Annotated in this window: 51 protein-coding genes (1 of these 51 running past the window's edge); 39 read left to right on the plus strand and 12 right to left on the minus strand. The window is 62.1% G+C overall.

The window, feature by feature from the left end; translation table 11 throughout:
• Positions 1-16 precede the first annotated feature (16 nt).
• From DKW65_RS06035 to DKW65_RS06080, 10 genes are all read left to right on the plus strand, one after another.
• The gene (locus DKW65_RS06035; protein WP_111656407.1) at positions 17-904 is read left to right on the plus strand and encodes an NAD(+) kinase; all 888 of its coding nucleotides are present in this window, start codon (positions 17-19) and stop codon (positions 902-904) included.
• Positions 905-928: 24 nt separating this feature from the next.
• On the plus strand, positions 929-1219 hold the full coding sequence (locus DKW65_RS06040) for a YeaC family protein (protein WP_111656408.1): 291 nt from the start codon (positions 929-931) through the stop codon (positions 1217-1219).
• Entirely contained in the window at positions 1212-3830 is a 2619-nt protein-coding gene (gene pepN, locus DKW65_RS06045; protein ID WP_111657542.1) for an aminopeptidase N, read from the plus strand. Before DKW65_RS06040 ends, pepN begins: the two co-directional genes overlap by 8 nt.
• A 267-nt stretch (positions 3831-4097) precedes the next feature.
• Positions 4098-6188 (plus strand): DUF1302 domain-containing protein, encoded by a 2091-nt coding sequence (locus DKW65_RS06050; RefSeq protein ID WP_111656409.1) that lies wholly within the window; start codon positions 4098-4100, stop codon positions 6186-6188.
• 28 nt (positions 6189-6216) lie between these two features.
• Positions 6217-7620, plus strand: coding sequence for a DUF1329 domain-containing protein (locus tag DKW65_RS06055; RefSeq protein ID WP_111656410.1), 1404 nt, complete (start codon positions 6217-6219; stop codon positions 7618-7620).
• 94 nt (positions 7621-7714) lie between these two features.
• Positions 7715-8773 carry a WD40/YVTN/BNR-like repeat-containing protein gene (locus DKW65_RS06060; RefSeq protein ID WP_111656411.1) on the plus strand — a complete coding sequence of 353 codons (1059 nt, stop codon included), beginning with the start codon at positions 7715-7717 and terminating at the stop codon, positions 8771-8773.
• A 17-nt stretch (positions 8774-8790) separates the two neighbouring features.
• Positions 8791-11175 carry an efflux RND transporter permease subunit gene (locus tag DKW65_RS06065; RefSeq protein ID WP_111656412.1) on the plus strand — a complete coding sequence of 795 codons (2385 nt, stop codon included), beginning with the start codon at positions 8791-8793 and terminating at the stop codon, positions 11173-11175.
• A 426-nt stretch (positions 11176-11601) separates the two neighbouring features.
• Positions 11602-13695 (plus strand): DUF1302 domain-containing protein, encoded by a 2094-nt coding sequence (locus DKW65_RS06070; RefSeq protein WP_111656413.1) that lies wholly within the window; start codon positions 11602-11604, stop codon positions 13693-13695.
• A gap of 31 nt (positions 13696-13726) precedes the next feature.
• Entirely contained in the window at positions 13727-15130 is a 1404-nt protein-coding gene (locus tag DKW65_RS06075) for a DUF1329 domain-containing protein (RefSeq protein WP_111656414.1), read from the plus strand.
• A gap of 85 nt (positions 15131-15215) precedes the next feature.
• Complete coding sequence (locus DKW65_RS06080) at positions 15216-16235, plus strand: quinone-dependent dihydroorotate dehydrogenase (RefSeq protein WP_111657543.1); 1020 nt, start codon at positions 15216-15218, stop codon at positions 16233-16235.
• A 76-nt stretch (positions 16236-16311) separates the two neighbouring features.
• Here DKW65_RS06080 and rmf read toward each other — a convergent pair whose 3' ends face one another.
• Positions 16312-16518: a ribosome modulation factor gene (gene rmf, locus DKW65_RS06085; RefSeq protein WP_111656415.1), complete on the minus strand. Its 207-nt coding sequence runs from the start codon at positions 16516-16518 to the stop codon at positions 16312-16314.
• 197 nt (positions 16519-16715) lie between these two features.
• On the opposite strand from rmf, the gene rlmKL reads away from it, so the two are divergent.
• Both rlmKL and DKW65_RS06095 read left to right on the plus strand, forming a co-directional pair.
• The gene (rlmKL, locus tag DKW65_RS06090) at positions 16716-18899 is read left to right on the plus strand and encodes a bifunctional 23S rRNA (guanine(2069)-N(7))-methyltransferase RlmK/23S rRNA (guanine(2445)-N(2))-methyltransferase RlmL (protein ID WP_111656416.1); all 2184 of its coding nucleotides are present in this window, start codon (positions 16716-16718) and stop codon (positions 18897-18899) included.
• Entirely contained in the window at positions 18889-19119 is a 231-nt protein-coding gene (locus tag DKW65_RS06095; RefSeq protein ID WP_111656417.1) for a glutaredoxin family protein, read from the plus strand. The genes rlmKL and DKW65_RS06095 overlap by 11 nt, the downstream gene beginning before the upstream one ends.
• A gap of 7 nt (positions 19120-19126) precedes the next feature.
• Here DKW65_RS06095 and DKW65_RS06100 read toward each other — a convergent pair whose 3' ends face one another.
• Positions 19127-19771, minus strand: coding sequence for an Lcl C-terminal domain-containing protein (locus tag DKW65_RS06100; protein WP_111656418.1), 645 nt, complete (start codon positions 19769-19771; stop codon positions 19127-19129).
• A 242-nt stretch (positions 19772-20013) separates the two neighbouring features.
• Here DKW65_RS06100 and DKW65_RS06105 point away from each other — a divergent pair, with 242 nt between their 5' ends.
• Positions 20014-21282 carry a hypothetical protein gene (locus DKW65_RS06105; RefSeq protein WP_162925736.1) on the plus strand — a complete coding sequence of 423 codons (1269 nt, stop codon included), beginning with the start codon at positions 20014-20016 and terminating at the stop codon, positions 21280-21282.
• On the opposite strand, the gene DKW65_RS06110 is transcribed toward DKW65_RS06105, so the two are convergent.
• The 3 genes from DKW65_RS06110 to lexA are packed head-to-tail and all read right to left on the minus strand — an operon-like array spanning position 21260 to position 23269.
• Positions 21260-22099, minus strand: a complete 840-nt coding sequence (locus DKW65_RS06110) for a TatD family hydrolase (protein ID WP_211315754.1) — start codon at positions 22097-22099, stop codon at positions 21260-21262. The genes DKW65_RS06105 and DKW65_RS06110 overlap by 23 nt on opposite strands.
• Before the next feature lie 8 nt (positions 22100-22107).
• Positions 22108-22611, minus strand: coding sequence for a DUF1499 domain-containing protein (locus DKW65_RS06115; protein WP_162925737.1), 504 nt, complete (start codon positions 22609-22611; stop codon positions 22108-22110).
• A gap of 49 nt (positions 22612-22660) precedes the next feature.
• The gene (gene lexA / locus DKW65_RS06120) at positions 22661-23269 is read right to left on the minus strand and encodes a transcriptional repressor LexA (RefSeq protein WP_111656421.1); all 609 of its coding nucleotides are present in this window, start codon (positions 23267-23269) and stop codon (positions 22661-22663) included.
• A gap of 168 nt (positions 23270-23437) precedes the next feature.
• Here lexA and DKW65_RS06125 point away from each other — a divergent pair, with 168 nt between their 5' ends.
• On the plus strand, positions 23438-24097 hold the full coding sequence (locus tag DKW65_RS06125) for a cyclic nucleotide-binding domain-containing protein (protein WP_111656422.1): 660 nt from the start codon (positions 23438-23440) through the stop codon (positions 24095-24097).
• A 3-nt stretch (positions 24098-24100) separates the two neighbouring features.
• On the opposite strand, the gene DKW65_RS06130 is transcribed toward DKW65_RS06125, so the two are convergent.
• The gene (locus DKW65_RS06130) at positions 24101-24541 is read right to left on the minus strand and encodes a universal stress protein (protein WP_111656423.1); all 441 of its coding nucleotides are present in this window, start codon (positions 24539-24541) and stop codon (positions 24101-24103) included.
• A 133-nt stretch (positions 24542-24674) separates the two neighbouring features.
• Here DKW65_RS06130 and topA point away from each other — a divergent pair, with 133 nt between their 5' ends.
• The 11 genes from topA to DKW65_RS06185 all read left to right on the plus strand — a co-directional run bounded on the left by topA (position 24675) and on the right by DKW65_RS06185 (position 35013).
• Positions 24675-27446: a type I DNA topoisomerase gene (gene topA / locus DKW65_RS06135; RefSeq protein WP_111656424.1), complete on the plus strand. Its 2772-nt coding sequence runs from the start codon at positions 24675-24677 to the stop codon at positions 27444-27446.
• A 3-nt stretch (positions 27447-27449) separates the two neighbouring features.
• Entirely contained in the window at positions 27450-27986 is a 537-nt protein-coding gene (locus tag DKW65_RS06140) for a hypothetical protein (protein WP_111656425.1), read from the plus strand.
• Positions 27987-28001: 15 nt separating this feature from the next.
• Positions 28002-28670 carry an LOG family protein gene (locus tag DKW65_RS06145; protein WP_162925738.1) on the plus strand — a complete coding sequence of 223 codons (669 nt, stop codon included), beginning with the start codon at positions 28002-28004 and terminating at the stop codon, positions 28668-28670.
• 87 nt (positions 28671-28757) lie between these two features.
• Positions 28758-29384, plus strand: a complete 627-nt coding sequence (locus DKW65_RS06150) for a TetR/AcrR family transcriptional regulator (protein ID WP_111656426.1) — start codon at positions 28758-28760, stop codon at positions 29382-29384.
• A gap of 22 nt (positions 29385-29406) precedes the next feature.
• Positions 29407-29877 carry a L,D-transpeptidase gene (locus DKW65_RS06155; protein ID WP_111656427.1) on the plus strand — a complete coding sequence of 157 codons (471 nt, stop codon included), beginning with the start codon at positions 29407-29409 and terminating at the stop codon, positions 29875-29877.
• A 23-nt stretch (positions 29878-29900) separates the two neighbouring features.
• Positions 29901-30971 (plus strand): beta-N-acetylhexosaminidase, encoded by a 1071-nt coding sequence (nagZ, locus tag DKW65_RS06160; RefSeq protein WP_245932406.1) that lies wholly within the window; start codon positions 29901-29903, stop codon positions 30969-30971.
• On the plus strand, positions 30968-32071 hold the full coding sequence (locus DKW65_RS06165) for a mechanosensitive ion channel family protein (protein ID WP_111656429.1): 1104 nt from the start codon (positions 30968-30970) through the stop codon (positions 32069-32071). Before nagZ ends, DKW65_RS06165 begins: the two co-directional genes overlap by 4 nt.
• On the plus strand, positions 32068-32634 hold the full coding sequence (locus DKW65_RS06170; RefSeq protein WP_111656430.1) for a hypoxanthine-guanine phosphoribosyltransferase: 567 nt from the start codon (positions 32068-32070) through the stop codon (positions 32632-32634). Before DKW65_RS06165 ends, DKW65_RS06170 begins: the two co-directional genes overlap by 4 nt.
• Positions 32631-33374, plus strand: a complete 744-nt coding sequence (locus DKW65_RS06175; protein WP_111656431.1) for an S-methyl-5'-thioinosine phosphorylase — start codon at positions 32631-32633, stop codon at positions 33372-33374. The genes DKW65_RS06170 and DKW65_RS06175 overlap by 4 nt, the downstream gene beginning before the upstream one ends.
• Positions 33371-33826 carry a hypothetical protein gene (locus DKW65_RS06180; RefSeq protein WP_111656432.1) on the plus strand — a complete coding sequence of 152 codons (456 nt, stop codon included), beginning with the start codon at positions 33371-33373 and terminating at the stop codon, positions 33824-33826. Before DKW65_RS06175 ends, DKW65_RS06180 begins: the two co-directional genes overlap by 4 nt.
• On the plus strand, positions 33826-35013 hold the full coding sequence (locus tag DKW65_RS06185) for a BaiN/RdsA family NAD(P)/FAD-dependent oxidoreductase (RefSeq protein WP_111656433.1): 1188 nt from the start codon (positions 33826-33828) through the stop codon (positions 35011-35013). Before DKW65_RS06180 ends, DKW65_RS06185 begins: the two co-directional genes overlap by 1 nt.
• Positions 35014-35075: 62 nt before the next feature.
• Here the strand turns inward: DKW65_RS06185 and DKW65_RS06190 are convergent, their stop codons facing one another.
• Together DKW65_RS06190 and mfd are read right to left on the minus strand one after the other, a co-directional pair.
• A complete protein-coding gene (locus tag DKW65_RS06190) occupies positions 35076-35774 on the minus strand; it encodes a peptidoglycan binding protein CsiV (protein WP_162925739.1) in 699 nt (232 codons plus the stop codon).
• A gap of 23 nt (positions 35775-35797) precedes the next feature.
• Positions 35798-39244 (minus strand): transcription-repair coupling factor, encoded by a 3447-nt coding sequence (gene mfd, locus DKW65_RS06195; RefSeq protein WP_111657546.1) that lies wholly within the window; start codon positions 39242-39244, stop codon positions 35798-35800.
• A 194-nt stretch (positions 39245-39438) separates the two neighbouring features.
• Here mfd and DKW65_RS06200 point away from each other — a divergent pair, with 194 nt between their 5' ends.
• The 14 genes from DKW65_RS06200 (at position 39439) to DKW65_RS06265 (ending at position 54352) form a co-directional block, all read left to right on the plus strand.
• On the plus strand, positions 39439-40662 hold the full coding sequence (locus tag DKW65_RS06200) for an ATP-grasp domain-containing protein (protein ID WP_111656435.1): 1224 nt from the start codon (positions 39439-39441) through the stop codon (positions 40660-40662).
• Between the two features lie 47 nt (positions 40663-40709).
• On the plus strand, positions 40710-42698 hold the full coding sequence (locus tag DKW65_RS06205) for an ATP-binding cassette domain-containing protein (RefSeq protein WP_425451942.1): 1989 nt from the start codon (positions 40710-40712) through the stop codon (positions 42696-42698).
• A gap of 15 nt (positions 42699-42713) precedes the next feature.
• Complete coding sequence (tesB, locus tag DKW65_RS06210; RefSeq protein ID WP_111656436.1) at positions 42714-43589, plus strand: acyl-CoA thioesterase II; 876 nt, start codon at positions 42714-42716, stop codon at positions 43587-43589.
• Between the two features lie 4 nt (positions 43590-43593).
• Positions 43594-44178 carry a uracil-DNA glycosylase family protein gene (locus DKW65_RS06215; RefSeq protein WP_111656437.1) on the plus strand — a complete coding sequence of 195 codons (585 nt, stop codon included), beginning with the start codon at positions 43594-43596 and terminating at the stop codon, positions 44176-44178.
• 82 nt (positions 44179-44260) lie between these two features.
• Complete coding sequence (locus DKW65_RS06220) at positions 44261-45700, plus strand: glyceraldehyde-3-phosphate dehydrogenase (RefSeq protein WP_111656438.1); 1440 nt, start codon at positions 44261-44263, stop codon at positions 45698-45700.
• A gap of 198 nt (positions 45701-45898) precedes the next feature.
• A complete protein-coding gene (locus DKW65_RS06225; protein ID WP_111656439.1) occupies positions 45899-47242 on the plus strand; it encodes a Na(+)-translocating NADH-quinone reductase subunit A in 1344 nt (447 codons plus the stop codon).
• Between the two features lie 2 nt (positions 47243-47244).
• Positions 47245-48492, plus strand: coding sequence for an NADH:ubiquinone reductase (Na(+)-transporting) subunit B (locus DKW65_RS06230; RefSeq protein ID WP_111656440.1), 1248 nt, complete (start codon positions 47245-47247; stop codon positions 48490-48492).
• Positions 48492-49274 (plus strand): Na(+)-translocating NADH-quinone reductase subunit C, encoded by a 783-nt coding sequence (locus DKW65_RS06235; RefSeq protein WP_111656441.1) that lies wholly within the window; start codon positions 48492-48494, stop codon positions 49272-49274. The genes DKW65_RS06230 and DKW65_RS06235 overlap by 1 nt, the downstream gene beginning before the upstream one ends.
• 10 nt (positions 49275-49284) lie before the next feature.
• A complete protein-coding gene (locus DKW65_RS06240; protein WP_111656442.1) occupies positions 49285-49950 on the plus strand; it encodes an NADH:ubiquinone reductase (Na(+)-transporting) subunit D in 666 nt (221 codons plus the stop codon).
• Positions 49951-49961: 11 nt separating this feature from the next.
• Positions 49962-50582 carry an NADH:ubiquinone reductase (Na(+)-transporting) subunit E gene (nqrE, locus tag DKW65_RS06245; protein WP_111656443.1) on the plus strand — a complete coding sequence of 207 codons (621 nt, stop codon included), beginning with the start codon at positions 49962-49964 and terminating at the stop codon, positions 50580-50582.
• 23 nt (positions 50583-50605) lie between these two features.
• Positions 50606-51835, plus strand: coding sequence for an NADH:ubiquinone reductase (Na(+)-transporting) subunit F (nqrF, locus tag DKW65_RS06250; protein ID WP_111656444.1), 1230 nt, complete (start codon positions 50606-50608; stop codon positions 51833-51835).
• The gene (locus DKW65_RS06255; RefSeq protein ID WP_245932407.1) at positions 51828-52880 is read left to right on the plus strand and encodes an FAD:protein FMN transferase; all 1053 of its coding nucleotides are present in this window, start codon (positions 51828-51830) and stop codon (positions 52878-52880) included. The genes nqrF and DKW65_RS06255 overlap by 8 nt, the downstream gene beginning before the upstream one ends.
• Before the next feature lie 27 nt (positions 52881-52907).
• On the plus strand, positions 52908-53138 hold the full coding sequence (nqrM, locus tag DKW65_RS06260) for a (Na+)-NQR maturation NqrM (RefSeq protein WP_211315755.1): 231 nt from the start codon (positions 52908-52910) through the stop codon (positions 53136-53138).
• Between the two features lie 11 nt (positions 53139-53149).
• Positions 53150-54352, plus strand: a complete 1203-nt coding sequence (locus DKW65_RS06265) for a patatin-like phospholipase family protein (protein WP_245932408.1) — start codon at positions 53150-53152, stop codon at positions 54350-54352.
• Here DKW65_RS06265 and DKW65_RS06270 read toward each other — a convergent pair.
• The 4 genes from DKW65_RS06270 to DKW65_RS06285 form a co-directional block, all read right to left on the minus strand.
• Positions 54326-55129, minus strand: a complete 804-nt coding sequence (locus tag DKW65_RS06270) for a glycerophosphodiester phosphodiesterase (protein ID WP_111656445.1) — start codon at positions 55127-55129, stop codon at positions 54326-54328. The two genes, DKW65_RS06265 and DKW65_RS06270, sit on opposite strands and share 27 nt — an antisense overlap.
• Positions 55130-55368: 239 nt before the next feature.
• Positions 55369-56304, minus strand: a complete 936-nt coding sequence (locus DKW65_RS06275; protein ID WP_111656446.1) for a LysR family transcriptional regulator — start codon at positions 56302-56304, stop codon at positions 55369-55371.
• A 382-nt stretch (positions 56305-56686) separates the two neighbouring features.
• Positions 56687-57583 (minus strand): carbon-nitrogen hydrolase, encoded by an 897-nt coding sequence (locus tag DKW65_RS06280; protein ID WP_111656447.1) that lies wholly within the window; start codon positions 57581-57583, stop codon positions 56687-56689.
• On the minus strand, positions 57583-57671 hold the final stretch of the coding sequence (locus tag DKW65_RS06285) for an agmatine deiminase family protein (protein ID WP_111656448.1). Its footprint extends 934 nt past the window's final position; 89 of the gene's 1023 nt are visible here — the last part of the coding sequence; its start codon lies off the right edge, out of view; it ends in the stop codon at positions 57583-57585. Before DKW65_RS06285 ends, DKW65_RS06280 begins: the two co-directional genes overlap by 1 nt.

Genomic DNA, 57671 nt, shown 5'->3' on the forward strand with positions numbered 1-57671 from the left:
GTCAGAGGCTGTACCTGTGCCCCGCGAGACATTTCGTAATATCGGCCTGGTTGCCCGTTCGGGCAGCGAGCAGGCGCTCTACTCCCTGCGCCAGCTGGTGCACTTTCTGCAGCAACGCGGTTGCAACGTGATTATCGAGAAGTCCCTCGATGACGAACTGGGTGATCTGGGTCTGCAGGCCGGCAGCCGCAAGCAGTTGGGGGAATCCTGTGATCTGGTGGTGGTGGTCGGCGGAGACGGCTGCCTGTTGGGCGCCGCCCGTACCTTTGCCGGCCATGACGTACCGGTGCTCGGCATCAACCGGGGGCGGCTCGGGTTTCTCACCGATGTCTTGCCCTCCGAGCTGGAGCACAGGGTAGGGCAGGTGCTTGATGGCGACTATCGCCTGGAGTCCCGCTTCCTGCTGGATATGGAACTGAATCGGGGCAAGCGTGTGGTGGGTCATGGCGCTGCGCTGAACGACGTGGTGCTGCTGTCCGGTGACAGTGTGCACATGATCGAGTTCGAGTTGCTCATCAATGGTGTGTTCGTCTATCACCAGCGCTCCGATGGCCTGATCATCAGTACGCCAACCGGCTCGACAGCCTACGCCCTGTCTGGCGGCGGGCCCATCATGCATCCGGCCATTGATGCCATAGCGCTGGTGCCCCTGAATCCTCATACCCTGACCAGCCGCCCACTGGTGGTGGATGGCAACAGCGAGATCAAGCTGCGTGTGACCAGCTTCCGCCAGGAGCCGCTGGTCAGCTGTGACGGGCAGGATGGTCTGCGCGTGCAGCATGACGACATCATTGCCATTCGCAAGAAGCCGCAGCGGCTGCAGTTGCTGCATCCGCCCGGGCACGATTTCTATGAGGCCTGTCGTTCCAAGCTGGGCTGGAGCAGCCGTCTTGGTGATGGTTGAGGCGCTTTCCATAAGGAACTTCCCATGAGTGCACAGAGTTTTGAAGAACTGGTCGATGGCATGAGCCAGGAAGTCTGGTACAGCATGCGCCGGGCAGTGGAAACCGGTCGCTGGCCGGATGGGCGCGTGCTGACCCGCGAGCAGCGGGAGTTGAGTCTGCAGGCCGTGCTGGCCTGGGAAATCCGTCATCAGGTGCCGGAACATGAGCGCACTGGCTATGTGGCGCCGGCGGCCTGCGACAGCCATGACCACGATGCCGAGCAGCCCGTGACGCTGCGCGAACCGACACCTCAGGGGAGTCATGATGATGCGTGATGGACAGGCGGCGACCATCCGCTTGCAGGATTATCAGGTGCCCGCTTTTCTGGTGGACGATGTGGCGCTGGATGTGGATCTGCGGGACAGCGGAACCCGGGTGAGTGCCAGCCTGCAGCTGCGCCGCAACCCGGCCAGCAAGACGGCCAGCGGAGACTGCGTGCTCAACGGTGTGGGGCTGACGCTGGTGTCCATCGTGGTGGACGGTGAGACGTTGCCCGCATCGCGTTACGAGCAGGGCGGTGAAACGCTGGTGATTCGCGACCTGCCGCAGGCCTGTCGCCTGGATACGGTGGTCACCATCGAGCCGCAGGAGAATACGGCGCTGGAGGGGTTGTACGTGTCAAAAGGCATGTTCTGCACCCAGTGCGAGGCGGAAGGCTTCCGCCGCATTACCTTCTTTCCTGATCGGCCGGATGTGCTCAGCCGCTTTGTGACCACGGTGCGTGCCGACAAGGCGCGGTATCCGGTGCTGCTGTCCAATGGCAATCCCGTGGCGCAGGGTGAAGAGGGCGCGCGGCACTGGGTGCGCTGGGAAGATCCGTTCCCGAAGCCCTGTTATCTGTTTGCGCTGGTGGCTGGCGACCTGGCCTGCCTGGAGGACAGTTATCGCACGGGCAGTGGTCGTGATGTCAGCCTGCGGATTTACGCGGAGCCGCGTGATCTGGACAAGCTCGACCATGCCATGGCATCGCTCAAGGCCTCCATGGCCTGGGACGAGAAGACCTATGGTCTGGAATACGACCTCGATATCTACATGATCGTTGCTGTCAGTCATTTCAATATGGGGGCCATGGAAAACAAGGGCCTGAACATCTTCAATACCGCCTGTGTGCTGGCGCATCCGCGCACCACCACCGACGCCGGGTTCCAGCGTGTGGAAGCGGTGGTGGCGCATGAGTATTTCCACAACTGGTCCGGCAACCGGGTGACCTGCCGTGACTGGTTCCAGCTGAGCCTGAAGGAAGGCTTCACGGTATTTCGTGACCAGAGTTTTTCTGCCGACATGAATTCTGCGGCGGTCAAACGGGTGGAAGACGTGGACATGCTGCGCACAGTGCAGTTTGCCGAAGATCGCGGCCCGATGGCGCACCCGGTGCGTCCGGCCGAATACCAGAAGATCGATAATTTCTACACCGTGACCATCTACGAGAAAGGCGCGGAGCTGGTGCGCATGCAATACAACCTGCTGGGCCCCGAGGCGTTCCGGCGTGGCAGCGACCTGTATTTCAGCCGCTTCGATGGTCAGGCGGTGACCACTGATGATTTTGTTGCCTGTATGGAAGAGGCCGGAGGCGTGGACCTGAGCCAGTTCCGGCGCTGGTACAGTCAGGCCGGCACGCCGCAACTGACGGCCCGCGATCACTGGGAAGATGGCCTCTACACCCTGACCCTGAGCCAGCAGACACCGCCTACACCGGGACAGCCGGACAAGGCGCCGCTGCTGGTGCCTGTCGCGCTGGCCCTGCTGGGGCCGGACGGGCAGCGTTTGCCGATCAATGAGGCTGGCGACACCGCTACGGTGCTGGCGTTGTCCGGGAGCGAGCAGCAGTGGCAGTTTGCGCTGCCGCAGAGGCCGGTGCCATCGCTGCTGCGCGGTTTCTCCGCCCCTGTGGAGCTGGATTACCCCTATACCCCGGAGCAGCTGCATTTTCTGCTGGCCCATGATGATGACGGCTATTGCCGCTGGGATGCGGCGCAGCGTCTGTATCACGGCGCGATTCGCCGCCTGATCAAGGCGCCGGGCCTGGCGGAACAGGAGGCCGCTGCACTGGCGCCTGTGCTGGGTGAGGTGCTGGCGCGGGCTGCCGATGATCCGGCGGAGGCTGCGCTATTGCTGGCGGTGCCAGGGGAGGTCGCCGTGGGGGACCAGTTGCCACAGATGGACGTTGAAGGCGTACACCGCGCGCGATCCGCGCTGGCCTCGGCGCTCGGGCGAGCCATGGCAGCGCGATGGTGGGAGCAGGTCGAGGCTTGCGCATTGCCGGGCCCTTATCGCCCCGAGGCGCGGGATATCGGCATCCGCAGCCTGCGTCACAGAGCGCTGGCCTTTCTGGCGGCCGCCGGGGATGCCCGGGTGGCAGATTTCCTGGTGAGGCTGTGCGATACGGCCGACAACATGACGGATGAGCTGGGTGCCCTGCGCCTGTTGTGCCATTTCCGCCTGCCGGGTGCGGAAGCCGCCCTGGCGGGGTTTGCCGCGCGCTGGCACGACGAGGATCTGGTGATGGACCAGTGGTTTGCGGCGCAGGCGAGTGTGCCGGGTGCCGACACGGTGCACCGTGTGGAGGCATTGCTGGCACACCCGGCTTTCGATTACCGCGTGCCGAACCGTGTGCGGGCCCTGCTGGGCACCTTTGCCGGGGCCAACCTGACAGCCTTCCACGCCGCGGACGGGCAGGGTTATCGGCTGTATACGCGCTGTCTGGCACAGCTGGACCAGGTGAATCCCCAGGTTGCAGCGCGCATGGGCAATGCCTGCGCGCGCCTGCCGCGCTTGCCGGCAGAACCGGCTGGTCAGCTTTCGCAGGCCTTGCAGGGCTTGCTGGCAGGGACGGTTTCAGCCAATCTTCGGGAGGTACTGGAGCGTATTCTGGCGGCGCGGCACTGAGCCGACAGGCGTAGCATCCCGGGTCGGGCAGGAGGCCGGACAAGCGACTCGGGTCGGGTTTCGATTAAAAAAACGCCGAAATGTCATCATAAGGTGTGGCCATCGAACCCTATTTGGTTTTGAATATACGAAAATAAACCTAGACACCCCCCTCGGGGCGTCTGGTACAAAGGGAGAGCGGTCCGACCGAACTCTGGCCGGATTGTCAAAATAACAAGGCTACATAAAGGCGTAGCGCTACACGCCTCGCAATCACGGAGTTGCGTAATGAAGAACAAGACCATGCTGAAGACACGTCTGGCGGTGTCCATCGCCAGTGCGTCGATATTTGGTGCCGTGGCAATTCCCGCCCAGGCAATTCAACTGCAGTTCGACAACCCGAACATTTCCGGACGTCTCGACACCACACTTTCGGCGGGGGCGCTGTGGCGGACACAGAGTCAGAACCGGGAACTGGCGGCGATCGAGGATCCGCTGCTGATGGCGCAGCGGGGTTACGCGACCCAGCTGAACAAGAACGACGGCAACAACAATTTCGATACCGGCCTGGCCTCTATGGTCGGGCGGATCACGTCCGAGCTGGCGCTGGATTTCGGTTCCAACTACGGCGTCTTTGTTCGTGGCACCTCGTTTTACGATGCGGTGATCATGGAGGGCGGGCATGATGGCGGAATAATCAATCCTGCAGCGCCCTCACCCCAGTTCGGGGTTAACCGCTACGCGGATTTCTCGCAGCACCCGAACAACGGCATGGGTGACCGCTTCAACCGTGCCACCAAGGACTGGGCCGGGCAGCGTAACCAGCTCCTTGACGCTTACGTCTGGGGCGAGTTCATGGTTGCAGATCGCCCGCTCACCGTGCGTGCTGGCCGTCAGGTGATCAACTGGGGTGAAGCGCTGTTCATGCAGAACGGTATCAACACCGCCAACTACATCGATCTGGCGGCACTGCGCCAGCCGGGTGCCGAGATTCGTGAAGCGTTGCTGCCGCTGACCTCCCTGTATTTTTCCTACGGTCTGACCATGAATCTGACGGCCGAGGCGTTCTATCAGTTTGACTGGAAGAATACCGAGGACGCTCCGGTCGGCAGTTTCTATTCCACCAATGATGCCTTCCCGGGTCGCGGGGCCAACAATGTGGTCGTGGACGGGCGCTTGCTGGCGGCTGCTTCCAACAACCCGGCTCTGGCTGATGCTGCAGCGGCTTATACGCTGGCCAATTACGGGCCGACGGGCATGAACGGTTATCAATATGAGCAGACGCAGCTTACGGTTAACCGTACCCGTGATGCGGATGCCAAGAACAGCGGACAGTTCGGCCTGGCATTCCGTTACTTTGCGGATCGTCTCAATGGCACCGAGTTCGGTTTTTACTACACGCGTACGCATGCGAAATTGCCGGTTGTCGGCTCTCGCTTTGGTGAACTGGATTCTGCTCGCTGTGACGCTGCTGCCGCAGTAGCAACCGGTGGAGCCTTCACGGATTGTGCCTCCTGGGGCGCGGTGAATCCGACGGGTGTTGTCGGCATGAACGTATTGCAGCAGATTGATTCCACCGAGTATTTCATGGAGTACGCTGAAGAGATCGACATGTTCGGTGTCAGCTTCAGTTCCAATATCGGTAATATGGCACTGTCCGGTGAAATCGCTCACCGCCCGAAACAGCCCATCGTTAACGAAGTGGGCGATAACCTGATCCAGGCGCTGGCGCAGAATGCCCAGGGCGTGGTGCTGGGCACCGCCACCGTGGGTGATCTGACGCCCCATTGCGTGCGCTCCAGCGTGGGGGGCGGCTGTCTTGACCGCAATCTGGCCATTGATCGTGACACCATCTATTACGCCTACGATGAAGCGAAGATGACCAATGCGTCGCTGGTCAGCATCTTCAATCTGGGGGCACATGCTGGTGCCAGCAATGTGGTGTTCCTGCTGGAACTGGGTGCGGAGCATGCGGGCGGTCTGGACAGCCGTAACGCAGATGGCGACCGTCTCTATTACAACTCCACTGCAGCGATTCAGCTGGGTGAAGCACAGCTGCGTTCTCCTGATGATGTTTATCGCACTTATCTGGATGAGTTCTCCTGGGGCTACCGTGCTGTGATGCGTGCCACCTACAGCGATATCTTCGCGGGTGTCTCTGCAGCCCCGTTCGTCAACTTTGCGCATGATGTCGAGGGCAACTCCGTACTGGGCGGCAACTTCATGGAGAACCGTAAAGCGGGGACCCTGGGTGTGAACTTTGCTTACCAGAACAATCTGGAGTTTGGTATCGCCGGTACGGCCTTCTGGGGTGCGGGTTACAGCAACAAGCTGCGTGACCGCAACAACGCCTCCTTATCCGTACGCTACTCATTCTGATAACAAAAGAATTCTGACGGAGAGTGACATGCTGAAGAAAATAACCCTGATTGGAAGTGCGCTGGCGCTGTCGCTGGCGGTCGCTTCCGGTGTGCAGGCGGGGGTCTCCGCACAGGAGGCTGCGCGCCTGGGCAATGACCTGACCCCGCTGGGTGGTCTCAAGCGCGGCAACGGCCGCGATGTGAACACGGCGGACGGTATCCCCGAGTGGACCGGCTTTGATCGCAGTATGATTCCGTCCAGCTATACGCAGCCTGGGCAGCATCATCCGGACCCGTTCCCGAATGACCGGGTATTGCTGACCATCGACAACCAGAACAAGGCGCAACACGCCAATCGTCTGCCGGAAGGCGTCAAGGCGATGATGGAAACCTACCCTGATACCTTCAAGATCAATGTCTATCGCAGTCGTCGTACTACCTCTGCGCCGGACTGGGTCTATGAAAACACCAAGCGTAACGCGCAGACTGCCTCACTGACGCCCACCGGTATCGAAGGTGCTTTCGGTGGTACGCCGTTCCCGATTCCCCATGGCTCCAATGAGGAGCGGGCGCGGCAGGTGATCTGGAACCACATCATGCGCTGGCGCGGTGTCTACATCGTGCGTCGTGCGTCTGAGGTGGCCGTACAGCGGAACGGTTCCTACTCGCTGGTGACTTCACAGCAGGAAGTGTATTTCCGCTATTACGACCAGAACCTGTCAGAGGAGAAGCTGGACAACATCATCTTCTACTATCTGTCCTTCACCCTGGCGCCGGCACGTCTGGCGGGTGGTGCGGTACTGGTGCATGAAACCCTTGACCAGCGCAAGTTGCCGCGTCAGGCCTGGGGTTACAATGCGGGGACCCGTCGCGTACAGCGTTCACCGAACCTGTCCTTCGATACGCCGATTGCGGCATCCGATGGCCTGCGTACTGCCGACGATACGGACATGTATAACGGCTCCCCGGAGCGTTACAACTGGCGTCTGCTGCATGACCAGCCGGTGGAAATGTACATTCCGTATAACAACTACCGCATTGATGATCCGAAGCTGAAGTACAGCGATCTGCTGATGCAGGGCCATATCAACCCGGAACATGCCCGCTGGGAACTGCACCGGGTCTGGGTAGTGGAAGCCACGCTGAAGCCGGGTGAGCGTCATATCTACGAGCGTCGCGTGTTCTACATCGATGAAGATTCCTGGCAGATCGGTGTGATCGACCAGTATGACCGTCGTGGCGACCTGTGGCGCGTGAGCATCGCCTATGTGAAGAACTACTACGAGGTGCCGACCCAGTGGACCGCGCTGGATACATTCCATGATCTGCGTGCCCGTCGTTACCATGTTCAGTTCCTGTCCAATGAGGAGCCGTCCAACCTGGACTTCACTCAGCCTGCACCAGGGGATCAGTATTTCCACCCTGCAGCGCTGCGGCGTCGTGGTCGGTAACATCTGATACACGATGATAACGGACACACTCTTGTAGTTTTTCATGCCGGGCACGCACACTGCGTGCCCGGCTTTTTCAGGATTGGATCAGTTCATGAGATATCTTGTTGCACTTGGCCTGATGGCCTTTTTTGGTGTGGCGCAGGCGGAGACGGTGTCGGCCGATGATCCGCTTCTGCGCGGGACTATTTATATTGATCTTGCTCGGGCAGGGGACCGTGTTGTGGCGGTCGGCGATCGCGGTCATATCATCTTCAGCGATGACGATGGGCGCACCTGGAGGCAGGGTGAAACACCCTCGGGCGTGCTGCTGACGGCAGTGTGCTTTGCCGATGCACAGCATGGCTGGGCGGTGGGCCACGATGCGGTGGTACTGGGTACCCGTGATGGCGGACAGACCTGGGCCCTGCAGTACAGCGACGAGCTGGGTGAGGCCGTTGAAGACGTCATCGATGATGAAGAGTATTACGACGATGACGACCTGTACGCCTACTATGATGACGATGATTTCTATGACGACGACGTGGGTGGCGGCGCAGTGGATACCTCCGGTGCCCCCCTTCTTGACGTCTGGTGTGACTCTGCGGATCGCGCGATAGCGGTCGGCGGCTACGGCTACATGGTGGAAACCACCGACGGGGGTGACACCTGGACGTTGCGGGCCGGTGATCTGCCGGACGACGAGGGCTGGCATCTTTATGCCATCGCCCAGCTGGACGGCGAGGCAGATACGCTGTTCATCGCTGGCGAGCGTGGCACTCTGTATCGATCGCGTGATCGTGGTCGTACCTGGCAGCGGCTGGAAAGCCCCTACCATGGCACTTTCTTTGGCATTACCAGTTCCGATACCCGCACCCTGCTGGTTCATGGCCTGCAGGGGAACGTCTGGCTCAGTCGGGATCGTGGTGACAGCTGGCGTCGTGTCGCCAGCGGTGTGCGCACGGGCGTCAACAGTGGCACCGTGCTTGCCGACGGCACCATTGTGCTGGTGGGCAACGCCGGTGCCATCATGACCAGTCGTGACCAGGGCAGCATGCTGTCACTGCGTTTCCTGCCGGGCCGGCAGACGATTTCCTCGGTGCTCGCCCGCAGAGAGGGTGGAGTGATCACAGCCGGCGCGGGCGGTGTGCGCGTGCTTGAAGACGTACGATAACGGCGGGGATCAGCATAATGACGGGTAATTTTTCATCCGCAATGGCCCGGGGGCTGTTTTCCATTCGTCCCCTGGTCCTGTTTGTATTCGCGGCGGTGACCGTGTTTCTGGGCATGCAAGCGCTGAACATCAAGGTGAATACCGATGTTCGCAAGATGGTGCCCATCAATCATCCTTACATCCAGAACTTCCTTGAGCATCGTAATGATGTCGAGCTGGGCAATGATGTCCGCGTGATCGTGGCGGATGTCAGCAACGAGGACATCTTCAACGAACAATACATGACGGCGCTGCGCGAGATTACCGACGAGGTATTCTCTCTGGATGGCGTGGACCCATCGCGCATCAGTTCCTTGTGGACACCGGATACGCGCTGGGCGGAAGTGACCGAGGACGGTTTCGAAGGGGGCGAGATCATCCCGCCGACCTATGACGGCTCCGAGGAAAGCCTTGAGCAATTGCGCACCAACGTGCTGCGTTCGCGTCACGTCGGTCGCCTGGTCGCTGATGATTTCCGTTCCAGCATTGTGCACGCCAGCCTGCTGGATGCGTTGGCAGCGGATTCGAACGTGGATATTCCGCAGTTGTCCGCCGCGCTGGACGATATTCGCGAGCGTTATCAGGCGGAGTATCCGGACATCCGTATCCATATCGTCGGCGCCGCCAAGATGGCCGGTGATGTGATGGCTGCGGCGGCCGAAGTAGCGATGTTCTTCTTCGTTACCATGGCCCTGACCGCGCTGCTGCTGTTGATCGACACACGCAGCCTGCGTGCCTCGGTGGTGGTGACCGCCTGCTCCTTCCTGGCCGTTATCTGGCAGCTGGGTATCGTGTCGTTGCTGGGCTTCACCATCGACCCGTACTCGATGCTGGTGCCATTCCTGGTTTTCGCGATTGCGGTGAGTCATGGCGTCCAGGTGGTCAATGCCTTGTCCAACTTTGCTGCTGACGGGCAGGACAAGCTGTCGTCAGCCATGTCCACCTTTGCCGCCCTGGCAGTGCCCGGCATTGTCGCGCTGGTCAGTGACGGTATCGGCTTCCTGACGCTGTATATCATCGAGATCGGCGTGATCCGTGAGCTGGCCATTGCTGCCAGTGTCGGTGTGGCGGTGATTATTCTCAGCAATCTGGTGATTGTGCCGATCCTGCTGTCCTACATCGGTGTGGGCGATCGTGCCATTACCAAGATCCAGGTCAAGCGCGACGGTGCCCATCCGCTGTCGAATTTCTTTACCCGCTTCACCCGCACGCGCTGGGCGGCTGCCTCCATCCTGCTGGCGGCTGTCGGTTATGCCGGCGGCATGTGGGTGGCGAAGGATATCCAGATCGGTGACCTGGACAAGGGTGCACCGGAACTGTGGCCTGATCCGTGTGAAACGCGTGATTGTCCCCGGGGCTATGTTCCTGAGCGCCGTTATCAGTACAACCACGATGTGAACATACTGGTCTCCAATTACAGTGTCAGCGCCGATGTGCTGGTGGTGATCGGCAAGACGCCGCTGGAGGGCTGTAACAGCTATGAGGCCATGCAGCAGATCGACGATCTGAGCTGGGAGCTGCATCAGTTGCCGGGCGTACAGGACGTGACGAGCATCGCCTCGACGGCGAAGATGATCAGCGCCAATACCAACGAGGGCAACCTGAAATGGGCGACGATCTCGCGTGATCAGTTTGCGCTCAATAACGCCATGATCTTCATGCCCGATTCGCTCTACAACCTGGATTGCAGCGTGACGCCGGTATACGTGTTCCTGGATGACCACCGTGCCGAGACACTGGACCGGGTGACGGATCGGGTGGCGCGGTATGCCGAGCAGCACAATGATCCTGACGTGATCGAGTTCAAGCTGGCTTCCGGCAATGCCGGTGTTGAAGCGGCCACCAACCAGACCATCGCGGAGAGTCAGTACCGCATGCTGGCGCTGGTTTACCTGGTGGTTTCGATACTCTGTCTGATTGCCTTCCGGTCGATTCGGGCCGTGCTGTGTATCATTATCCCGCTGGGGCTGACGTCGATCCTGTGCCAGGCACTGATGACCTGGATGGGTATCGGTGTGAAGGTGGCGACGTTGCCGGTGATCGCACTGGGTGTGGGCATCGGGGTCGACTACGGTATCTATATCTATAACCGTCTGTCGCTCTACCTCAAGCAGGGCCTGTCACTTGAGGAGGCGTACGCCGAAACCCTCAAGACCACGGGCAAGGCGGTTGCCTTTACCGGCCTGGCACTGGCGGTGGGTGTCATCTTCTGGGTGTTCTCGTCCATCAAGTTCCAGGCGGATATGGGCATCCTGCTGACCTTCATGTTCCTCTGGAACATGATCGGGGCCCTCTGGCTGTTGCCAGCGCTGGCGCGCTTCCTGCTCAAGCCTGAGGACAGGAACGTGGGCAAGGCAGGCTGACACCTGTGTGACCAACGAGTCGCGCCCGTCAGGGCGCGGCGACGTGGATATCAGAAAGCCGACCCTTCCGGGTCGGCTTTTTTTATTCGTTGACATCGCCCGATGTCATCCAGCGTCCCGCATGTATCTGCATCTGTAGCGCATGTAACGAATTGAATCCCGCCTTCTTTCCGGTGCGGCGCAGGAAACCGCATTTTCACCGACTTGTTCGCCGCATCTTCCTGAAAAACACCGCTTTTTCGCACAAACAAAAGACAACAAAACGTCACTCTTCGCTGTGGTTCGGCGCATCACTTTGCTTTTGAATTGGCGGTGTGAGGTCCCTTGTTGCGGCAAAGAGTCAAGGTAAAGAATCACAAAAGCCGAAGCAGGCAGGGCCGATAACAACAAGCGTAAAACGCTACAACGTTGACGGAGGCTTGCATCATGGCATGTCCGGTTTTCAAACCAACTCGGCTGGCTGCCGCTGTGGCATTGCTGTCATTTGGCCTGGCCCCAATACAGTCCGCGCAGGGGTTCGAGTTTGATTTTCAGAATCCTGACTGGAGTGGCAGCCTGAATACCACGCTGTCGGTGGGTGCCCTCTGGCGGACGCAAAGCGGCAATCGCGAGTTGTTGGCCAACGAGGAAGTGCTGCTGATGGCCGAGCGCGGTTACAGCACCCAGCTGAACAAGAACGACGCCAACAACAACTTTGACACGGGGCTGGCGTCGCTGGTGGGCAAGATCACGCCCGAGCTTTCGCTCAGTTATCGTGATTACGGTGTCTTCGTGCGGGGCACCAGTTTCTACGATACGGTCATCATGGACCGTGGTCACGATGGCGGCACGCTGATCGCTTCTGCGCCCTTCGAGGTCAATGGTATCAACCGTTATGCCATTCAGTCGGACTATGCCAATAACGGCGCAGGCAGTCGCTTCACGCGTGAGGCGCGTTCTGATGCGGGTCGCCGGACCCGGTTGCTTGATGCTTATGCGTTCGGCAACTTCGATCTGTTTGACCGCCCATTGCAGATTCGTGCAGGCCGCCAGGTCATCAACTGGGGCGAGGCACTGTTTATTCAGAACGGCATCAATACGGCGAACTACATTGAGCTGGCCACACTTCGGCTGCCTGGTGCCGAGATCAAGGAGGCCCTGTTGCCGCTGGCCTCGGTATTCGCCTCATACGGTGTGACCCTGAACCTGACCGCCGAAGCTTTCTATCAGTTCGAGTGGAAAAACACGGAAGATGCGCCGGTGGGCACATTCTTCTCCACGCATGATGCGTTCCCGGGCCGCGGCGCCAACAATGTTGTGGTCGATGGTCGTCTGGTGGGTCGAGTGGTGGAAGAACAGCTCGCAGAGCTGGTGCCGCTGCCGTTACCTGGCGTTTTGCCGACGGGTTCGGACATCGCGGATGGCTTTGCCAACTATACCAATGCGACCTACGGCCCCTCCGGACCCGTCTACCAGTACGAGCAGACCCAGGTGACGGTCAATCGCGGTGCGGATCAGCAGGCCAGTGACGATGGCCAGTTCGGCCTGGCGTTTCGCTATTTCGCTGACCAGCTGGGGGGGACGGAGTTCGGTTTCTACTACACCCGTACCCATACCAAATTGCCGGTGGTCGGTGCGCGCTTCAATCGCATCAATCAGGACGGCAATCTCGCCAACACGCTGCTTAACCCGCAGGGCGCTGCACGGGATGTCGCCGAAACCATCGACAACACCGAATACGCCATGGTCTATCTGGACGACATCGACATGTTCGGTATCAGCTTCAGTTCCAATATTGGCACCATGGCGTTGTCCGGTGAGCTGGCCTATCGGCCCAAACAGCCGATCATCAATGAGGTTGGTGATAACCTGATCCAGAATCTGGCGGTGGTCGCCGCTCAGGCCGGTTTGCAGGGAACGACGCCGGTGGTGGGCGATCTGACCAATCACTGTGTGCGCGAGAGCATCGGCGGCAGCTGCCTGGATGCCGGCACGGAAGTCGTGGAAGGGCAGTTCTACTATGCCTACGACGAAGTGGAGACATTTAATGCCTCGCTGGTGAACATCTTCAACTTCGGGCCGCGCCTTGGCACGGATGACCTGCTGATGCTGGTGGAGTTGGGTGCCGAGTATATCAGCGGCCTGGACAACCGGGCAGCGGATGGCAGCCCTCTGCACTACAACTCGACGGCGGCCATCTCGTTGGCCGAGTCGCAGATCCGGACGCCCGATGATCCCTTCAAGACCTACCTGGATGACTTTTCCTGGGGCTATCGTGCCGCTGTGCGGGCCACCTATAACGACATTTTTGCCGGTGTGACCATGCAGCCAGTGCTGTTCTTTGCCCATGACGTCCAGGGGAACTCGCCACTTGGTGGAAATTTCATGGAGAATCGCCGCGCCGGTACCGTGGCACTGAACTTTATCTACCGGTCCAACTTCGAAGTAGGACTATCCGGCACGGCCTTCTGGGGCGCCGGTTACAGCAACAAATTGCGTGATCGCAATAACGCCTCCCTGACGGCCAAGTACTCATTCTGAGCGTCAGGGTAACAAGAAACGGAGAGCGACAATGCTTAACAAGACGATGATGATGGGTGGCGCACTGGCATTCGCCCTGTCCCTGGCGGGACAGGCGCAGGCGGCGGTGTCGTCACAGGAAGCGGCAAAACTGGGCGATTCCCTCACGCCCTTTGGCGCCGTAAAGGCCGGTAACGGCGGTGAAGCAGGCTCGCCCCTGACGATTCCCGAGTGGACCGGTTTCCCTGATTCCCTGAAACCCTCTTCCTATACGCGCGCGGGTCAGCATCATCCCGATCCCTTTCCCGGGGATAAGATACTGTTGACCATCGATCAGAACAATGTCTCCGACTATGCAGACCGCGTGCCGTTGGGTGTGAAGGGACTGCTCGAGACCTATCCGGATACCTTCCGGCTCAATGTGTACCAGAGTCGCCGGACCACCTCGGCACCGCAGTGGGTGTATAACAACACCAAATCCAACGCCAGCTCCGCGCAGCTCGGCAACAGCGGTGTTTCCGGTGCCTTCGGCGGTATTCCGTTCCCGATCCTGCACGGCAGTAACGAAGAAAAAGCACGTCAGGCCATCTGGAACCATATTCTGCGCTGGCGTGGCCAGTACGTCGTGCGCCGTGCTTCAGAAGTAGCCGTGCAGCGTAATGGCCGCTACACGCTGGTGACATCGCAACAGGAAGTGTATTTCCGTTACTACAACCCGGAACTGTCCGAAGCCCAGCTGGATAATGTCATCTTCTACTTTATCTCCGAGACGCTGGCGCCGGCACGTCTGGCCGGTGGCGCAACGCTGGTGCATGAATACCTCGACCAGGAGAAGCAGGCTCGCCAGGCCTGGGGCTATAACGAAGGGACCCGCCGTGTGCAGCGTTCGCCCAATGTGGCTTACGATCAGCCGATTTCTGCGGCCGATGGTCTGCGTACCGCCGATGATACAGACATGTACAACGGCGCGATGGATCGTTACGACTGGCGTCTGGTGCATGACCAGCCGGTAGAGATGTTCATTCCCTATAACAACTATCGTCTGGACAGCCCGGATCTCAAGTACGAAGACATCCTGATGCCTGGCCATATCAATCCGGACCACGTGCGTTGGGAGAATCATCGTGTCTGGGTTGTCGAAGCGACCCTGAAACCGGGCCAGCGCCATATCTACGAGCGCCGCACCTTCTACATCGACGCGGACTCCTGGCAGATTGCCGTGATTGATCAGTATGACCGTCGTGATGAGTTGTGGCGGGTCAGCATCGCGCACATCAAGAACTTCTATGAAGTGCCGACCCAGTGGACCGCCATGGACGTGTTCCACGACCTGCGTTCGCGCCGCTACCATGTGCAGCAGTTGACCAACGAGGCCTCGAACAACCTGATCTTTGATCGTGCCTACCCGGGTGACTCGCACTTCAGCCCGGCCGGTCTGCGCCGTCGCGGTAACTGATATCGCACCGTGCCTTCGGGCACGCTGGCTGGCGCCCTCCGGGGCGCCTATAATGCGCCGGGTCATTCTGACCCGGTGTTTTTTTATGCTTTACGAGCTCGCCCGTCCGCTTCTGTTCTCCCTGTCCGGGGAGCGCGCCCATGATATGACGCTTGCGGCCCTGCGCCGTGGACTGGGGCATCTGTACCCCACGCGCGTGCCCGCACGACCGACGCGGGTGATGGGGCTGGATTTCGCCAACCCGGTGGGTCTGGCCGCAGGTCTGGACAAGAATGGCGACTGTATCGACGGACTGGCCAGCCTCGGTTTCGGCTTTATCGAAGTGGGCACCGTGACCCCCAAGGGGCAACCGGGCAATCCGAAGCCGCGCATGTTCCGGTTACCGCAGGCCGATGCGCTGATCAACCGCATGGGCTTCAACAACCACGGCCTGGACTACTTCATGGCGGCGGTGCGCAAGCGCCGCTTCGACGGCATCCTCGGCATCAATATCGGCAAGAACGTCTTCACCCCGGTGGAGCAGGCGGTGGACGACTACCTGCTGTGCCTGGACCGGGTGCACGAGCAGGCCTCTTATGTGGTCGTCAATGTGTCTTCGCCCAATACCCCGGGGTTGCGCAGCCTGCAGCACGGTGATGCCCTGGCTCGCCTGCTGGAGACCCTGCGTGAGCGCCAGACGGCGCTGGATCAGCGTGCCGGTCGCCGTGTGCCGCTGGTCATCAAGATCGCCCCCGACAATGACGCTGAGAGCCTGGCCGCCATGGCCGAGGCGTTTGTCGCCCACGGCATGGATGGTGTGACGGTGGGTAACACCACGGTCACCCGGCCCGGCGTGGCGCACCTGCCTCACGGTGACGAGCAGGGCGGCCTCAGTGGCGCGCCTCTGAAGCCGCTGTCTGACATGGCGCTGTCGCATATGGCAGACGCCCTGAATGGCCGCATTCCGGTGATTGGCGTGGGCGGCATCCTCAGTGCGGCGGACGCGCTGGACAAGCAGCGCCTGGGCGCAGATCTGGTACAGGTGTACACCGGGCTGATCTACCGTGGCCCGGGGCTGGTGGGCGACATAGTGCGGGCCTGGCCAAAGGATCAGCGGCCTGAATAAGGAAAGGGCCCTGGAGGGGCCCTGAGTAGCGCTTGCGCGCGTTGGTGAAGGGGTGCTGTATGTCTGTGCTGAGTAGTCAGCCGATATTCTTCAGATTCTGTACACTGGCGACGCCGGTGAAGCCGTGGATGTGGTCGGTCCGGCCTTCGCGCCAGCCGTTGATCCAGCTTGAGCGGGGACTCAGGGCGTCAAACGGGCAGAGGTCCTGGGATTTGCCATTCAGGCCTGCGTTATAGCCCTTGGAGTAAGCACGGCTGAAGCGGTCACGTTTCTGTCTTTTCATCGACTGTACCTCATACGTTTTGGACGTTTGCGTTGTACACGTTTCTGGCGAGTCAGTTGAAGCGCGGGGCACCACATCACGGCACCGCGTGAATTTCAGTATGGATAACACACCGGGGTGGGTCTAATACCCATTGGCAATAGCCACCAGCGTTGTTAGACATAGGCCTTATAAGTGATGTACACCGAGACGCTGTTATGGATTTTGTGATTACCTGCCTGCCGGGCGTGGCGCCGCTGCTGGTGCGGGAACTGACCAGTCTGGGGCTTGACGCGGTGGAGCAGGGCGGCGCCGCGGCACGGCTCGGCGGCGGCCCGGAGGCGGCCATGCAGGCGTGCCTGCGCAGTCGTCTGGCCGAGCGGGTGTTGCTGCCGGTGGCGCGCTATGAAGGCGATCCGCTGGAGGCTGCGCCAGCCCTGGCCGAGGCCTTTGACTGGGCACAGCACACGGCGGGCGCGCCGGGCCTGCACTTGCGGGTAGACCACGAACGTGGCGTACGCGGCGACAGCCGGGTGACCGCCAGCCGCTTTCTGCGGGCTGCTCCGGCGTTGGCGCCGGCCCGCCGGGACAGCGCCGAGGGCGCCCTGTGCCTGCGTATGCAGGTGGGCGAGGCGGCCAGCGAACTGTTTGTCGATTTCAGTGGCGAATCCCTGCAACGGCGTGGCTATCGCCTGGCCGGCGGGCAGGCGCCCCTGCGCGAGACGCTGGCGGCGGCCATGCTGCTGGCCGCAGGGTGGCTGCAGGGCGAAGCGGCTGAAGCGGAACGTGAACACGCGGAGGCGGCGTCACGCAGCAAGCTGGTCGACCCCTTCTGCGGCAGTGGCACCTTGCTGATCGAGGCGGCCCTGATAGCGACCGGGCGGGCGCCCGGACTATTGCGCAGCGAGTTCGGCCTGCTGTACTGGCCGCAGATCGACCGTGCCGCCTGGCAACGGTTGCGCGAGGCCGCCCATGCCGAGATCCGTGAGGCGCCCGCGGGCGTGTCCCTGAAGGGGTTTGATGCCGACCCGGCGGTGCTGCGCCAGGCCCGTGCCAATGCTGAGCGCGCGGGCGTGCTGGGCCTGATTCACTTCGAGCGACGTGAACTGGGCAGCTTGCGCCAGCGCGACCTCGGCGTGGCGGGCGGTGATGGCAGCGACCTGCTCGTGGTCACCAACCCGCCCTGGGGCGAGCGGCTGGAAGACCAGGAGCAGGCGGGGTGGCTTTACCATGCGTTGGGCCAGACCCTGGCCCGGCATGCCCCTCAGGCCCGCGCGCTGGTGGTGGGGCACAAGGTCGAGATTCTGGACCGCACCGGGATGACGCTGACGGCCCAGTGGCGCGTGCGCAACGGCCCCTTGCAGGTCTGGCTGCGCGCCATGTCGCCGCAACGCCGGGCGCCAGCGCCGCCGTTGCGTGTCAGCGGCGAGGCCGCCTTCGATGTGCCGGAGCAGGCTCAGGCCCTGGTCAACCGGCTGCGCAAGAACAGCCGCCAGTTGCGTCGCTGGCTGGATCAGTCGGGCGTGCAGGCTTACCGGCTGTACGACCGTGACTTGCCGGAATTCAATGTCTCCATCGACATCTATGGTGAACGGGTGCTGGTGCACGAGTATGCACCGCCGAAAACCATCGACCCGAGCGCCGCCGAGCAGCGCCGGGTATGGGCGGTCAGCGCCGTGCGTGCTGCTCTGGGGGTGCACCGGGAGCAGGTATTCCTGCGGACCCGCAGCCAGCAACGGGGCAGCCGCCAGTACCAGAAGCTCGATCAGGCCGGTGAATATCTGGTGGTGGAAGAGGGCGCTGCGCGCTTGCTGGTGAATCTCAGAGACTATCTGGACAGCGGCCTGTTTCTGGATCATCGCCCGATGCGTTTGCGGCTGGCGGAAGAAGCCAGGGGCAAGCGTTTCCTCAATCTGTTCGGATACACCGGTGCGGCCACGGTGCATGCGGCGCTGGGCGGTGCCAGTCGCACCGTGACGGTGGATGCCTCCCGGCGTTACCTGGACTGGGCGGCCTGCAACATGGCGGCGAATGGTTTCAGCAGTGTTCAGCACGAGCGCGTGCGTGCCGACGTCATGAAATGGGTCACCGAGACGCAGGAACAGTTCGATCTGGTGTTCTGCGATCCGCCGACCTTCTCCAACAACAAGAGTCGTGATGACTTCGTGGTACAGCGTGATCATGCCGAACTGATTCGCCAGATCATGCGCCGCATGGAGCCGGGCGGGGTGCTCTACTTCTCCTGTAACTTCCGCGGTTTCCAGCTGGACGATCAGATCCGCCGCTGGTTTGTGGTGGAGGACATCAGTCGCTGGAGTATTCCCGAGGATTTCCGCCGCAACATGAAGATTCACTATTGCTTTGCGATTCGCCACGGCCATGGAGATGAGGATGCAGGTTGAGCTGCTGACGACCGCGGGATGTCATCTGTGCGATCAGGCCGAAGCGCTGCTGTGTCAGGCCCTGCCGGGCGTCGATATCATCAAGGTGGATATTGCTGAAGAGGACGCCCTGATCGAGCAATACGGCACCCTGATACCGGTGGTCCGGTATCAGGGGCGCGAACTGCGCTGGCCGTTCGGCTTGCTGGATGTTCGCGAACGGCTGCTCGCTTCGCGCTGACGTTTATCTAGTGCGCGCAGATGGGCCAGAGCTGGTTGGCTTGCCCCTTGTCGAGGGATGACTGAAAACCGCCCCCCGGTGAGCTCATGCTCTGTGCCCAGGCGTGGCCAGCGCTGGCCTGTGTGGAGCTCCAGTAGAGGCCGCCGGGCATGGAGACCAGTGCGGGTTGTATGAGGTTGACATACATCAGGTTGAGTTCGTCCTTGGAAGGAAGAAACCATTCGCAGCTACCCTGATCGTAATCCAGTGCGAGATGCACGGCGCGACCGTTCTGACCATCACTGGTCAGGCTGTTGGCAACGATATTCGTGTTTTGCTGGCCGGCGCCGATTCCGTCACTGGTGCCTGGAATGGAGTAGCCCGCCCCGCCAGCGGTGCTGGCCCACATGAACAGCACATTAAGGGATGGTCCGACCCGGAACGATATACGATTTGGAGCGGCTTCCAGATAGCTGAACGTATAGTCGTCATTGTTATCGACGAAGAAGATGGTGCCTCCATTGGGGCCAGTATCTCCGATCACGAGCCCGCCTGAGTCGATGATGTCGCTGGTGCCCTCACCGCCACCGCTGCTGCCACCGCATGCCGTAGCCAGAAATGCCAGAACCAGTAACGCGCTACTGCAGGGCAACCTGCTGCGTGATGCGTTCATATCCATTTTCCTCGTCATATCGGTATCGGGAGCCCAGTCCCGCCCGCCTATTGGATATCGGAACTGCCGACCTGCCTATCACACAACCGGGGTAGCCGGGGGTACCCCGTGCGATCCAGCGCAGCGTGGGTGAGTGAAGGGTTAGCCCGATCCGGGCATTGTTCGCGGCGCTGCGCTGACGTCTTATTTGTGGTTTCAAACACACAGAGAAAAACATCATGGAAACGATGGAGAGACGGTCGTTGTCGACAGCACGATGGGCGGCGGGTTGGCTGTTGGTGGGCTTGCTGGGGGCAGGTGTTGGCTTGGCCGGCTGCGGGGGCTCCTCGGGGGGTGGCGGTACCCCGCCCGCAAACGGAGACCCCGGCCCGGGTGGCCCCGGTGACGATCCCGGTGATGACCCGGGCAATGACGATGAAGGGGACTGGGTTACCCTGGGCGCGCCCATTCCTGTGGGGGTTATCCAGACAAGCATCGGGTCGCGCCTGGTCGCTGATGGCAACGGGCGTATCTATTCGCTTTCTGCGTCAATGGCCTCGCCGCCGCGTCTGAACGCCTGGGTCTACGAAAATGACGAGGATGGCTGGCAGGATCTGGAGCCGGGCAATATTCGTGTGGATGACAAGGCGTTCAATCCGGCCGTGGCGGCCGGGGATGATGGCTTCTCCATGATCTATCATCGGGGCTGGGAAAGCCGGGATATTGCTGTAGTGCATTATTCGACGGAAGACGGCTGGGGCACGCCTGCCGTGGTGGTGCCCAGTAACGTCTCCCACGGCAAGGCGCGTGCGGCCTCAGTGGGTGATACACGGCATCTGGCCATGATGGACAGCGATGGCGCTCTGAAAATATGGTCGATGGAAGGCTCGGAAGCGCCGGGTACACCGATCAACGGCCCGGCCGGTATCGGCGGCGTCATGAACTGGGACCTGTCGGCGACCGGGAGCAGCGTCACGCTGGCATGGCGCGCCGGGTCACCGGCGCAGCTGAATGTGGGAGGCTGGTCCGGCAGCGAGTGGGTGACGTTGAACAGCGTGCCTGCGCCTGATTCCTTGTTGGCCGTGGCCCTGGCGAGTACGTCATCGTCGCAGTACCTGTTGCGCAGTACCGGCGCCTGGGCGCAAGGCTCAGCGCTGTCGGCCGATGTCACAGCGATCATCGCCGATGGCGCCGGGAGCAGCCCGGTGGTGCCGCTCCCGCCGTTCACCGAGAACATCCATACCCTGCCGTACTACGACATTCACGTGGACAGTGCGCTTCTGCCCTGGGTGGTCTGGGTAGAGTATGAGGATGATCCCTTTGACGATGACCGAGCACGTCTGTATGTGGCCCGGGGTGTGTCCGGCACTGAAGAGGCGATTGAGTGGGAGTTGGTGGGTGACGGGAAAGTCGTTCCCTACGATGACAGCATCCCCGGCGCGGTTTCCAGTGCGCTGATCAATGACGTGCCCTACGTACAGTTCCGTGACGGTGGCTCGAATCTGCGCGTTATGTATTACCAGACGGACTGAACAGGCGAAGGCTGTTTGCCCAGGTGCATCGGGCAACGTCAATGGCGCTCTCGTCGCGACAGCTGGCGAGGGCGCGCACGATCCAGGGGAGCAGTGCCGGCTCGTTGCGGCCGCGCACCGGGGGTTTCTCCGGCAGATCGCGCGGCAGCAGATAGGGGCAGTCGGTTTCCACCAGAAGGCGCGCTGCGGGGATATTGGGCACCAGAGCCCGCAGATCACCGCCGCGTCGTTCGTCACAGATCCAGCCGGTAATGCCGATATGGCAATCCATATCCAGATAATCGAACAATGCCCGACGGTTGTCGGTAAAACAGTGCACCACCACATTCGTCAGCCGGTCGCGATGGTCGCGCAGTATCGGCAGAAAACGGTCATGGGCATCGCGCTGATGCAGGAACACGGGTTTGCCCAGTTGGCACGCCAGCGCGAGTTGTTCGGCAAAGGCCTTCTCCTGCTGCGGACGGGGTGAGAAATCCCGATTGAAATCCAGTCCGGTTTCGCCGATGGCGCGCACCTGGGGATGTGTGGCCAGCTCTGCCAAGGCAGAGAGAGCAGGCTGGTCGCAGTCACTGGCATGATGCGGGTGGATGCCGACGGTGGCGGACAGGCCAGGGTGCGCTTGTGCCAGGGCCAGCGCAGCCTCGCTGGACACCAGACTGGTTCCGGTCACCAGTTGCTGCTGTACGCCAGCAGCGTGGGCCCGCTCCAGCACGGCGTCCAGATCGCCGGCAAAACGTTTGTCCGTCAGGTTGACGCCGATGTCCATCAGGGGCATCGGCGTTGCATTGTCATCGAGGATCGGATCATGTGCGCGCATGGCGCGCATTATTCCGCAGCGTGCGGGGCAGTCTCAAGCGCTTCGCGCAGTTGTTCGACGCGGCGACGGTTGGCGCCCATGTCGTGGTAGCCGATACGTGACGAGGAGCGCACCTGAATCATGCCGTCTGGCTGAATCCAGAAGTTCACATCATCCCTGAAGCGCATCAGGCGAGTCCGGAACACGGCATGGATATGTATCGCGTCGCCGGTCACGATGCGAGTCCAGTCAACGCGGGGCAGCTCATCGAGCAGGGCCGTCAGGCGTGCTTCAGCACTGGCGAGGCTATCGCCGCCGCGCAGCGGGGCCACCTGCCGGTCTTCCCGGGTTTCCAGGCTGGATACGCAATGAGGGGCATCGGGGCAGGCGGGCAGGGCTTCATGCATGGCGTTGCCCCGGGCCTGTGGGGTGTCGGCCCGTGCGGGTGTCGACATCATCATGAGCGTGGTCACCAGAGCCATCACCAGCATGGCGAATGGACGTGTATCGAATGACGAGCAGGTTGTCCGCATATCAGGTGCCCTCTCAGGTGCCCTTATGACCGACAGCATGCGGCCATATCTAGTGAACGTCGCGAATCAGGCCGACAAAGATGCCTTCGATCACCAACTGATCCTCGCCCACGATAATCGGCGAGTAATCCTCGTTGGCGGGCAGCAGGGCGGCCTTGCCATTGCTCAATTTGAGGGTCTTTACCGTGACGTCGTCGTCAATGCGTGCGACCACGATCTGGCCGTCGCGGGCGGTCTGGGACTTGCGCACGGCAATCAGGTCACCATCGAGGATGCCGACATCCTTCATGCTGTCGCCCTGGACTCGCAGCAGGTAGGTGGGGCGCTGGCGAAACAGGCCCTGGGGCACTGGCACGCTGCGTTCCACGTTCTCTATGGCTTCGATGGGCAGGCCTGCGGCGACCTTGCCGACGACAGGCAGTTCATCATCGGGCCACAGGGCGGCGTCCAGCAACTGGATGCCCCGGGAGCGGTCATTATGCAGGCGGACATAGCCCTTGCGTTCCAGAGCGCGCAGGTGATCTGAGGCGGCATTCTTCGACTGGAAGCCCATTTCCGCCGCCAGCTCGGCCCGGGTCGGGGCCATGCCGGTATCAGAGAGAAACTGGCGAATACAGTCCAGCACCTGCTGCTGTCGAAATGTCAGTTTGTCGCTCATAACCTGTCCTCTGGCACGTATCTGTCCTGATCCTAGCATGATGACTGTCGAAAAGAACAGTGTTTTTTGGACAGCTTGTCGTCAGGGGTGTACGCATGTCGGCTGAGCGTTGCCGTCGTTCCCGGTGGCGACTAGGATTGGCATCGATTTGCACGAGCTGGAGGGGGAATGAAGCAGGCAGATAGCACGACCTGGCCGTTGCACCGCATCAAGGGGTTGCTGGCAGGGGTGCCTTTCTTCAATGAGGTGCTGCGTCAGGATGCGCAGCAGTTTGATGCGTTACTGGCCCATTGCGAGGTGCTGGTCGCGGGTCCGGGGGACACGGTCATTCGTCAGGGGGATGGCGACAACTGTCTGTATTTTCTGTTACGCGGGCAGCTGGCGGTGATGGCGGAGCAGCCGCAGCAGCGTGAGCAGGTGCTCAACTACATCTCGCCGGGCGAGGTGTTCGGCACCCTGGCCATGCTCCGCGAAACACCGCGCAGCGCCACCATCCGGGTGGATGACGCGACTCGCGAGGCGGTGCTGGCGCGCATCGACTATGTCTTTTTCAGCAACATCCGTGACTTCAGTGTGTTTTCACTGGAAACCAAGCTGTCTTTCTATCACATGCTGGTGCACAACATCCGCTGGACCCTGGAAGTGAACCGCATGCAAGACCCGGATCACGAGGTGGTCAGCCTGCTGCGCAAGGTGCCGATGTACACGGGGGAGCGGGGTACGGATGCGGAACTGGAAGCACTGCATGGCCAGGCGCACATGCTGGCAGAGTTGCTGTGCCGCTGGAATGAAACGCCCACACAGGGCGGGGCCATGCAACTGACCTGAGCCTTACTTGCGGGCGATCTTCACCGCCAGCACGTCGCAATGGGCGCCGGGCACCACACCGCGTGCCGTCGAACCCAGCAGCAGGGCGAGTCCGGTGCGGGTGTGGCTGCCGACAACGATCAGGTCGGCGCCCAGGGCGTCGGCCTTGTCCTGGATGGTCTTCTCGATGGAGCCCAGCTCCACATGAACCTGGTTGGCTGGCACGGCGAATTCGGCGGCATAGGTGTCGATGTTCTCCCGGGCCTGCTGCATCAGGCTGGCCTGCAGGTCCGACACATCCATGGGGACATCGGCACCGTAGGCCAGGGCCAGCGGTTCGATCACATGCAGCAGGTGCAGGCGGCCACCACCGCCCTCGCAGATCGAGGCGGCGCGGGACAGGACGCAGCGTGATTCCTCGCTGCCATCAATGGCGACCAGCACTTCCCGATAGGTTCCGCCCATGGCTCACACCCTCCTTTTCATACCTTATGGTTTAGCACAGCCGGGGGGGCCTGAAAACAGGTTCCTTGACCTTGACCGGCAACGCTTGCGTAAATAGGCGGCCTTTGTGGGCGCCGGACGAGTAAGAGATCTGATGGGTAAATCGCTAGTCATTGTCGAGTCACCGGCCAAGGCCAAGACCATTAACCGCTACCTGGGCGACGGCTTCGTTGTGAAGTCCAGCGTCGGCCATGTGCGGGATCTGCCGGTGAGTGGCGGCTCGCGCAGCACGCCCGCTGACCGGGCAAAGGAAGCGGCCTATACCCGTTCCCTGCCACCGGAGGAGCGTGCTCGCTACAAGCAGAAAAAAGCACGGGATCAACTGGTCAATCGCATGGGCGTCGACCCGGACAAGGGCTGGGACGCGCGCTATGAGATATTGCCCGGCAAGGAAAAGGTGATCGACGAACTGAAACGGCTGGCGCAGAACGCCGACCGCATCTACCTCGCCACTGACCTTGACCGCGAGGGGGAAGCCATTGCCTGGCACCTGCGGGAAGTGATTGGCGGCGATGACGAGCGCTTTGACCGGGTAGTGTTCAACGAGATCACCCGCAAGGCCATTCAGGAAGCCTTCAAGGAGCCCGGCAAGCTCGACATGCACCGTGTGGAAGCCCAGCAGGCGCGGCGTTTCCTCGACCGCGTGGTGGGTTTCATGGTGTCGCCGCTGCTCTGGGACAAGATCGCCCGCGGCCTGTCCGCAGGCCGTGTCCAGTCGGTGGCGGTGGAGCTGGTGGTCGAGCGCGAGCGCGAAATCCGCGCCTTCCGCCCCGAAGAGTACTGGGAACTGCATACCGATACGGCCGCACCGCAAGGTGAGGCCGTGCGTCTGGCCCTGGCCCGTGTCGCGGGCCATAATTTCCGTCCGGACAATGAAGCGGCAGCCCGGGCTGCGGAAACGGCCCTGCGTGAGGCCGGTGAACTGGAAGTCCGGGGTCGCGAAGATCGCCCGACACGGTCGAAGCCTTCGGCGCCGTTCATCACCTCGACCCTGCAACAGGCGGCCAGCACCCGCCTGGGCTACAGCGTCAAGAAGACCATGACCCTGGCCCAGCGCCTGTATGAAGCCGGGCACATTACCTATATGCGTACCGACTCCACCAACCTCAGCGCGGACGCCGTGGCGGCCTGCCGCAACTGGATTGGTGCCGAACTGGGCGAGCGCTACCTGCCCGAGAAGCCGATCAACTACTCCAGCCGTGATGGCGCCCAGGAAGCGCACGAAGCCATTCGTCCGTCGGATGTGCAGCGCACCGCAGAATCCCTCAGCGACATGGAGCGCGATGCCAAGCGCCTCTATGAACTGATTCGTAACCAGTTCATTGCCTGCCAGATGCCACCGGCTGAGTACCTGAGCACCACGGTGACGGCCGTCAGCGGCGACCATGAACTGAAGGCCAAGGGCCGCATCCTCAAGTTTGATGGCTGGACCCGCATCCTGCCGCCGATGTCCCGGACCAAGGGTCAGGAAGATGTGGTGCTGCCGCCGCTGGAGGCGGGCGACCGGCTGCGCATCACCCATATCGACACCACCCAGCATTTCACCAAGCCGCCGGCGCGCTACACCGAAGCCAGCCTGGTGAAGGAACTGGAGAAGCGCGGTATCGGCCGACCGTCCACCTACGCAGCGATTATCTCCACCATTCAGGATCGCGGTTATGTGCGCCAGGACAACCGGCGTTTCTATGCCGAGAAGATGGGCGACATCGTCACCGACCGTCTGGCGGAGTGCTTCCCCGACCTGATGGACTACGGCTTTACGGCGAGCATGGAAGAAACCCTCGACCGCATCGCCTCCGGCGAACTGAAGTGGCGCGATGTGCTGGATGACTTCTACCGCGATTTCGTTCGCAAGCTGGAGGCAGCGCAGGGGGAAACGGCGGGCAAGCAGGCCCAGGGCGGTATGCGGGCCAATGTACCCACGGACACCGATATTGCCTGCCCGAAGTGTGGCCGCCACATGCAGATTCGCACCGGGTCCACCGGCGTGTTTCTGGGTTGCTCCGGCTACAGCCTGCCGCCGAAGGAGCGTTGCACGGCGACCCTGAACCTGCTGCCCGGTGAAGAGGCGGTCAGTGCCGACGATGAAGAAGCTGAAGCGCTGGCCCAGCGCCGCAAGCATCGCTGTGGCCTGTGTGGCACGGCCATGGACAGCTACCTGCTGGATGAAAAGCGCAAGCTGCATATCTGCGGGAACAATCCGGACTGCCCCGGCTACGAAGTAGAGCAGGGCGAGTTCCGTATCAAGGGCTATGACGGCCCGACGCTGGAATGCGAGAAGTGCGGCAGCGAAATGCAGCTGCGCACCGGGCGTTTCGGCAAGTTCTTCAAGTGCACCAACGAGGAATGTGGCAACACCCGCAAGCTGCTGCGCAACGGCGAACCGGCGCCGCCGCGCGCTGATCCGGTGCCGATGCCGCATCTGAAGTGCGAGAAGGTGGAGGATTATTACCTGCTGCGCGACGGGGCGTCGGGCCTGTTCCTGGCGGCCAGCCAGTTTCCGAAGAACCGGGAAACCCGTGCGCCGCTGGTGGAGGAAGTGCAGAGCGTCGCGGACAAGCTGGACCCGAAGCATCGCTATCTGGCCGAGGCGCCAGCGCAGGACCCGGACGGCAACAAGGCCGTGCTGCGCTACAGCCGCAAGACCCGCGAGCAGTACGTGATGACCGAAGTCGAAGGCAAGGCCACCGGCTGGGCGGCGTTTTACACGGATGACGGCTGGAAGGTCGATGACAAGCGCGGCGACAAGAAACCGGCCCGCAAGAAAGCAGCAGTGAAGAAAAAGGCGGCAGCGCGCAAGAAGGCGCCGGCCAGCAAGAAGGCCGCCGCAAAAAAAGCAGCGGCCCCGAAAGCGGATGAGGGCTGAAGCATGTCGCGAATGGTGCGTGAGAGCGAGACCAGCGGCCTGCGCGAGCGGTTGTTCCTGGCCCGCGACAGTCTGGCGCTGTTGCGTCGATTGCGTGATGAGCAGGCGCCGCACGGCCGCCTGCTGGCGTTACGCGGTGCGGTCATCTTTCATGCCTACAGTGCCCTGGTTGGCCTGGTACGTCAGGCCGCCCGCAGCTATCACGTGGCGGGTCATGAATCGCTGCTGAGTCTGGCGGCGCTGGAGCAGGCGTTCGCGGCGGCCCGTATCGAGGCGCCGGAACAGACACTGGTGGCCCGTGCGCGCCGTGCCCCGGGCGATCCGGTAGCGTGGCTGGATCAGGAAATGATGACGGCTTTTGGTGCGGCAGGTCTGTCGCGCCGTCCGCAGCCGCGCAACGATGACGAGCGCGTGCTGGCGGTGGCGGCGGAAGATCCCTACGCGCTGCTGGAGCACGGGGATATGGAGCGTCTGGAGGCGGCCCTGGATCGGGTGGCGGCATTGCTGGCGGACTGTGCGCCCTATGCCGAGGAGTGGTGATGAGAAGGAGTGGCAATGGAAGAAATACGGGTACGTGAGGCCTGGCGCGTATTGCGCATCCAGTCCGAACTGGTAGACGGTATCGACAAGCTGGCCGGCATCGGCCCCTCTGTCACCATCTTCGGCAGTGCACGGCTGGGCGAGACATCGCGCTACTATGCCGACGCCGAAGCACTGGCTGCGCGCTTCTCCGATGCCGGGCTGAATGTGTTGACCGGCGGTGGGCCGGGTATCATGGAAGGCGCCAATCGTGGCGCGTTCGGCAAGGCGTCCTGTTCCATTGGCCTGAATATCTCCCTGCCCCATGAGCAGAGCGCCAACCTGTATCAGGATCTGGGCATCAACTTCCGTTACTTCTTTGTCCGCAAGCTGATGTTCGTCAAGCACGCGGTGGGCTTTGTCGTCTTTCCCGGCGGCTTCGGCACCATGGACGAGCTGTTCGAGGCCTTGACGCTGGTGCAAACGGGCAAGACCGCCCCGTTTCCGATCATTCTGTTCGGCTCCGATTTCTGGGCCGGGCTGGTGGACTGGTTGCGCACCCGGATGCTGGAGGAGGGCTGCATCAGTGACACCGACATGGCGCTGTTCAGCGTGACGGATTCGGTAGACGAGGCCTTCCGTATCGTCGAGAAGTCGTACCGCAAGACCCCCGAACGGGCCGATAACCTGCCTGCCAGCATGTGAAGTCGCCTTGACACTGTGCCCGCACAAACATATGTTTCAAACGTATGTTTGTGCGGGCGTATGAGTGGGCAGGATGGTGGGCAGGCGATGACAGCGCAATCGGGCACAGTGGAACGGATTCTGGATACAGCCGAGGTGCTGTTCGCACAGAAGGGCTTCGCCGAGACCAGTCTGCGCGCCATTACCAGCAAGGCCGGGGTCAACCTGGCCGCCGTCAACTACCACTTCGGTTCCAAGGAAGCTCTGATCCAGGCGATCTTCGAGCGCTTTCTGGCGCCGTTCTGCACCGAACTGGGTGAGCGCATCACGCAACTGGTCGAGGACGACGAGCCGGTGGATCTGGAACGTCTGCTGCGTCTGATCTCGCGTACGGCCCTGGGGGCCCACGGCAGCGATCCGCAGCGGCTGGCGCTGTTCTTCCGCCTCTTGGGCCTGGCCTACACGCAGGCCCAGGGACACCTGCGCCGTTTCATTCGTGAGCGCTACGGTGACGTGTTCAACCGCTTTCTGGCGCTGCTGGCCAGTGCCGCCCCGGATGTCCCCCCGCTGGAGCTGTTCTGGCGCGTGCACTTCGGCCTGGGCGCCACCGTATTCGCCATGTCGAGCATGGATTCCCTGCGCGCCATCTGCAAAAGCGATTTCGGCGCTGACCTGTCCGCCGCTGATGTGACGCAGCGGCTGTTACCCTTTATCGTAGGTGGCATTCGCGCGTAATCGTTTCAGCTGCGGGAGCCCCATGCACATCGATATCAGTCTTGCCGACCAGACGCTGACCCTGACCACCGACGAGGGCAGTCTTTGCTGGCCGGTGTCCACCGCCCTGAACGGCCCCGGTGAGCAAGAGGGCAGTGGCTGCACTCCCCGAGGCCTGCATGTGATCCGTGCCCGTATCGGCGACGGTGCCCCGCTGGGCACGGTGTTTGTCGGGCGCCGCCCCACCGGTGAAATCTGGTCCGAGGACCAGGCCGCCGCCTCACCGCAGCGGGACTGGATTCTCACCCGCATTCTCTGGCTCAGTGGTTGCGAGCCCGGTATCAACCGGTTGGGTCGCGTGGATTCCATGCGGCGCTTCATTTATATTCACGGCACGCCGGATACCGAGCCCATGGGCGTGCCGCGTTCCCACGGCTGCGTGCGCATGCGCAATACGGATATCGTGGCCCTGTTCGAGCGGGTGCCCGCAGGGTGCCCCGTCCGCATCGCCTGATGCCAACCCGGTCGGAAACAAGCATGTCTGAACACGTTCCACATTCTCCGGCTGGCCTGTGCGCCGGTCTTGTCATGGTGGATATTGCGGGCACGGTGCTGGACGACAGCGACCGCGCCTTGCTCAATGATCCGCATGTCGGGGGCCTGATCCTGTTTGGCCGCAATGTCCGCGACGCGGCCCAGGTCAGTGCCCTGACCGCCGAGATCCGTGCGTTGCGTCCGGATCTGCTGATTGCAGTGGACCAGGAGGGCGGTCGGGTACAGCGCCTGCGTGACGGCTTTGTCCGTTTGCCGCCGATGGCGGCCCTGGGGCGCCGCTACGAAGAAGATACCGAGCAGGCGATTTCCGACAGCCACCTGCTGGGGCAACTGATGGCCGAGCAGGTGCTGGACTGCGGCATCGACATCAGTTTTGCGCCGGTGCTGGATCTGGACCATGGCCGCAGCGAGGTCATGGGCGACCGTTGCTTCCACGCCAGCGCCGAAGGGGTCATCGCGCTTGCCGGTGCCTTTGCGGCGGGCATGCAGCAGGCCGGGATGGCTGCCACGGGCAAACATTTCCCCGGTCACGGTTACGCCGAGGCGGATTCCCATCTGGCCTTGCCGGAAGATCCCCGGTCGCTGGAGGTGCTGCGCCGCGCTGACATGCAGCCGTTCGCGCGCCTGGCGGCGCAGCTGGACGGCATCATGCCGGCCCATATCCTTTACACCGCCGTTGATGCGCACATGCCCGCCGGGTTTTCACGGACCTGGCTGCAGCAGGTGTTGCGCGCCGAACTGGGATTCGCCGGTGTCATCTTCAGCGATGATCTGGCCATGGCCGGTGCCGCCATGGCAGGCAGCTACGCCGAGCGTGCGCGGGCCGCCCTGCTGGCCGGTTGTGACATGGTGCTGGTGTGCAATGATCGGGTCGGGGCGCTGGAAGTGGTGCGCTATCTGGCCCGCGAAGGGGAGTCGCTGGCGCTGCCCGCTGCCCCGGTGCCCGCGAGCACACTGCGCGCCCGTGCGGGACATCGCCTGAACAGCACCGAATTTGATGACGCCTGCGCGCTCGCCGAGGCCCTGTGCGACGAGGCGGAGCGTGCCGAATGAACGGTGAAGACCTGGCCATACTGCTGGCCCCGTCCGACGAGCCGCGCATCTGGCTGTTACAGGTGTTCATGGTGGTGCTGGTCACGGTCACGGTGAATTTCATCCTGATGCGCCTGATCGATCTGGCAGAGAAGCTGGTCGGGCGTACCGACACGCTGTGGGACGATGCCCTGCTGGAGGCGGCGCGCTTGCCACTGAAGCTGGTGACCTGGGTGATCGGCTTGTCGGTGGCCATCAATATCATGCAAACGGCGGCTCCGGCGGCGTTGTTCGAGGTCTTGCCCGAGGTGCGCCGCCTCTCGTTCATCGTCATTCTGGCGCTGTTCCTGACTCGCCTGATTCGTAACGCCGAGGCGCTGCTGGCCGATCCGGCCAAGGTCGACAAGCCCATGGACACCACCACCGCCAGAGCAGTGGGCAAGCTGCTGCGCCTGTCGGTCATGATCACTGCCGGCCTGGTGATGTTGCAGAATCTGGGCTACAGCATCTCCGGCGTGCTCGCCTTCGGCGGTATCGGCGGTATTGCCATCGGTTTTGCGGCCAAGGACCTGCTGGCCAATTTCTTTGGCGGCATGATGATCTATCTGGACAAGCCCTTCCGGGTGGGCGACTGGGTACGTTCACCAGACCGTGAAATCGAGGGTACAGTGGAAGATATCGGCTGGCGCCTGACGCGCATTCGTACCTTCGACCAGCGGCCGCTGTATATCCCCAATGCCACCTTTTCCACCATTGCCGTGGAAAATCCGTCACGCATGCGGCATCGCCGTATCTTCGAAACCATTGGCGTGCGTTACCAGGATGGCCCGGCGTTGCAGGCGATCTGTGACGATGTCGAAGCCATGTTGCGCAGCCATGACGATATTGCCAGCGATGAAACCCTGATGGTGAATTTCAATACCTATGGCCAGTCGTCGCTGGAGTTCTTCGTGTATGCCTTCACGAAAACCACCAGCTGGGTTCGCTTCCATGAAGTGAAGCAGGATGTGCTGTTCCGTATCATGCAGATTGTCGAGGGGCATGGCGCATCGTTTGCCTTCCCGACCCGCACATTGCATATCCATTCCGACGTGCCCCGGCAACAGGAGCAACAGGCATGACAGCATTGACCCGCGATCGGCTGCAGCGCGTGCGCGCTGAGGCGCGCGAACTGCATTCCATGGACGAGGTGAACGCCGGTATTCGCGCGGTGGCCGCAGCGTTGACCCGGGATTATGCCGAGCGTAACCCGCTGCTGCTGACGGTGATGAACGGCGGTGTGGTGTTTGCCGGGCGGCTGCTGACGGAGCTCGATTTCCCGCTGGAGATCGATTACCTGCACGCCACCCGTTATACCGGTGAAACCGCAGGGGGGGATATCCAGTGGATCGTGACGCCGGGCATCAATCTGGCCGGTCGCCATGTGATTATCATGGACGACATTCTGGACGTCGGCTCGACGCTGCTGGCTATCGTCGAAGCGTGCGAGGCCCAGGGGGCCGCGTCGGTGGCCACCGCCGTGCTGGTGGACAAGCAGCATGATCGCAAGGCCCGGCCCGGTCTGGTGGCGGATTACACCGCCCTGTACACGGAAGACGCTTACCTGTTCGGGTGTGGCATGGACTACAAGGGCTACTGGCGCAACGCGCCGGGTATTTACGCCGTCAGTGAGGTGACAGCATGACACTGGCATTGATCGGTGGCACCGGCCTCAGCCGCATGCCCAACCTGGACGTCATCGAAAGCCGTACCGTCAAGACCCGTTTCGGCAACCCGGCGGCGGCGTTGCTGCGTGGCCGCCTGGGCAACGAAGATGTCCTGTTCCTGGCGCGTCATGGCAATCCCCATCGGTTGCTGCCCCACGAGGTGCCATACCGCGCCAATATTGCGGCACTGAAGCAGGCCGGGGCGACGGCCATCGTGGCGGTAAACGCCGTGGGCGGTATCAGCGATGCGGCGGCCGCCGGGACCATTGTGCTGCCCGATCAGATTATCGATTACACCTGGGGCCGCGACATGACCTATTTCGACAAGGGGCATGTGCCGATCACCCACGTGGATTTTTCCTGGCCGTTCGACAGTGCGCTGCGCCGGCGTCTGGGCGAGGCACTGGAGCAGGTGGGGGCGCCCTGGGTTGATGGCGGCTGCTATGGCGCCACCCAGGGGCCACGTCTGGAAACGGCGGCAGAAATTCGCCGCATGGCACAGGACGGCTGCGATATCGTCGGCATGACCGGGATGCCGGAAGCCGTGCTGGCCCGTGAACTGGAGATGCCTTACGCCATGCTGTCGCTGGTGGTCAATCCGGCGGCGGGCAAGAGCGAGCAGGAAATCACCATGGCCGAGATCGAAGCGGTGCTGCATGACGGCATGGAGCATGTCTGTGCCGCGCTGGCGGCCTTCTGCGGCGCCGCGGGAGCATGACCGGCATGCTGATGCAGGTGCTGATCGGTGTGGTGGTGTTCATGCTGCTGGTGCTGGCCGCTTTGCCGTTCTGGCTGCGTCGTCCAGCGACCCGCGTGCCCGGTGATTATTACCTGCGTCAGACGTTTCGTGATCAGGTGGTGGACGCCTGGCGCGATTACCGCATTACCCTGGAGGACTATCGCCAGCAGCGCGATGATCCCGCCTGGCTGGGCAGGCAGGTGGCCCGGTTTGCCCCGGTGCTGGCCAGCACCTTGCGTGAGGATTACCGCAACGAAATGCGTGTCTGGCTGGACGACCTGCTGGAACATGAAGGCGAAGACGGGCTGCTGCGAGCCATCATCATTGCGGTGCTGGACTTTCAATGCGGCAGCCAGAGCGCCGAACATCGCAGCCTGCAGGCGCAGTCGCTGGTGGTGGCGCTGCACAGTGCAGGTCTGGCGGAGATCTGATGGCCGTTGCCGAATGTGATGTTGTCATCATCGGTGCGGGTGCGGCCGGGTTGATGTGCGCGGCTACGGCAGGTTATCGCGGTCGCCGGGTGCGGGTGATCGACCATGCGCCCCAGGCGGGTCGCAAGATCCTGATGTCTGGTGGGGGTCGCTGCAACTTTACCCATCTGAATACCTCGCCGGCGCATTTCCTTTCTGATAATCCCGGCTTCTGCATCTCGGCGTTGAAGCGTTACACGGCGCAGGATTTTTTCGACCTGGTGGAGCGCCATGGCATCGATTGGGTGGAAAAAAGCCCCGGCCAGTTGTTCTGCACCGACAGCAGCCGACCGATCCTGGACATGCTGTTGACCGAATGTGACTGGGCCGGGGTGGACATCAGCCTGAAGACCTCGGTGACCGCCATCGACCGTCAGGGCGACGGTTTTCGTTTGCAGACCAGCAGCGGTGCGCTGCACTGCGCCTCGCTGGTGGTGGCCAGCGGTGGCCTGTCGATTCCGACCATGGGCGCCACTGGCTTCGGGTACGACGTGGCCCGCCAGTTCGGGCTGCCGGTGCTGCCGACCCGTGCGGCGCTGGTGCCCTTTACCTTGCAGCCCGCTTTGAAAGAGGCCCTGTCGTCATTGTCGGGTGTGAGCCTGCCAGTGAGCGTGACCTGTGGCGGCCAGCGTTTCAGCGAACCCATGCTGATTACCCATCGTGGTCTGAGCGGCCCGGCGATGTTGCAGATTTCCAGCTACTGGCAGCCTGGCGACACCCTGCTTATCGACCTGTTGCCGGACATGGCGGATGTGGCGGCGCAGCTGGCGGCACAACGCCAGGCGAATCCGGCGGCGCGGCTGGAAAGCTTTTTCAATGGTGTCTGGCCACGCCGCTTCGCGCAGTGGTTCTGCGAGGCCCGGGGCTGGACTCATGACTGGCAGCAATGCAGTCAGGACATGCTGGCGACGATGGCCGACACGCTGACCGGGTGGGCGGTCAAGCCAGGGGGGACCGAAGGCTATCGTACGGCGGAGGTCACTCTGGGTGGGGTCGATACCCGCGCCATCTCATCGCGGACCTTCGAGGCCCGCGAGGTGCCGGGCCTCTATTTCATTGGTGAGGTGCTGGATGTGACCGGCCAGCTCGGCGGCCACAACTTCCAGTGGGCCTGGTCGTCGGGCTGGTGCGCGGGCCAGTTTGTCTAGGGCACCTCTGGATAACCCCTTGCGCCCTCGGCGTGACCTGAAGCGTGCAGAGCCCAGCCCTGTTAGCGGGTGACCTTGATCACCATGCCAAACAGGGGATGGTCGATATAGTGCAGTTCACCGCTGCGCATGCGTCGGCTCTGGCGCATGTCCACGTAGTAGCGCTGCCCGCTACGGTCATCCCGCGCCAGCCACAGGTTCGGGTCCACGTGCAGGAAGCGTGACACGCTCAGCAGCAAGGTGCCTTGCAGTTCGTACTGGGGGCGGCCATCAAAGGCGGGCAGGGCGGCCTGCTCCGCATCGCCGTCGGCGGCCAGGGCATCGCTGGCCCGGTACAGGCTCGGGTCCGGCGGCAGTTCGCGGCCGCCCTGGATCATGATCGGCAGGGACTGGTTCCGCTCGCGCATCGGCTGACGCCAGGCGCTGTGGAACAGGCTGCGGTATTCGCCGCTGGCTTCCATTTGCCGACGCATGGCGCTGAGGCTCAGATTGCCTTCGGAGAGCGCCTGCCAGGCGCCATTGCGCAGCGCGTTGCGGTGCGGGGCGTCGGCGTTGTCCGGCAGTGAGGCACCACTGTCGCGATAGGTGATGGCCTGGTCGCGTGGATAATCCGGGCGCACATCAAGACGCCAGTGCTCACCACCGGGGTTCTGGTTACGTGCGAACACCAGCACTTCCACCTGGTACCAGCGCTCGTCGGCGGCCACAGGGCTGGTCAGTGGCAGCAGCGCCAGGCTGGCGAGCAGGATCCAGTATTTCATCAGGCTCTCTCTCCGGGTGAGCATCAGGTCAGTTGCGCCAGCAGGGCTTCCACCTCGCTGAAGCGTTCCTCTTCGGTGTCGGCATCCAGCACGAATTTCAGGGCGCTGGCCCCTTGCAGGGTATAGCGCCCGGGGGCCGACTGTACCAGTTTGACCAGCCGCAGCGGATCAATGGCGGTGCGCTCGGAAAACTCCAGGCGTCCGTTCTCGCGGCCGGCGTCGATGCGGGCGATGCCCAGAGCCTGGGCGCGCTGGCGCAGTGCGGTGACGCGAAACAGATTCTTCACCTGCCGGGGCAGCATACCAAAGCGGTCGATCATTTCGACCCTCAGTTCGTCCAGTTGTTCGCTATCGCGGCAACTGGCAATGCGTTTGTACAGGCCGAGACGGGTCAGGACATCCGGCAGATAGTCGTCCGGAATCAGTGCCGGGACGCGCAGATTGACCTCCGGCCCGCCGGACAGCGGCTTTTCGGTGTCCGGCTGCTCACCCCGGCGCAGGGCCGCCACGGCCTGCTCCAGCATGTCCATGTAGAGGGAGAAGCCGATGGATTCGATATGCCCGTGCTGTTCCTCACCCAGCAGCTCCCCGGCGCCGCGGATCTCCAGATCATGGCTGGCCAGGGTAAAGCCGGCGCCCAGGTCCGAGGCCTGCTCGATGGCCTCCAGACGCTTCAGGGCGTCTTTGGTCATGGCCTTGGGATGCGGTGTCAGCAGGAACGCGTAGGCCTGGTGGTGGGAGCGCCCGACCCGGCCGCGCAACTGATGCAGCTGCGCCAGGCCGAACTTGTCCGCTCGCTCGATGATGATGGTATTGGCCGAGGGCACATCGATACCCGTCTCGATGATGGTGGTCGACAGCAGCACGTTGAAGCGCCGGTGGTAGAAATCCGACATCACCTGTTCCAGCTCGCGCTCGCGCATCTGTCCGTGGGCGATGCCGATGCGGGCATCCGGCACCAGCTCACGCAGTTCCTCTGCCGCCCGGGCCATGGTGTCGATATCGTTGTGCAGGAAGTAGACCTGGCCGCCGCGCAACAACTCACGCAGCAGGGCCTCCTTGATGACCACCGGATTCTTCTGTTGCACGAAGGTCTTCACCGACAGGCGCTTGCTGGGCGGGGTGGCGATAATCGAGATATCGCGCATGCCCGACATCGCCATGTTCAGCGTGCGCGGGATCGGGGTCGCGGTCAGGGTCAGGATGTCGGCCTCGGCCCGCAGGGCTTTCAGGCGTTCCTTGTGGCGTACCCCGAAGCGGTGCTCTTCATCGACAATCACCAGGCCGATATCGCGGAAGGCCACCGATTCCTGCAACAGCTGATGGGTGCCGACCACGATATCCACCTTGCCCTCGGCGAGACGCGCCAGCACGTCGGTGCGCTCCTTCTGGCTGCGGAACCGGCTCAGCACTTCGATGCTGATGGGCCAGTCGGCAAAGCGGTCGCTGAAGGATTCGTAATGCTGCTGGGCGAGCAGGGTGGTGGGCACCAGGATCGCCACCTGCGTGTTGTTCTGCACGGCGACAAAGGCGGCGCGCATGGCCACCTCGGTTTTGCCGAAGCCCACGTCGCCGCACACCAGCCGGTCCATCGGGCGGTCGGCCTGCAGATCACGCAGCACGGCGTCGATGGCCGCCTGCTGGTCGGCGGTCTCCTCGAACGGGAAGCCGCTGGCGAAGCGGGTGTAGTCGTCTTCGGGCAGGGTAAAGGCGCGGCCCTTGCGGGCCTCGCGGCGGGCATAGGTATTCAGCAACTCAGCCGCCACGTCGTGAATCTTCTCGGCCGCTTTCTGGCGCGCCTTGCTCCACTGGTCGGACCCCAATCGTGTCAGCGGGGCATGGTCGGGATCACCGGCGCCATAGCGGCTGATCAGATGCAGGCTGGATACCGGCAGATAGATCTTGTCGCCGCCCGCATATTCCAGCAGCAGGAATTCGTGCGCCTGGCCTTCCACGGTCATGTGGGTCAGGCCCTGATAGCGGCCGACACCATGATCGATATGCACCACGGGCGTACCAGGCACCAGCTCGCCCAGGGACCGGAACGCCTGGTCGGCAGAGGTTTCCTGGCCACTGCGCCGGCGTCGGCGCTGCATGATGCGTTCGCCATACAGCTGGCTTTCGGCAATCACCAGCGCATGGGCCTGCGGCGCCCAGAAGCCCTTGTCCAGCTCGCCCACGGTCAGGCTCCAGCTGGCCGCTGTGGGCTGCCAGTGGTTCCAGCCGTCGATCACCGCCGGTTGTATGCCCTGTTTCTGCATCAGTTCCAGCAGCGCTTCACGGCGCCCGGGGGTTTCCGCGCAGACGAGAATGCGCAGGCCCGGGTGTTCCTCTGGCAGTGCCGCCAGGCTGGCGAAGGGGTTGGCGTTGCGGTCCGTGACCACCGGCGGCGGGGTGAAGTCGAAGGTGATGGCCTTGTCGTCGGGCGTGGCGTCGGGGGGCAGTTGCCGTGCCCGGGGATGCACACGCAATTGCTGGTTCAGTTCATTGACCGGCAAAAACAGTTCGGCGGGCGACAGGATCGGTCGGCGGATATCGTGGCGGCGGTCTTCATGCCGCGCAGTGACTTCATCCCAGAAATGCGCAGCGGCTTGTTCGCAGCCCGCCAGTTCGACCAGCCGCACATCGCCGGGCAGGTAATCGAACAGCGTCGCCATCTGTTCAAAGAACAGCGGCAGGTAGTATTCCAGGCCCGGGCTGGCAATGCCCTCGGACACATCCCGGTAAAGACTGCACTGGCGATGATCCACATCAAAGCGTTCGCGGAAGCGATTGCGAAAACGGGCGATGCCCTCGCTGCTCAACGGGTATTCCGCTGCGGGCAGCAGAGTGATGGCCTGCACCTGGTCCACAGAACGCTGCGTTTCCGGATCGAACAGCCGCAGTGACTCGATATCGTCGTCGAACAGCTCGATACGGAACGGCTGATCGGCGCCCATGGGGAAGATGTCCATGATGGCGCCGCGCACGGCAAACTCGCCGTGATCGAAGACGCTGTCCCGCTGCCGGTAGCCACAGGCCGCCAACCGGGAGCGGGTGGCTTCCATGTCGAAGCGCTCGCCGACCTTGAGCAGAAAACTGTTGCCGCTGATCTGCACGCGGGGGGCCAGCCGTTGCATCACGGTGCTGACCGGTGCAATCAGCACTCCCTGGTGGCTATCGGGGAGCTTGTGCAGCACCTGAACCCGTTCGCTGATGATGTCCTGGTGCGGTGAGAACAGGTCGTAGGGCAGGGTTTCCCAGTCGGGGAACAGCAATACCGGCGTGTCACTGCCCGCCAGGTAAAAGGTCAGGCTGTCATGCAACTGCTGGGCGGTGCTGCTGTCGGGCGTCATCACCAGCAGCAGGTGCCCGGCGTCGCGTGCCAGTTCGGCCAGGGTCACGGCCAGGCTGCCGCTGTCCAGGCCCTGCCAGAGGCGGAAGTGGTCGTTGCCGGTGGGGAAGACGGGCGTGCCCGGGAGTAACGTCATCGGGGTCATCGTTGCTGGTCTGACGGGGCGCGCATTGTAACGGATATTCATCATGAAATCGCCAGTGACCGGCGCACCGGCGCGGGCTGAACGTGTGATGGCCGGCGGATTCGTGTAGGGTATTCAGGCTCTTGACGGCCTCGCCGGTCCTTCACGCTGGCGAGTCACGCACTGCCAACGAAAGGAGGCAGCCAATGACGAAGAATCCGGACAAGGGCTATGTCGCACTACTGGGCTGGAGCCTGAACGCGGTAGAAGCTGCCGCATCGTTTGACCGCCGTTATGTGGTCGTCGCCCCCGACTGGGCCGAGGACTACTGCCGCGAGCACGATATCCCCTACGTTCCCTGGAATTTCGAACGGCTCAATGACCGTTCCATGGAAATCGCCCAGACGCTGGCGGACATGGGCGTGGATGTGGCCATCCCGCTGTTCGAGGAAACGGTGGAATGGGCCGGTGCGATCAATTCCGTGCTGCTGGACAATCCACGTCTGTTGGGCCAGGCCATGCTGATGCGCGACAAGTCGCTGATGAAGCGCCGCGCCCAACTGGGTGGCATCCGCGTGGGCATCTTTGAAGAAGCCCATGATCGCGATGATGTGATGCGTTTTCTCAAGCGCGTCAACCAGACCCTGCTGAAGCTGGATGGTGATCCCAACGATCCGATTCATTTCAAGGCATTCGACAAGGCCGGTTGTCTGGGTCACCGGGTCATCCGCACGCCCGACGACGTGGACGCCATTCCCGACGAGGAATTTCCATCACTGATGGAGTCCCACCTGGATGGCTGGGAGTTCGCCGTTGAAGCCTGGATTCACGATGGCAAGATCCGCTTCCTGAATATTTCCGAGTATGTATCGCTCGGCTATTCGGTATTCGTACCGGCGTCGCCGGAACTGGAGCGTTATCGACCGCAGATTACCGAGCAGATCGAGAAGCTGGTGAAAACCTTCGATATCGAATTCGGTTTCATTCATCCGGAGTATTTTGTCACCAGCGACAGCGAGATGTATTTCGGTGAAGTGGCCTACCGGCCGCCGGGCTTCAAGGTGTTCGAGTTGCTGGAACGGGTGTATGGCTTCAATGCCTATCAGGCGTTGATCCTGTCTTTCGATCCGAAAACCACGGAAGAGGAAATCAAGGCGTTTTTCCCGAAAGAAGTCGAGGACGCCAAGGGCTATGCGGGCTGTTTCGGTGTCTATCCCCGGCGCCGCGTTGTCAGTCGCCTGGAGATCCCGGAAGAAACCGAGGAGCATCCGTACTTCGAGTCGCATGAGCTGACGGCGCCGTTGCAGGAAACGGTTACCAAGCGCACCGCATTCGGCACCCACTGGGGTCTGATCTATTTTCGCGGTGATGAGGCCGACACGCTCAAGGCGTTGCTGGCTCATCAGGAGACCCTTGATTTCTATATGTGACGCCGCCTGTTAAGGTGAATTCTGTGACTGATCCGGATGATATCGCCGTGACAGAGAAGTTGGCTTTGCGTGTTGCGCGTTTTGATGAGGCGCTTGCCGCCATGGCGCGGGCCCCCGCCTTCGCCCGACCGGCCAAGGTGCCGCTGCTGCTGGATGCCGCCCGCCTTGTGCTGCAGGAAGAGGGTGGTTGTGCTGCGATTGCATCGCGGGCGCAGGCCTTCGAAGAGGCCGGTATATTTGCCGGTTCCGACTGGGCGACACCGCAGATACTGGTGCCGTCGCTCAGCCGTGGTGCCTTGCGCAGCGCCGATGCCGGGCTGGTGGTGATCGAATCACTCAGCCAGTTGCGGCTGCTGGCCGTGGCTCAGGGCTGGTTCCTGCATCCGCTGATGTCTTCCGAGCAGGCCCATCATTACCTGACCCAGGTGCTGGCACTGAATCTGGAGCTGCTGTTTTCCGCTCCCGGTGAAGCCGAGCGTGCCCAGCAGGGGCGTCTGGCCAGGGTGCCGCGCAACCTGTTCCGTTATCTCGCTGAAACCATCGGCTATGAGCACGTCATTGATCAACTGATTGATGAGATCTGGCGTATTCTCAAGCAGCGCCCGATTCAGGTGGACAGCGTCAAGGACATGATCACCCAGATTGCGGTGTGCCGCGCGCGGCGAGATATTCACTGGGGCAGTGCCGGGCAGGGCGCCGACCGGCTGGTGAGCAGTCTGTACGGGCCGACACAGGCCACCCGCGAGGACCCGGGTCTGGATGAGTATCAGCGCCGTCTGGACAGGATGGACGCCCCTGCGCTGCAGTATGAAGCGTCCGGTTTTGCCCGCGCCATGCACGATACCGGGTTGGTGTCGCCCTACCATGCGGTCATATTGCGTCACCTGCTGGGGCAGGGCGATCATCTGCTGGTCGAGTGTCTGGGTCTGTCCTCCACGGGGCGCGACTGCTTGCTGTGTTACAGCGAACTGGTGCACGCACTGATCCGGTCTGCGGTGTTCCCGGGCACGGCGCAGGCGGTATATGGCCTGGCGCTGATGCTGGAGCGCGGCATTCTCTACCAGCCCCCCATCGCGCCAGCACTGTGGCGGCAGCTCGGATTGCCATTGTGCGAGTCGGCCGCAGACCGCCTGCGTCACCGTACCGACGTGACCATTACCCCTGCCGCCCGACTGCTTGAGGGCGTGCTGTGCACGATGGGGTTGCCGCTGGGGATCGGCCAGGGCAACAACCCGACCTGCCAGTCGGCACGTGCCTTGTCCATGTGGGCGTTCAATGATCCGGACTATCTGTTGCAGATGGTGGCCTGGGCGGCTCGCGACGATGAGATCGTCATGCATTTCGAAGGGCAGGCCATTTCTTCTCGCGACAGTGTCGGCGGCGTTGCCGCCGAGGCGCCGGTGGATCTGGACCCGGTGTCGCTGCTCGTTGTGCCGCACCTGGACCGGATCTATGCGGAAATGGGGCGCCGCTGTGCGGGTCGCGAAGGCGATCCGCACCGTTGGGTCAATCCCGAGTTTCACGGCTGGTGGTCCGGGCGCGGCTTCCGCATCAATGTGGATGTGGCCAGTGGCCTGCTGCACGAGCTGGAAGACTTCCTGCGGCACTTCTATGCCGCCTATCACCCGATGTACAACGGCAATCAGCCGTTGATTCATCCTCAGCCTGCGGGCATTGCGGTGACCGACAGCGCCGCGCGATTCATCGGTTGGCATGCCATTACCCTGCTGCGGGTATCGCTGGACCCCTCGGGGGTCATGCGGGTGTATTTCTATAACCCCAACAACGACAGTGGCCAGGACTGGGGGGATGGCCTGGTGGTCAGCACCTCGGGTTGTGGCGAGCAGTTCGGGGAGGCGTCCTTGCCCTTCGAGCAGTTCGCGTCGCGCCTGTACATCTTTCACTACGATCTGCTTGAGTATGGCGAACCCGCCCAGGTGTCCCAGGAAGAACTGGACCGGGTGATGGGCTATGTCCATCGCAGTTGGGGGCGCGAGCGTCTGGCCCAAAGGTGCTATGATGCGCGGCCTGTGTAGTCGCGCGAGAGCATTATGAAAGACGTCGTCCGTGATCTGCTGGACGTCATCCGGCTGGAACAGCTGGAGACCAATCTGTTTCGTGGCCAGAGCCGCGATACCGGCCAGAAAAGCATCTTTGGCGGCCTGGTGGCGGGCCAGGCACTGATGGCCGCCAGTCGTACCGTGGACGCCGAGCGGCCGGTGCATTCCCTGCATGCCTACTTCATCCGCCCCGGTGATTTCTCCATCCCCATTGTTTACGACGTCGAGCGGGTGCGCGACGGCAAGAGCTTTACCACCCGTCGTGTCACCGCGATCCAGCATGGTCGCCCGATCTTCACTCTGGAAGCCTCGTTTCAGGTGGAGGAGGGCGGCGTGGAGCACCAGGCCGATATGCCGGCGGTGCCCGCCCCGGAGACCCTGCCGTCGGACCAGAGTCTGCGCGAGCAGTTTGCGCACCGGATTCCGGAGCGCATGCGCGAGGCCTTTCTTGCCGAGCGCCCGGTGGAGTTCAGACCGATCAAGCCCGCCAACGGTTTCGAGGCTGAACCGCAGGACCCGACACGCGAGACCTGGTTCCGGATTGCCGAACCGCTGGAGGTGGACACGGCCACGCACCGGGCGTTGCTGGCCTTCTGTTCGGATTTCGGCTTGCTGGGCACGGCCATGCTGCCGCACGGCATGAACTTCTTTCAGCCACACGTGCAGTCAGCCAGTATCGACCACGCCATGTGGTTCCATCGCCCCTTCCGGGTGGACGAATGGCTGCTCTACAGCACCCAGAGCCCGTCGGCCTCCGGCGCCCGGGGGATGAATTTCGGCTATATCTATCGGCAGGACGGGGTGCTGGTGGCCAGCGTGGCCCAGGAAGGTCTGATGCGCCTGCGGCCGCAGGAACCGCGCAGCTGATCTGATGGCCGATGCACTGATTCCGCTGCTGGAGGAGGTGCGTGGCTGCCGCCACTGCGAGGCGGTCTTGCCGCTGGGTCCGCGTCCTGTGGTGCGGGCCAGCAGCACGGCGCGGCTGCTGGTGATCGGTCAGGCCCCGGGCACGCGGGTGCACGCCTCCGGTATCCCCTGGGATGATCCCTCCGGCGTGCGTCTGCGGGCGTGGCTGGGGATGACGCCGGAGACCTTCTACGACGTTAGTCGCATCGCCATCATGCCCATGGGCTTCTGTTACCCGGGGCGAGGGCGGGGCGGTGACCTGCCGCCACGGCCCGAATGCGCACCCCTGTGGCACCCCTCGCTGCTGGCGGGTATGCCGGATATCCGGCTGATACTGCTGATTGGGAGGTATGCCCAACAGCGCTATCTGCCTGCCTGGCGCGGCAGTTTGTCGGACACGGTGGCGCGCTTTGCCGAGGTCCCGGCACCGTACTTCCCGTTGCCACACCCGAGCCCCCGCAATACCCGCTGGTTGCGCCAGCGGCCCTGGTTCGAGGCCGAGGTGGTGCCAGCTTTGCGGGCACGTGTGGCGGCCTTGATGGGCGAATAACCCTCCACTCCCGGTGGATAAGCGGGCACCAAAGCGCTAGAATGCGCGCCCCGAAACTCCTGCCATGTGAGGGCCCGATCTCGTGAATAAACTGGAAGACCACTTCGGACGCTGGAAGAACCGGGAAGAAATCGCCGAGTCGATGATTCCGATGATTGGCAAGTTGTACCGTGAGCAGAATGTCACCACCACGGTATACAGCCGCTCCATTGTCAACAAGTCCGTTATCCAGATTCTCAAGGCGCATCGCTTTGTGAAGCAGATCGAGGACGCTGAGCTGTCGGTCGTGGATACCTTCCCGATCCTGCAGGAGGTCAGCAAGCTGGACCTCGGGCCCTGCCGCATCGATATCGGCAAGCTGGCAGTCAACTGGAAGCAGGACAACCAGGGCAAGTCCCTGGAAGCGTACGTGCGCGCGGAACTGGCCGAGGCCACCGACAACAAGGTGGTGCACCCGGAGCCGACCGACGTGGTGCTGTACGGTTTCGGCCGTATCGGCCGGATCCTGGCGCGCCTGCTGATCGAGAAGGCCGGCAGTGGCGACGGCCTGCGCCTGAAGGCCATTGTGGTGCGTGAATCCGGCAAGGGCGACCTGCAGAAGCGGGCCAGCCTGCTGCGCCGTGACTCCGTGCACGGTCCCTTCTCCGGCACCATCGCGGTGGACGAAGAAGATAGCGCCATCATTGCCAATGGCAACTACGTCAAGGTGATCTACTCCAACGATCCGAAGGAAGTGGATTACACCCGGTACGGCATCAACAATGCCGTGGTCATCGACAACACCGGCAAGTGGCGCGACCGTGAAGGTCTGAGCCAGCACCTGGGCTGCCCGGGTGTGAAGCGCGTGATTCTGACGGCGCCGGGCAAGGGTGACCTGAAGAACATCGTGCACGGGGTCAATAATCACCTGATCGGCGACGATGACACCATTATCTCTGCCGCCAGCTGCACCACCAACGCCATCGTGCCGCCGCTGAAGGCCCTGAACGACAAGTTCGGCATCGCCGTGGGCCATGTGGAGACGGTGCACTCCTACACCAACGATCAGAACCTGCTGGACAACTTCCACAAGGGGCCGCGCCGTGGTCGCGCTGCGCCGCTGAACATGGTCATCACCGAGACCGGTGCGGCCACCGCAGCGGCCAAGGCGCTGCCTGAGCTGGCCGGCAAGCTGACGGGCAACTCGATCCGCGTGCCTACCCCGAATGTGTCGCTGGCGATCCTGAACCTGACGCTGGAGAAGGAAACCAGCCTGGCAGAGCTCAACGAGTACCTGCGCTGGGTGTCTCTGCACTCGCCGCTGCAGCGTCAGATCGACTTCATCAGTTCCCCGGATGCCGTGTCCACGGACTTCGTGGGCGCGCGACATGCATCAGTGATTGATGCCGAGGCGACCATCGTCAACGGCAATCACTGTGTGCTCTATGTCTGGTACGACAACGAGTTCGGTTACAGCTGTCAGGTGGTCCGTATCCTGCAGCAGATTTCCGGGGTCGAGTTCCCGTCGTACCCGAAGGATTGAACCAACTGAATAAAGGCCTGCTTCCGCAGGCCTTTTGGTGTCAACGTGAAGGCCGCTTGCGGCTGGCTGGCGCTGACGCGGCCTGATCCTTATAATGGCGCGCGCCAGTGATCTGCCCGGCAAATATCGCGCAAGTGCCGGTTTTCAAAAGCGTTTGCTGCACCTATCTCCAGAGTTTCAGAACGTGGGCGAGAGGCTATGATCAAAATCAAACGGGGGCTTGACCTGCCGATTACGGGTGCACCGCGCCAGGTGATCGAGGAAGGGCCGCGCGTACGCACCGTCGCCGTGCTCGGGGGCGATTACATGGGCATGAAGCCCACCATGGAAGTCAAGGAAGGTGACCGGGTCGGGCTGGGCCAGGTGATCTTCACCGACAAGAAGACTGACGGCGTCAAGTACACGGCGCCCGCCGCCGGTACGGTCGTGGCCATCAACCGGGGCCACAAGCGGGTCCTGCAATCCGTGGTAATCGAGGTTGAGGGCGATGCCGCCGAGACCTTCCCGGCCCATAACCAGGGCGCGCTGTCCAGCCTGAGCCGTGAGGCAGTGCAGGAACAGCTGATCGAGTCCGGACAGTGGACCACGCTGCGCACCCGCCCGTTCGGCAAGGTGCCGGCACCGGGCACGGCCCCCAGCGCCATCTTCGTGCCGGTGCTGGATACCAATCCTCTCGCCGCTGAGCCGGCTGTCATCATCAATGAACAGCTGGACGCCTTCCGCAACGGCCTGACCGTGCTGTCGCGCCTCACCGACGGCCCGGTCTGGGTCTGCCGCGGGCCGAAGACCGAGTTGCCGTCGTTCGCCGGTGGCCAGATCCGTGAAGAAAGCTTTGCCGGGCCGCACCCGGCCGGCAATGTCGGCACGCACATCCACTTCCTGCACCCGGTGGGCATGAAGAAGACCGCCTGGAGCGTGGGGTATCAGGACGTGATTGCCATCGGCAAGCTGTTCACCACTGGCCGTTTGTATACGGATCGTGTGGTGGCGCTGGCGGGTCCGCAGGTCGAGAACCCGCGTCTGCTGCGCACCCGCGTCGGCGCCAGCCTGGACGATCTGACTGACGGCCAGCTCAAGCGTGGCGAGAACCGTGTCATTTCCGGGTCCGTGTTCAATGGCCACAATGCCCGTGGGCCGCTGGCCTATCTCGGGCGCGTGGCCAATCAGGTCAGCGTGCTGCTGGAAGGTCGTGAACGCGAGCTGTTCGGTTATATTTCACCCGGCCTCAACAAGCACTCTGTTATGAACATCTACTTGTCCAGGCTGATTCCGGGCAAGCGCTTCGATTTCACCACCACGACCAACGGCAGCGAGCGTGCCATGGTGCCGATCGGCAACTATGAGACGGTCATGCCGCTGGACATCCTGCCCACTCAGCTGCTGCGTGCCCTGATTGTCGGTGATACCGACGCGGCTCAGGAACTCGGCGCGCTGGAACTGGTGGAAGAGGACCTGGCGCTGTGCACCTACGTGTGTGTCGGCAAGTACGAATACGGTCCGATTCTTCGTGACAACCTCACTCGCATCGAGCTGGAGGGCTGACCATGGGCTTGAGAGCAACCATAGATAGCAAGATTGCACCCCACTTCCATGAGGGGGGCAAACTGCAGAAGTATTACGTCTTCTACGAAATGTTCGACACCATGCTGTACAGCCCCTCCAGCACCACGCGGGCGGCATCGCATGTGCGTGACGGCATCGATCTGAAGCGGGTCATGATGACCGTGTTCTTCGCGACCTTCCCGGCGATCCTGTTTGGTATCTACAACACCGGCTATCAGGCCAACCTGCAGATCTCCGAGTTCGGCTACAGCGCTATCGAAGGCTGGCGTACCGCGCTGGTGATGGGGCTGACCGGCTTCGATCACACCAGTTTCCTGGCCAACTTCCTGCATGGTCTGGTGTACTACATACCGATCGTGATCACGGTCTACCTGACCGGCTTCCTGTGGGAAGGCCTGTTTGCCTGGAAACGGGGCCACGAAGTGAACGAAGGCTTCTTCGTGACCGGTATCCTGTTCACCCTGATCCTGCCGCCGGCCATTCCGCTGTGGCAGGTATTCCTGGGCGTCTCTTTCGGTATCGTGATCGGCAAGGAAGTCTTTGGCGGTACCGGCAAGAACTTCCTCAACCCGGCGCTGGTCGGCCGGGCGTTCCTGTTCTTTGCCTACCCGGCGCAGATGTCCGGTGATGCGGTCTGGACCGCTGTGGACAACTTCAGTGGTGCGACGCCGCTGTCGCTGGCGGCGTCTGGCGACCTGAACTTCGCCGCGGGCCTGACGGAAAATGCTGCCGTCGGTCACGTCGTCGACATTACCTGGATGCAGACCTTCCTCGGTGGCATCCAGGGCTCGATCGGTGAGACATCCACCCTGGCCATCATGCTGGGCGCCGCAGTGCTGCTGTTCACCCGCATCGCCTCCTGGCGCATCATGGCCGGTGTGCTCGTCGGCACCGTGGCGCTCGCCAGCCTGTTCAATGTCATCGGCAGCGATACCAACCCGATGTTCGCCATGCCCTGGTACTGGCACCTGACTATCGGTTCCGTGGCCTTCGGTCTGGTGTTCATGGCGACGGACCCTGTGTCGGCGGCCATGACCAATACCGGCAAGTGGGTCTTCGGGATACTCATCGGTCTGATGGTGGTGATGATCCGGGTGGTCAACCCGGCGTTCCCCGAGGGTGTGATGCTGGCGATCCTGTTCGGTAACCTGTGTGCGCCCCTGATCGATTACTTTGTGGTTCAGGCGAATATCAAACGTCGCCAGCGACGCACGGCAGAGGTGGTGTAATGGCTTTTAACAAAGACAGTGTTGGCGGGACCCTCCTCGTTGCCTTCATGGTGTGTCTGGTGTGTGCTGTGGTGGTGTCCACTGCAGCGGTCACCCTGCGCCCGACCCAGGAAGCCAACCGGATCCTCGACCGCCAGGTCAATATTCTTCGCGCTGCGGGCCGTTATGAGCCGGGTGTGAATGTGCAGGAAGAGTTCGACAAGATCGCCCGCCGCTTCGTGGATATCGAAACCGGCGAGTATGTCGATATGCCGGATGATTACGATCAGCGCCGTGCAGCCCGTGACGATCAGATGGGGCGCCGGTTGTCCGGTGACCAGGACATTGCGTCCATCCGTCGTCAGGCCAGAGTGGCCGAAGTCTACATCGTGCGTAATGAGGCCGGTGAGGCTGAACGCCTGATCCTGCCGATGCATGGCTATGGTCTCTGGTCCACGATGTACGGTTTCCTGTCGCTCGAAACGGACATCAACACCATCGCGGGTATCGTGTTCTACGAGCATGGCGAAACCCCGGGTCTTGGTGGCGAAATCGAGAATCCGCGCTGGCGTTCGCTGTGGGAAGGCAAAAAGCTGTTCGACGAGGATGGCGATGTGGCTTTCCAGGTGATCAAGGGCAGTGTCGACAGTGGCACACCTGATGCCGAGCACAAGGTTGATGGTCTTTCCGGTGCTACCCTGACCGCCAATGGTGTCACCAACATGGTGCGGTTCTGGGTCGGCGCGAACGGTTTCGGCCCTTATCTTGAGCGTCTGAAAAACGACAGCTCGCTGCTGAATTAAGGAGACAGTCATGGCCGAGAAAAAGAAGGACATCCTGTTCCAGCCCATTTTCGACAACAACCCGATTGCGTTGCAGATTCTGGGCATCTGTTCTGCGTTGGCGGTCACCACTCAGCTGAGCACCACGCTCACCATGTGTGTGGCGCTGACCTTCGTGCTGGTGTTTTCCAACCTGTTCGTGAGTGTGATCCGCACCACTATCCCGTCGAGCATCCGGATCATCGTGCAGATGACCATCATTGCCTCGCTGGTGATCGTGGTGGATCAGTTCCTGCGCGCCTACGCCTATGACATCAGTCGGCAGCTGTCGGTGTTCGTTGGTCTGATTATCACCAACTGTATCGTCATGGGCCGCGCCGAAGCGTTCGCCATGAAGAACCCCCCGGGCGTGTCTTTCCTGGACGGCCTGGGCAATGCGTTCGGCTACTCCGTGGTGCTGATTGCGGTGGGCTTCGCGCGTGAGTTGTTCGGCTCCGGCTCCCTGTTCGGCTTCGAGGTCATGCCGCTGGTCACCGAGGGCGGCTGGTACTACAGCAACGGTCTGATGCTGTTGCCGCCGAGTGCGTTCTTCCTGATCGGTCTGTTCATCTGGGCCCTGCGGGCCTGGAAACCGGAACAGGTCGAAGAAGAGCAGTTCAAGATGGCACCGAACTCGCGTACCAGCGACGTTTACTGAGGGGATGAGACGTGTTTGAACATTATCTGAGCCTGTTTATCCGCGCCATCTTCGTTGAAAACATGGCGTTGGCGTTTTTCCTGGGCATGTGTACCTTCCTGGCCGTGTCCAAGAAAGTACAGACCGCACTTGGCCTGGGTATTGCGGTGATCGTGGTCCTGGCTATCACGGTGCCGGTGAACAATCTGATCCTGAGCTACCTGCTGACCGAAAACGCGCTGGAGTGGACCGGGATCGAAGCACTGAGCAGTCTGGATCTGCGTTTCCTTGGTCTGCTCAGCTACATTGGCGTGATTGCCGCGCTGGTGCAGATCCTCGAAATGACGCTGGATAAATATGTGCCTGCGCTCTACAACGCGCTGGGGATCTTTCTCCCTCTGATCACGGTGAACTGTGCCATTCTGGGCGCCAGTCTGTTCATGGTCGAACGGGACTACACCTTCAATGAAAGTGTCGTCTTCGGTTTCGGTGCAGGCGTGGGCTGGGCCCTGGCGATCGTGCTGCTGGCCGCGATCCGCGAAAAGCTGAAGTACAGTGATGTACCGGATGGCCTCAAGGGTCTGGGCATTACCTTTATTGTGGTGGGCCTGATGTCGCTTGGCTTCATGTCCTTCTCCGGCGTACAGCTGTAACCGCGGGGTAGAGGAGAGCGATGATGAATCTGGAAATCGTGTTCGGCGTGGTGATGTTCACCACGGTCGTACTGCTGCTGGTGATGGTGATTCTGGGGGCCCGTTCGCGCCTGGTCAGCACCGGTGATGTGCGCATCAATATCAACGACGATGAGTCGATCAGTATCAATGCCCCGGCGGGCAGCAAGCTGCTCAATACCCTGGCCGACAAGGGGATTTTCCTGTCCTCGGCGTGTGGCGGCGGCGGCACCTGCGCGCAGTGCAAGTGCAAGGTGCTTGATGGCGGCGGTGATATCCTGCCGACCGAGGAAGGCCATTTCACCAAGAAGGAAATCCGTGAGGGTTATCGTCTGTCCTGCCAGGTAACGGTGAAGCAGGACATGAAGGTGGAAGTGCCGGAAGAGTTCTTCGGCGTCAAGAAGTGGGAATGCGAAGTCATTTCCAACAACAACGTGGCCACCTTTATCAAGGAGCTGGTGCTCAAGCTGCCGGAAGGCGAGGAAGTTGACTTCCGCGCTGGTGGTTATGTGCAGCTGGAATGCCCGCCCTACGACATCAAGTTCTCGGATTTCGATATCCCGGAGAAATTCCGTGGTGACTGGGAGCGTTTCAAGTTCTTTGACCTGCGGGCCAGGAACAACGAAGACGTGGTGCGTGCCTATTCCATGGCGAACTACCCGGACGAGCGGGGCATGCTCAAGTTCAATATCCGTATCGCCACGCCGCCCCCGGGCGCGAAGGATATTCCGCCGGGTATCATGTCGACCTTTGTCTTCAATCTGAAGCCAGGCGACAAGATCACCGTGTTCGGGCCCTTCGGTGAGTTCTTTGCCAAGGAAACCGACGCCGAGATGGTCTTTGTGGGTGGCGGTGCTGGCATGGCACCGATGCGTTCGCACATCTTCGATCAGCTCAAGCGCCTCAACTCGAAGCGCAAGATCAGCTTCTGGTACGGCGCACGCTCCATGCGTGAAGCCTTCTACGTGGATGAGTACGACAAGCTGGCCGAGGAAAACGACAACTTCAAGTGGCATCTGGCGTTGTCCGACCCGCAACCGGAAGACAACTGGACCGGCCTGACCGGCTTCATTCACCAGGTGTTGTTTGATGAGTACCTCAAGGATCACCCGGCGCCGGAAGACTGCGAGTTCTACATGTGCGGTCCGCCGATGATGAACGCTGCCGTGATCAAGATGCTCGAAGATCTGGGTGTCGAGAAAGAAAACATCCTGCTGGATGATTTCGGTGGCTGATGGCATGCCGATGATGCATCGTTCCATCGCAACGCAGGGCCTTCGGGCCCTGCTGTTGTTTGCTCTCCTGCTGATACTGCAGGGCTGCGACCGGGCGGAACGCATTGAGCGGATTGGCGGCCCGACCATGGGCACGGTCTGGCAGGTGCAGATGGCCGGTCTGCCGGCCGGTTCATCGGTCGAACAGATTCAGGACGATCTGGAGGCGCTGCTGGCGCTGGTCAACCGGCAGATGAGCACCTATATCGAGGACTCCGATCTGTCGCGTTTCAATCAGGCAGAGGCGGATACCTGGCAGCGGATTCCGCCGGATTTCGCGCGGGTACTGGCTTCGGCCCTGCGCATGGCCGACATCAGTGACGGCGCCTTCGACCCGACCGTTGGACCGCTGGTGAACCTGTGGGGCTTTGGCCCGGACGGTCGCCGTCGTGAGCCGCCTGCGGCCGACGTCCTGGCAGAAACCCGCGCCCGGGTCGGCTGGCAGCAGCTGGAAACCCGCGATGACGGGCGGGAAATCCGGCAGCCGGGTGGGCTCTATCTGGACTTGTCCGCCATTGCCAAGGGCTATGCCGTTGACCGGCTGGGCGAGTATCTGGACGCTCGCGGCGTGCAGGCCTGGCTGGTGGATATCGGTGGCGACATGCGCGCCCGGGGCGTCAAGCCCGACGGCAGCGCATGGCGGGTAGGGGTGGAGCGGCCGAGCAGTGGCGCGCGCCAGATCCACAGTGTGGTCGAACCTGGCGACATGGCGATGGCGACCTCCGGCGACTATCGCAACTACTTCCGCGACGGCGGGCGCCAGTTCTCGCACACCATCGACCCGCGTACCGCCGAGCCGGTGGACCACCAACTGGCCTCGGTCACCGTGATCCACCCGTCCTGCATGGAGGCGGACGGCTACGCCACGCTGATTACCGTGCTGGGGCATGAGGAGGGGCTGGCCTTTGCCCGTGAGCGTGACCTCGCCGTATTGCTGATCTCCCGGGACGGGGATGGCTTCCGTGAAGACATGACTGAAGCCTTCAGCGCCTATCTGGTACAATGACACCGTAGCGACCGGGAGCCGTTTGACATGATGACCTTTATTGCCGCCCTCGTGATTGTGGGCATCCTGTTTGCCGGTATGGCCATTGGCGTGATCGTGGCGAACAAGCCGGTCAAGGGCTCATGCGGTGGCCTCAGCGCTGTGGGCCTGGACGGCAGCTGCGATATCTGTGGCCGTAACCCCTCGGAATGCGAGACCCCGGAGGGCCGCGAGGCCGCCCAGCGTGCCCGCGACCTGTCACGTAACGCCCTTGACTGACTGCAGCGACCTTGGCCTTTGACGGGTGGCGCACGCGGCCGCCGCAAGTGCCGCAACACCGCGCATTGATACTCTCCGGCGGCGGCGCGCGTGCCGCTTACCAGGTGGGTGTGCTGCGCGCGGTGGCTGAACTGCTGCCGCGCGGCACGCCGAATCCCTTCCCGATTATCTGCGGTACCTCCGCCGGCGCCATCAACGCCGCGGGTCTGGCCGCCAATACCGGCAATTACCGCCTCGCCGTGCGTGGTCTGGAGCGCATCTGGGCCAATCTGACGGCGGAGCAGATCTACCGCACGGATCTGATGGCGTTCATCCGGTCCCTGCTGCGCTGGGCGCTGCCTACCTGGCTGACCGGCAACACCCCGGTCAACAGCGCCTTGCTGGACAGCCGCCCCCTGCGCCGTCTGTTATCCCTGGTCATCAACTTCCGGCATATCGAACAGGCCATCGCCCGCGGTGAACTGCACGCCCTGTCGATCACCGCCTCGTCCTATGCCACCGGCGAATCGGTGGCCTTCTTTCAGGCTGCCGCAGAGGTGGAGGAGTGGGCCCGCGCCCGGCGCAAGGGGCGTCGTACCCGGATCGATCTGGAGCATCTGCTGGCCTCGTCCGCCATTCCCCTGCTGTTCCCGGCCCAGTCCGTTTCGGGCAGCTATTATGGCGACGGTGCCGTGCGGCAGCTGGCGCCACTCAGCCCGGCGCTGCATCTTGGCGCCAGCAAGCTGCTGGTGATCGGGGTCTCCGGTAACGTGAGCGCCGATCACCAGCGTCACCTGAACGCCTACCCGTCGATGGCACAGGTGCTGGGCCACGTCCTCAACAGTGTCTTCGTGGATACTCTGGAAGGCGACGTGGAGCGGCTGGAGCGCATCAACAGCACCGTGGCCGCCCTGCCACGCGGTGTGCGCGACAAGCACGATATCGCCCTGCGGGAGGTCGAGGTGCTGAAGATCTACCCGTCACAGCCCATCGACGAGATCGCCGCCGCTCATATCGGTGAACTGCCACGTACGCTGCGCTTTTTCTTGCGCGGTTCCGGCGGTACCCGCTCGGCGGGCGCCGCAGCGGTCAGCTACCTGCTGTTCGAACCCGGCTTCTGCCGCGAGCTGATGGCCCTGGGGCACCGCGATGCCCTGGCCCGGGCGGACGAAATCCGGGCCTTCTTCGAGATCAGCGGCAGCGTGGCCTCAGAGCCCCTCGATCAGCGGGGGTGAGGGCTGCGGAAGCGGCCCCTTGCGGCGGCGTTCCTGGCTGGTGAAGTGGGTAATGAAGCTGGTGGGGTAGTCGGTAATGATGCTGTCCACCCCCAACGCCACCAACCGCTCGGCTTCACGCAAGTCATTGACGGTCCACACCGACACACGCAGCCCACGCTTGCGCGCCCGTTGCATCATGCGTGGCGTGACCAGGCTGTAATGGGCGATCAGCCAGCGGCAGCCCAGCGCTGCTGTACGCCGCGTCGGCTGCAGATAGCGGTACTCGCAGACGTAGCCGCGCATTACATTGGGCGCCTGCACGGCCATCATGCGCAGGAAGCCGGTATGGCTGGACGTCACCACCACGCGATCATGCATCCGCTTGTCGACGATCAGCACACGCAGATTGTGGGCCAGGCGCGTCAGGTAGCCACGATCGTCGCCGCCCTTGACCTCGAACTGGAAGCCCATGTCGGGCGGGCACAGGTCCACAACCTCCGCCAGGGTGGGGATGCCGATGGGGCTGTGCCAGCCGGGGGTATTGCGGCGTGCGTCCAGCAGGCCCAGCTCGGCCTGGGTGAACTGCCGTACAGGCCCTGTGTGCCAGGTAGTGCGGTCTACCTTGGGATCGTGGACGACAATCAACTGGCCATCGGCGGACATGCGGACATCCAGCTCGATCGCCTTGACGCCAGCGTCTACGGCAACCTGAAAGCTGGCCAGGGTATTCTCGGGGGCTTCACCACGGGCGCCGCGGTGGCCGACGATGGCGGGAAAATAGGGGATGTCTGACATAAGGCCCTGCATGCCTCAATAGTTTCTCGACACTATGACGGGGCGGTGACATTCCGGCAATAAAGAGCAGGCAAAAAAAGCCCGCCGGGGGGCGGGTCTGATGCAATAACTCATCAAATATCAGGAACAGTTGAGATCGCTTTATGCGACAGGTATCGGAATACCCTCACACGCGGCTCAGATTACAGAATGACTAATGCCTTGAAAACAGAACAAAAAGAAAAGCTGCTTTTCATAAACTACCAGTCATCGTCATCCGTCGCTGAAAAGCGCAGCGCGTTCAGCCCGGCATCCTGAGCATGTTCTTCAAGGAAGTCGATGAAATACTTGGTTTTTGCCGGCAGATTCTTGCGCGCCGCATAGACGATATAGAAGTCCAGATTCGGCACCGTATAGCCATCCAGTACCTTGACCAGCTTGCCAGTCTGTAACTCCTCCTGGACATCCCATTCGCTTTTCAGAGCGATACCCTGGCCATCCAGCAGCCAGCCGCGCAGCGTTTCTGCGCTATCGGTAATCAGGTTGCCGGTGACGCGGACCATCTCGCGGTTGTCCGGGCCGCTCAGCGGCCAGAGGTCGCGGAAGGAGCCATAGCAATCCAGCACCAGGCAGCGGTGGCGTTTCAGGTCAGAGGGGCGGCGCAATGGCGGCGACTGGGCCAGGTACTCCGGAGTGGCGCAGATGTAGCAACGATTACGCATCAGACGCTTCGCGATCAGGGTGGAATCGCCCGGCTGACCAATGGTAATGGCGATGTCATAGCCCTCACGGATGAAATCCACATGCTTGTCGGAAAGGTGCAGCTGGACAGCGGTTTCCGGGTATTCACTGGTGAATTGCGAGACCAGCGGAGCAATGCGGTTACGGCCCAGGCCCGAGGTGGAGACAACGCGCAGTACGCCCTTGGCGTTGTCGCCGCTGCGGGCGATGGCCGAGATACTGTCATCGAGGTCATCCAGGATCACCACCAGACGGTGGTAAAGCTCGGTGCCTTCCTCGGTAAGGCTCATGGAGCGGGAGCTGCGATTGAGCAGGCGAACGCCCAGCTCTTCCTCCAGGCGCGTCATGCGCTTGCTGATGGAGGCCGCCGACAAGCCGAGTCTGCGTGCTGCTTCGGTCAGTGTCCCGGCCCGGACGACCAGGACAAAAGTGGTGAGATCGGCTATTGAATTCATCGAAACCCTGCCTTTTTGAAAAGTAGCTTTAACCCAGTTTGTGTTTTCGCGCTGTGTGCGAGTCATTAGGCTTACGCGTGACTCGGATGACAGGCCGGGCGGCTGGGGTTCGACATTTCCGTGGCAGGGACACGTCGAGACGAGCAGTCGATATTTCGAAAAGCAGATTTAATTATATAAGCAGATTCACGAGGGGTTGTATAGCGTAGATAATTCATTGGTATGCACTGTCGGTCTTGTTATACGACAGTAGTACCGGATGCGATGGCGCCTGCCAATGAAGGCATATTGCCACTATTGTGTGGCGGCTGAAGTGTGCGTGGCGTGCGGTAACAGGCGTGCGGTAACAGAAAGTGTTACCGCACGCTGTTATTCAAGGATATCAGTCGCGAAAACGGCAGGTCAGGTCTTCATAGGCGTCAATGCGACGGTCGCGCAGATAAGGCCATATACGGCGTACCGTCTCGCTGCGCTGCAGGTCAATGTCATGCAGCAGCACGGTCTCGCTGTCGGCGTCGGCCTGCGCGAGAAATTCGCCTTGAGGGCCAGAAATAAAACTGTTTCCCCAAAATTGTATACCGTCGCCGCCATCCGGCGGGGCTGCTTCGAAGCCGGTGCGGTTGGCCACCAGCACCGGCAGGCCGTTGGCAATCCCGTGGGCGCGCTGAATGGTGATCCAGGCGTTCAGCTGACGCTGTTTTTCCGCGTCATCGTCGGCCGGTGCCCAGCCGATGGCCGTGGGGTAAAGCAGCATGTCGGCGCCAGCCAGGGCCATCAGGCGGGCCGCTTCCGGGTACCACTGGTCCCAGCACACCAGCAGGCCCAGTTTGCCCACCGAGGTCTGGATCGGGGTGAAGCCGCTGGCGCCGCTGTTGAAGCGAGCGTCGCCCGGGGTGAAATAGAATTTCTCGTAGAAGCCGGGATCATCGGGAATATGCATCTTGCGGTAGATGCCCGCCAGGCTGCCGTCGCGTTCCAGTACTACCGCAGTATTGTGATACAGGCCCGTGGCACGCTTCTCGAACAGGCTGCCCACCAGAACAATGTCCAACTCGCGGGCGAGTTGCCCCAGACGTTCGGTGGAGGGGCCGGGGATCGTCTCGGCCAGGTCGAAGCAGTCGGTATCTTCTGTCTGGCAGAAGTAGAGGCTGCGATGCAGTTCCTGAAGCATGACCAGTTCGGCCCCCTGGGCGGCGGCATCGCGAACCAGTGCTTCCGAGCGGTCCATATTGGCGGCCAGGTCGGCACTGTTGGCCTGTTGTATGACGGCAACACGCATCAGCGGTCTCCTTCCACGGGGTAGACGCCTTCCGGCAATTGCATGGTGACGCAGTGCAGACTGCCATGCTGGGCAATCAGCGGGCGGC

This window comes from Isoalcanivorax indicus (genome assembly GCF_003259185.1).
Lineage (GTDB): Bacteria > Pseudomonadota > Gammaproteobacteria > Pseudomonadales > Alcanivoracaceae > Isoalcanivorax > Isoalcanivorax indicus.

Bases quoted from the DNA above. Each gene is read 5' to 3' on its own strand.
- DKW65_RS06040 (WP_111656408.1), top strand. From the start codon at position 929: ATGAGTGCACAGAGTTTTGAAGAACTGGTCGATGGCATGAGCCAGGAA.
- pepN (WP_111657542.1), top strand. From the start codon at position 1,212: ATGCGTGATGGACAGGCGGCGACCATCCGCTTGCAGGATTATCAGGTG.
- DKW65_RS06050 (WP_111656409.1), top strand. From the start codon at position 4,098: ATGAAGAACAAGACCATGCTGAAGACACGTCTGGCGGTGTCCATCGCC.
- DKW65_RS06055 (WP_111656410.1), top strand. From the start codon at position 6,217: ATGCTGAAGAAAATAACCCTGATTGGAAGTGCGCTGGCGCTGTCGCTG.
- DKW65_RS06060 (WP_111656411.1), top strand. From the start codon at position 7,715: ATGAGATATCTTGTTGCACTTGGCCTGATGGCCTTTTTTGGTGTGGCG.
- DKW65_RS06065 (WP_111656412.1), top strand. From the start codon at position 8,791: ATGACGGGTAATTTTTCATCCGCAATGGCCCGGGGGCTGTTTTCCATT.
- DKW65_RS06070 (WP_111656413.1), top strand. From the start codon at position 11,602: ATGGCATGTCCGGTTTTCAAACCAACTCGGCTGGCTGCCGCTGTGGCA.
- DKW65_RS06075 (WP_111656414.1), top strand. From the start codon at position 13,727: ATGCTTAACAAGACGATGATGATGGGTGGCGCACTGGCATTCGCCCTG.
- DKW65_RS06080 (WP_111657543.1), top strand. From the start codon at position 15,216: ATGCTTTACGAGCTCGCCCGTCCGCTTCTGTTCTCCCTGTCCGGGGAG.
- rmf (WP_111656415.1), bottom strand. From the start codon at position 16,518: ATGAAAAGACAGAAACGTGACCGCTTCAGCCGTGCTTACTCCAAGGGC.
- rlmKL (WP_111656416.1), top strand. From the start codon at position 16,716: ATGGATTTTGTGATTACCTGCCTGCCGGGCGTGGCGCCGCTGCTGGTG.
- DKW65_RS06095 (WP_111656417.1), top strand. From the start codon at position 18,889: ATGCAGGTTGAGCTGCTGACGACCGCGGGATGTCATCTGTGCGATCAG.
- DKW65_RS06100 (WP_111656418.1), bottom strand. From the start codon at position 19,771: ATGAACGCATCACGCAGCAGGTTGCCCTGCAGTAGCGCGTTACTGGTT.
- DKW65_RS06110 (WP_211315754.1), bottom strand. From the start codon at position 22,099: ATGCGCGCACATGATCCGATCCTCGATGACAATGCAACGCCGATGCCC.
- DKW65_RS06115 (WP_162925737.1), bottom strand. From the start codon at position 22,611: ATGCGGACAACCTGCTCGTCATTCGATACACGTCCATTCGCCATGCTG.
- lexA (WP_111656421.1), bottom strand. From the start codon at position 23,269: ATGAGCGACAAACTGACATTTCGACAGCAGCAGGTGCTGGACTGTATT.
- DKW65_RS06125 (WP_111656422.1), top strand. From the start codon at position 23,438: ATGAAGCAGGCAGATAGCACGACCTGGCCGTTGCACCGCATCAAGGGG.
- DKW65_RS06130 (WP_111656423.1), bottom strand. From the start codon at position 24,541: ATGGGCGGAACCTATCGGGAAGTGCTGGTCGCCATTGATGGCAGCGAG.
- topA (WP_111656424.1), top strand. From the start codon at position 24,675: ATGGGTAAATCGCTAGTCATTGTCGAGTCACCGGCCAAGGCCAAGACC.
- DKW65_RS06140 (WP_111656425.1), top strand. From the start codon at position 27,450: ATGTCGCGAATGGTGCGTGAGAGCGAGACCAGCGGCCTGCGCGAGCGG.
- DKW65_RS06145 (WP_162925738.1), top strand. From the start codon at position 28,002: ATGGAAGAAATACGGGTACGTGAGGCCTGGCGCGTATTGCGCATCCAG.
- DKW65_RS06150 (WP_111656426.1), top strand. From the start codon at position 28,758: ATGACAGCGCAATCGGGCACAGTGGAACGGATTCTGGATACAGCCGAG.
- DKW65_RS06155 (WP_111656427.1), top strand. From the start codon at position 29,407: ATGCACATCGATATCAGTCTTGCCGACCAGACGCTGACCCTGACCACC.
- nagZ (WP_245932406.1), top strand. From the start codon at position 29,901: ATGTCTGAACACGTTCCACATTCTCCGGCTGGCCTGTGCGCCGGTCTT.
- DKW65_RS06165 (WP_111656429.1), top strand. From the start codon at position 30,968: ATGAACGGTGAAGACCTGGCCATACTGCTGGCCCCGTCCGACGAGCCG.
- DKW65_RS06170 (WP_111656430.1), top strand. From the start codon at position 32,068: ATGACAGCATTGACCCGCGATCGGCTGCAGCGCGTGCGCGCTGAGGCG.
- DKW65_RS06175 (WP_111656431.1), top strand. From the start codon at position 32,631: ATGACACTGGCATTGATCGGTGGCACCGGCCTCAGCCGCATGCCCAAC.
- DKW65_RS06180 (WP_111656432.1), top strand. From the start codon at position 33,371: ATGACCGGCATGCTGATGCAGGTGCTGATCGGTGTGGTGGTGTTCATG.
- DKW65_RS06185 (WP_111656433.1), top strand. From the start codon at position 33,826: ATGGCCGTTGCCGAATGTGATGTTGTCATCATCGGTGCGGGTGCGGCC.
- DKW65_RS06190 (WP_162925739.1), bottom strand. From the start codon at position 35,774: ATGAAATACTGGATCCTGCTCGCCAGCCTGGCGCTGCTGCCACTGACC.
- mfd (WP_111657546.1), bottom strand. From the start codon at position 39,244: ATGACGTTACTCCCGGGCACGCCCGTCTTCCCCACCGGCAACGACCAC.
- DKW65_RS06200 (WP_111656435.1), top strand. From the start codon at position 39,439: ATGACGAAGAATCCGGACAAGGGCTATGTCGCACTACTGGGCTGGAGC.
- tesB (WP_111656436.1), top strand. From the start codon at position 42,714: ATGAAAGACGTCGTCCGTGATCTGCTGGACGTCATCCGGCTGGAACAG.
- DKW65_RS06215 (WP_111656437.1), top strand. From the start codon at position 43,594: ATGGCCGATGCACTGATTCCGCTGCTGGAGGAGGTGCGTGGCTGCCGC.
- DKW65_RS06225 (WP_111656439.1), top strand. From the start codon at position 45,899: ATGATCAAAATCAAACGGGGGCTTGACCTGCCGATTACGGGTGCACCG.
- DKW65_RS06230 (WP_111656440.1), top strand. From the start codon at position 47,245: ATGGGCTTGAGAGCAACCATAGATAGCAAGATTGCACCCCACTTCCAT.
- DKW65_RS06235 (WP_111656441.1), top strand. From the start codon at position 48,492: ATGGCTTTTAACAAAGACAGTGTTGGCGGGACCCTCCTCGTTGCCTTC.
- DKW65_RS06240 (WP_111656442.1), top strand. From the start codon at position 49,285: ATGGCCGAGAAAAAGAAGGACATCCTGTTCCAGCCCATTTTCGACAAC.
- nqrF (WP_111656444.1), top strand. From the start codon at position 50,606: ATGAATCTGGAAATCGTGTTCGGCGTGGTGATGTTCACCACGGTCGTA.
- nqrM (WP_211315755.1), top strand. From the start codon at position 52,908: ATGATGACCTTTATTGCCGCCCTCGTGATTGTGGGCATCCTGTTTGCC.
- DKW65_RS06270 (WP_111656445.1), bottom strand. From the start codon at position 55,129: ATGTCAGACATCCCCTATTTTCCCGCCATCGTCGGCCACCGCGGCGCC.
- DKW65_RS06275 (WP_111656446.1), bottom strand. From the start codon at position 56,304: ATGAATTCAATAGCCGATCTCACCACTTTTGTCCTGGTCGTCCGGGCC.
- DKW65_RS06280 (WP_111656447.1), bottom strand. From the start codon at position 57,583: ATGCGTGTTGCCGTCATACAACAGGCCAACAGTGCCGACCTGGCCGCC.